We start from the raw sequence: 57671 nt of genomic DNA on the forward strand, positions 1-57671 counted from the left end.
TCAATGCGCCTTTTTTTGTACCTCAAAGCCTGTTAGATTAAATAACACACTATTTTCTAAAGGATTAGTCATGCGTTTATTAACCGCTGTTTTTATAGGTAGTTTATTTATAGTTTCCAATAACACACTTGCAGAGCCTGATTTAAAACAGCAAACAATTAGCTATACGCAACAAACACATACAATCAATTCAGCAATTTTAAACGAACAGCGCACAGTTGTCGTTCAGTTACCTAAGAGTTACCAAGCTAATCCAAACAAAGTTTATCCAGTTATTTATCGCCTAGATGGCGCGGGTAACATAACGCTTATAAGTGCTGTAATGGATCGACTGCAAAATAATAATCGTGCGCCTGAGGTTATTATTGTCGCTATTGAAAACACCAATCGCTTAAGAGATTTATACCCCACAGTTAATAAAGAGCCACAAGGCCCGGTAGGTGAAGGCGGAGGCGCAGCAAAGTTTTTAGCATTTATTGAGCAAGAGCTTATGCCCTTGATTAATAAAAGCTATCGTACGCATAACTTTAATGTGATTGCTGGGGGCTCAGCAGCAGGCGTGTTTGCACTTTATACTATGCAAGCTAACCCTGAGCTTTTCCAAGCGCATATTGCTTACAGCCCTGCCGTTTGGTGGAACTATGGCGCACCGGTAAAAGCGACTAAGTCGTTTATTAATAAATCAAAAGACCTGAATAACTATGTTTATATAAATATTGGCGAAGAAGCTGGCTTAATGCGTGAGCGATATAATGAGCTGCAGCAAGCTTTACAATCTAATAGCTTGCCAAATTTACGCTTTTTCAGTGACGCATTTGAAAATGTATCGCATAACTTAACATCTGCCGCCGGGGCCTTTAATGCCTACCATCATTTATTTTTACCCAAACAAATGCCCATGAGTGCTTTAAGCGATGATATAGAATCTATTGATGTTTATTATAAAAAGTTATCTCAGCAATGGGGGGAGCAAATAACACCTCCAGAGGCGGCTGTTAGGCAACTTGGTTACAACCTAGTAAATATGCAGCAATATGAGCGGGCTGTGGCAGTATTTAAGCATAATGTTAAGCATCACTCACAATCTGTTGATGCACTATGGGGGTTAGGTTATGGCTATGAATTACAAGGTAATATACAACAGGCACTTATTAAAATAGAGGCTGCTTTAAATGTCGTAGATACCACATACCCCTATTTAGATACCTTAAAAGAGACTAAAAGTAGATTACAAACACAGTTAAATAAAACCCAGTAATATAAAAGGACAATGCGCGGGGGTAGCCTGCGCTTACAGTTACCTTTACAACACGCCGCTGATATTTAAATCACTAATCTCTACTTAATAAGCGCTAAATACGCTAAAATTACAGGCTACTTTTTTAGCAATAAGCCCGTAATAAATATGACCTCAGCCACAAGCCCTAGCACTTTTTCCGAACTTGGCCTTATTCCAGAGCTATTAGCTCGATTAACCGATTTGGAATATACCCAGCCTACACCTATTCAAGCTAAGGCTATACCTAGTGTGCTTGCGGGTAGTGACCTAATTGCAGGGGCAAATACCGGTTCAGGTAAAACAGCAACGTTTGCATTACCTATGTTGCAAAAAGCTTTCCTTGAGCAGGGCGCTAAAAATACTGCTAGCAAAGGTAATTTTGTAACGGGGCTTATTTTAGTACCGACGCGTGAGCTTGCTACGCAAGTGGCCGATAGCGTTAAATCGTATTCTGCTAACTTTAATGGCGCAATTAAAACGGTGGCCGTGTTTGGTGGTGTGTCGGTTAATACACAAATGCAGACACTGCGCGGCGGCGCCGATATTATTGTGGCAACACCTGGTCGCTTACTTGATTTAATCTCAAGCAATGCGATTAAGCTCGATAATGTAACTACGCTTGTGCTTGATGAAGCCGACCGTATGCTAAGCCTTGGCTTTACCGAAGAGCTGGCTGATCTTTTAGCGTTAATGCCTGCTAAAAAACAAACCATGTTGTTTTCAGCAACTTTCCCTGAGCAAGTTAAGCTATTAACGCAAGAGCTTTTAAACGACCCAGTTGAAATACAAGTACAAAACAAAGATGAAAGCACCTTAGTACAGCGTGTTTTTACCGTAAACAAAGGTGAAAAAACCACAGTTTTAGCACATTTAATTAAAACGCATAAATGGCGCCAAGCGCTGATTTTTGTGAACGCTAAAAAAGACTGTGAGCATTTAGCGGCTAAGCTTGAAAAACGGGGTGTTAATGCACAAGTGTTTCATGGCGATAAAGGCCAAAGTGAGCGAACTCGTGTAATAGAAAAATTTAAAGCGGGCGAAATCGAAGTACTTATCGCAACCGATATTGCTGCACGTGGTTTGGATATTGAAAAGCTGCCAGTGGTAATAAACTTTAATCTACCACGCAGTCCTGCTGATTACATGCACCGTATTGGTCGAAGCGGCCGTGCTGGTGAAGTAGGCTTAGCGCTTTCATTGGTTGATTATGAAGATTTGCATCACTTTAAAATAATCGAGAAGAAAAACAAACTACGCCTAGAGCGTGAAGAAGTAACCGGTTTTGCTGTAAACCAAGCAAACCTTGATGCAGCTGATGCGCTTAAAAATGAAAAGCCAATGGCAAAACCAGAAGGCACAGGCAAGAAAAAGAAAAAAAATAAAGCCGATGATATAGATGATGTGTGGAGTGGCTGGCGCCGTAAGTAACAATAGAGCTAAATAAATAGCTGTAAAAACCCGTAATTAGTAAACCTAATTACGGGTTTTTTGTTTTGTGGCTTTAACTTAAAGCGTTAGTTTTAAATTAATGGTCGTGATCTTCATCTTCTATTTCTTGTGCAATCCCTAACCAGGTAATGCTTGCAGGTGGAAAAGTTAACTCTAGCTCACTTTCAATTTCTAGATCTTCAAGGTGTACTTGCACTATGTGTTGAGCAATTGGATCGGCAATATAAGCAAACTGACCACTTTGCGCCACTGTCATACTAAAGCTCATTCCTTCGGGCATTGTGGTTACGTCTGCTTGAGTAATATCTACTTGGCCTGCGAGTTCCCAGTGCATTTCACCGTCATGTTCATGCCCAGTAAGTACATTTAAAAAGCCTAGGCTGTCGAGTATTAAAAAGTGTTCACCACTGGCTGAAAAAGAATAAGAAACAGCACTTGCACCATCAGCAAGTTGCCATTCTACTTCTTCCATTTCGGCATTTTCAGGATGAATGCTAAGCAATACTGAACCACTGCCATCATGCCCTGCGGCAATACCAAAAATTGTGTCATTGTTTTTATGGCCGTACAAAGTACCAATGCGCTGATCGCCTACGGCATCTATATTTACAACTTTTTGAGCGCTGTATACATCATCTTGCTGATGGGCAATCAATACACCATCACCACAACCAAATACAACATAATCGTGATTTTGTGCTGCGCCGTGTAAATCGGGGCAGGTTATTTCAAACGTTTGCTCTAGTTCGTAATTACCATCGTGAAGATGATAAACACCCACTTGATCGGGAAGTACTTTGGCATTAGATGTATTACTTGCATCGTCGCGGCGAATGGTTGAGAGTAAATGCTTGCCGCGAGGCTCAGCTACACCATGCATGTTAATGTCGTAGTTAATGCCCGTGAGTGTAGCTGTTGTATTGGTAATATCGTTATCGGTTAGCACTTCTACTGAGGCAGGCGTACCGGTTTCTGCATCGCCATCGTAAAATATTGCTAATTGCCCGTCGTGAGTTATTAAGTGTGTTGGGCGACTACCACTTGTTAGCTCGTAGCTACTAAATGCAGGGCCTTGCTCATAATCATGCAAGTGCTCTGCGTGATCTTCGCGCCACATACCGCCGTCTATAAACCCTAGGTAATCTTGAGTACGATTAGCAATAACAGCATAACGAAAGCCTGGTGATGCAGATAACGTGTTTGAGTCATTGTTTAGTGTAAATGTATCAAGTAATTCGTTGTTGTCTAAATCAAAAAAGCTAGCTTCGTTACTGTCACCTGCCAGAACGGCAAGTCTGCCAAGTGAGTCTATGGTATAGCCGTCGTCATGGTCGTGATCATCATCATGATTGTGCTCGTCTTCTACAACAATAGGATCTTTTTCCACAATGTTGGTTTCTGCATCGCCACAGGCCGTAATAAATATAGCGCTAATAGCGAGTGCAATAAGCTTTAATTGATATAGTTTTTTCATGTTTATTTCCTTTAATTATAATTTTTTAACGCTTAAAAATAACCGCGAATACCTAGCGCAAAACTACGTCCTGGACGTGGCGCTATATCCTTTACAAACGAGCTGTGCACGCGTGCTTCTGTATCTGTTAAGTTAGTGCCTCGTAGGTACACAGACATATCTTGGTTTAACACTGAAAGGTCGTAAGAGATGCTCGCATCAACTAAGGTGTAACCGTCTGTGGCTGTTTCTTGTGGGGCTGTGCGGTCTTGCTTTTGATAGCGAGTTACGTGAATATGCGCACTGAGTTTATCTGTTTGATAGCTTAGCTCGCTGCCAAAACGAAGCGGTGGTGTACGGGGTAAATCGCCGCCGTCTTTAAGGCGTGCACGAACGTAGTCAGAGAATACATCTAGCTTAAACTCATCTGTTAATTGCCACGCAATTTGCGCTTCAAAACCATGTAAAACTACATCATCTGTTTTAAATAAATAAACGGGTAGCTCTGATGAATGGTCGTGTTCGTCAACGCCTTCTTCTTCATCGCCATGGTCGTGTCCACTTTGTGCGTATAAACCGGTGTCTATTTGGTAATAATAGTTATCTACTTGGTTGTAAAAGGCATTTAAAATAAAGCCAACATCGCCTTGAGTTTTACGTAGGGTTAAATCGATATTATTGGCTGTTTCCAGGTCAATTGCTTGTTCAGATAAACCCAAATGGCCATCTTCATCTAAATCAAATAGTGCGCCTACTTCGTAAGTGCCAGTGCCAATATGCGGCCCAAACGATAACAACTCAGAGGCAGAAGGTGCACGTTCAGAGCGCGATACCGAAAGCCCTAAGTTATAGTTAGATGTAAAATCCCATACTACCCCTGCCGATAAACTGACTGGCGTAAATTCATGCTCTACATCAAATACGCGAGTGGTTTCTGCGCTTTCTTCGTGGTCATGATCATGCTCGTCGGCTTCTTCTGCTTCATCGTGTGCGTGAGCGTCAATATTTGGCAGTAATACGTCGCCTGCTTCAATTGTTACACGCTCTATGCGCCCACCTAACTGCACTAAAAAATTCCCAAAGTGCCTTTCTTCCATTAACGCTACAGCAAAGCTTTCGGTCTCTGATGGAGGAGTAAAGGCCTCTTCACCTTGTGCTTCAACATCGCTTTGCTTGTAATGAAAGCTAATACCGCCATTCCATTCGTTAAATTGGTTATGCAGTAGGTCTATGCGTAATTCGTTGGTTTCGTTTTTAAAGGTAGTGCCAACAGCGCCGCTCTCAATTTCAGCGTGTTCGTAGTCGGTATGGCCAACGCGCAGATTTATTTTGTTTAGCCATTTATTATCTAGGTTGTACTCACCTAATAATTGCACTTTAGTTTGCTCTAAATCAGCAAATACGCTTTCTTCTTCGTCGTTGTGTTCTTCCTCTTCTTCCTCGCCGTGCGTATGACCAGGAATACCGTATTGACGATTAAATTGCTCTACTGCTAAGCCAATAAAGCCGTTATCCATTAAATAGCTAGCGCCAACAGTAAAACCGTCAGACTCTTCATTACTGTTTTCAACTTTATAGTCACCACGATGCTCTTCACCGTCGCTATCTATATCGGCAGCTACAGGTACCCCGTAGTCATCGGCCTCACGCCAAAATGCATCGGCGTAAAAAGCCACCGAGTCTGTGCCTGTTGTGGCATTAAACGAGGCCACTTTTTGGTTATCTACCGAGTTATGTTCTAGGTTCCATTCACCACGCGTGGTGCTGTCGGTAGGTACGCGGTTATCTACTACATTAACCACACCACCAATTGCGCCACTGCCATAAAACAGCGTTGCAGGGCCGCGTAATACTTCAATTTGTTGTGCGGTAGACGCCTCCGATGCAACAGAGTGATCGGGGCCAACGCGCGAAACATCACTAACATCAAGGCCATTTTGAGTAATAAGTACGCGAGGGCCGCTTAAACCACGAATAATAGGTGTGCTGGCTACTTTACCGTGAAAATTTGTATTAACGCCTGGGAGTTTTTCAAGGCTGTCACCAAGGGTTGCAGCTTGTTGTCGTCTTAGTTGTTCGCCAGATAAAACACTAACAGGCGATGCAGATTCCATTGCCGACATATGAATAGGGGTCGCTTCAATATCAATAACTTCAATAGGCGAGCGCTTTAAATTAAAAGTAACCGATTGGTTTTCATCATTAGTTATTGTTATATCGCGATGAAGATGCGCATAACCAGGGGCTACAACGTGAAGCTCTTTTAAGCCATTTTTTAGTTCTGTTATAACAAATTTACCGTTTTCATCGGTGGTTACTTTAAGATCTGAGCCTTCAACTTCTACCGTTGCATTGGTAACTACTTTACCTTTGTTGTTTAAAACAACGCCTTCTATTGTGGATGCAAGCACACTAGCCGGCAATAAAGCTGCTATGAGAACAGCTAATTGTGATCTACGTTTCATTTGACTACCTTGTTGGATGTTATATTATATCAATTATGCGAGTAATGTTATAATATATCAACAGCAATTAACTGATGTTATTAAAATGTCTCCTTAAAAGTAACGTTTTTGAGTGGAGACACTGATTTAGTAGAGGAAATAATGAAGTCGAGTCAAAGTGTTATGGATCGTATGGCGATTGGGTTATCGTTAATGTGCACAGTACATTGTTTTGCAACCCCGGTTATTTTAGCGCTATTGCCAAGCTTTGCTGTACTGCAAATAGATAGTGAACAGTTTCATTTATGGATTCTTGCGGCGGTACTGCCAACCAGTTTGTTGGCATTGAGTTTAGGCTGTAAAAAACATAAACGTACACGTTATATGGTGTCTGGTGTAACAGGCTTAGCTTTTATGATATTTGCCGTATTGCTAGGCCATGAAGTGCTTGAAAAAGCGCTAACCTTAATAGGCTCAGCGTTTATTGCTGTAGCCCATTGGTTTAATTATCAGCAATGTCTTAAACAGAATGACGACAACTGCCCGTGTTCAGGCAGTGAGCCAGATCAAGTGGTTTAATGCTATAAGTGCTGGTGGTTTAAACGAAAGCTATACTGGCACTTTATCTTTTATTTAAACTTTGTTTTTTGGATAGCTTAAATATTCGCTAAAAGTACTTTAAAGTAGGTACTTAATTTATTTTTAGCTTAGGTTAACCAATACAGTGCCTCTTATTTTAAAATCTCTTTTGCTTTTAAGCGCCTTAATATGTTTTAAATTAAGCGCAAATACCCCTTATTCAATACCCCGAAGTAACGTGGTTGAGCTCATTGAGCCCGTTAGCGAGCGGGCGTATCCTGTGTATATTCAGCTTCCTAAATCATACCAAAAGCAGCCTAATAAAACGTATCCAGTTATTTATGTAACCGATGCACCGTATACCTTTCCCATCGTTGCTGGGGCTACACGATTCCCTATGAATAGTGGCAAAATGCAACAGGCTATTATTGTAGCAATTGGCTATGAAAAAGGGTCCGCTGGCTCTAACAGCCGAATTAGAGATTACACGCCTACCTTTGCAAAAGATTGGAAAAAGCAAACAGGTAATACCAAAGGACATATTCAGTTTTTGCAAAGTACAGTTTTTCCTTTTATTGAAAAAAACTATCGGGCCAGTAACTTACAAAGAACCTACATGGGGCATTCGTTAGGCGGTTTATTTGGCGCGACTATTTTATTAACGATACCCGATTTATTTAGCAATTATATTATTGGCAGCCCATCGGTTTGGTTTGATAACAATGCACTATTAGCGTTAAAAGTGAATAAGCCAAAATTGCCTATAAGGGTATATATATCAGTTGGATCTATGGAAACGCCAGCTTTCGGCGAAGGGCAAAATATGATTGAAGGTGCTGCGCAGCTTGTGCAAAAAGTTAATGCACTTAAAAGTGACAATATAGAATTAAAAAGTATTGTTATTGAAGGGGCTAGTCATGCAACTGCGTTTCCAACAACAGCAATCCAAGGCCTAGATTGGGTGCTGGCTGCAGAATAATGAAGTATGATTTTTATATCGGTTCGTACTAATATGTTGCTTTAGAAAAATTAATAAGGAAATTATATGTCGGTTGAATTATGGTCAGATGATAGGTTGAATCGAAAACAAGAAGGACAATGGCTTGTTCAGTTTTTAACGAGTAAATACGCAATATTAGAGGCTGAGCATAGTAAAAACTATGTATTAAATGTCAATGCAGAATGGGGCTTTGGTAAAACATATTTTATTAATAACCTCGCAGAAGAGCTAAAAGAAAAGAAGCATGTAGTTGTATGTTTTGATGCATGGAAAAATGATTTTTCTGAAAATGCTTTACTTAGTTTTATTGCTGAAATAAATGAAGAATTGACTAATCAAGGCTTACTTAGTGCGACCGATGGTAAATTAGCTGGTATTGCAAGATCAATGAAAAACGCAGCACTTCCTTTACTCGGTGGTTTTTTTACTAAACAGCTTTTTGGTATGTCTCTTCAAGGGGTTGAGGCTTTACTTGAAGATGAGCAAGAGAGTGAGGGGGCTTCTGTCAAGGGGGCTGAACAGCCTGGTTTGTCAAAAGATATTACTACTGTTGCTTCTTCAATCTCTACAAAGGCAGCTGAATTAGCACTAAAAGAGTATCAAACAACAAAAAATGCTATAGGCCATTTTAGGGAAAACCTAAGGCTATTAGTAGAAGGTTTAGAAGGTAGCGCTTCATTCAAAGCTCCTCTATTTATCTTGATTGATGAGTTAGATCGTTGCAAGCCTTCTTATAGTATCCAATTGTTAGAGACAATTAAGCATTTATTTAATGTCGAAGGCGTCTACTTTATTGTCGCTACTGCATCAGAGCAGCTAAGCCATTCGATTAATGCTGTCTACGGTGAAAAATTCGAATCTAAACGTTATTTAAATCGATTTTTTGATCAAGAATATTCACTTAAAAGCCCAGATAAAGAAAAGTACTGTAACTTTATTTGGTCAAAGTATTTGCCTAATGAAACTGTGTTCGTTCCGGTTTTCCAAGCGGATAATAAATCAGAAGATATAATAAATATTGGCATACTCAGTAAGGTTGCGGAGTATATGCGGGCTGGTTTAAGGGATATTGAACAAGCAGTTAAGCTTTTATATGCAATTCAATTAACACAAGAAAAGACTGATTATCTATTTTCATTACCTTTGTTTTATATCATTGTGTTAAAAATCAGACACCCCGAAATTTATCCGTATTTCAAAAATAAATGGGGGCCGAATATCTTCAATCAAACACACGGTAGTAAATTTGCTGAGTTTCAACAAGATAACTTTGATTTAGCGACTACTTACAAAGGTATAATCGATTATAAAATAAGTGAATCAGTAAAGCTGTTTTGTGATCCAAATACTAAACTTTATACTCCTGATTTAACTCCTCCTCAAGGACGAGGTGTACCTGTAAAAAGCTTAAAAGATCATATAGAAAAAGGACTTTATGATGCGAATAGAAATCGAGGGTTTAAGTTAATTAAAGATTTATCGAATTACATACATATAGTTGAGCAAGCGGGTCAGCTATCTTAAACAGCAGTCTATATGAGTAAAGGTTATCAGCTAGGTTATTCAGTTTTTTTTTAACAAGCACAAAAAAAGCGACTACCCAATATGGTGTCGCTTTTTTAGTAAGTAGTATTAGCCTACTTATAAAAGGCTTCAACAGTGCCTTTTCTTGTAAGTAAAAGTGGTTGTCCGCGACGATCAAGGCCTTTTGGAGATGCAAACTTTATCCAACCTTCGCTGATGCAGTATTCTTCAACATCAAAACGCTCTTTGCCGTTGAACGTGATACCAATATCGTGTTCAAAAACTTCTTCCACATGATGTGGGCTACGTGGATTAATAGAAAGGCGATCTGGTAAAGCAGGTTTTGCGGTAGTGTCGTTCATGGTCATATTCTATATTGAATGAAGTATGCGCTATTGTAGGCAATACAAAGCTTTCGCTCAAGAGAGATAGTAGTAAATGTGTTTAAAAATGTACTAATTAATGAGTTGTGTATACAAATGAGATTGCGCTTGGAAAATATTTACAGAGGAGGGTTTGAAGATATTCGACTAAATAATTATAAAGGTAAATATATTAATGGGTTATCTCTAACCCACTAAATTGTTTAGCAATTAGATGCTAACAATGTTCTCAGCTTGTGGGCCTTTTTGACCTTGAGTAACAGTAAACTGTACTCGTTGGCCTTCAGCTAAAGTTTTAAAACCGTCGCCAGAGATTGCGCTAAAATGTGCGAACACGTCTGCGCCAGATTCTTGCTCGATAAAACCAAAACCTTTTGCTTCGTTAAACCATTTTACTGAACCAGTAGTTGTAGTAGACATAATATGTATCCTAAAAAATTAATATAAGTGTGCCTGAAAAGAGGCGATTGAGCCGGAAAAAATAGTTAACTTGAGGATATCGCGTAGGATTATTACTAAAACAACGGGGTACTAACAAATAAAACAAAACTTCTTTCAAACTAGTATTCAAAATGGGTTATTACTAACCCATTAAATTGTGTAGCAATTAGATGCTAACAATGTTCTCGGCTTGTGGACCTTTTTGACCTTGAGTAACAGTAAACTGTACACGTTGGCCTTCAGCTAGAGTTTTGAAACCGTCGCCAGAGATTGCGCTGAAATGTGCGAACACGTCTGCGCCAGATTCTTGCTCGATAAAACCAAAACCTTTTGCTTCGTTAAACCATTTTACTGAACCAGTAGTTGTAGTAGACATAATATGTATCCTAAAAAATTAATATAAGTGTGCCTGAAAAGAGGCGATTGAGCCGGAAAAAATAGTTAACTTGAGGATATCGCGTAGGATTATTACTAAAACAACGGGGTACTAACAAATAAAACAAAACTTCTTTCAAACTAGTATTCAAAATGGGTTATTGCTAACCCATTTTAACGAAAGCAATTAGATGCTAACGATGTTTTCAGCTTGTGGACCTTTTTGACCTTGAGTAACAGTAAACTGTACACGTTGGCCTTCAGCTAGAGTTTTGAAACCGTCGCCAGAGATTGCGCTGAAATGTGCGAAAACGTCAGGACCAGATTCTTGCTCGATGAAACCAAAACCTTTTGCTTCGTTGAAAAATTTAACTGTACCAGTTGTAGTATTAGACATAATAGTATCCTAAGAATTAATAAAAGTGCGCCTTAAATTAGGCAATTTAACAGGAAGAAAACATACATTTAACTGAGGATAACGCGAAGGATTATTACTAAAACAACGTGGTACTTACAAATAAATAGGGTTTTCTGTCAACCCGATGCCAAGCAGGATAACAGTAAATTGAGCTATATACCAAGCCCTATTGTAAATTTATTTTAGAGTAAGTGCTTTATTAGTTTGTTTGTTTTTTAACTAACCAGTCATGATTAAGGTGAACTTTTTTGCGTCTTAATTTGAGTTAATTTTAATTTAATCAATGCTTTACGTTTGTATTGGCACGCGGTTCTAGAGTAGGTAAAATGCAAGTTTTAAGTGGTTAAAACATGACCTAATTACCTACTGATTTTTTTGATATATACCTTAAATAACTTGATTCATTAGCTCCAAATTACAAATCCAAGTATTAATAATGCAATCCAAAGTGTTTCAGCCACAATTAAAATAATGGGTTTCATACCTACTTCGGTAAGCTTTCCTAAATTAGTTTTCATTCCTATAGCTGAAATAGCCGCAATTAAAAAGAACTGCGAAAGTTCGTTAGCGGTTTCAAGTACTATTGTAGGAAGTGAAAAGCAGCTATTTATTATCATGAGTATTACAAAGCCAATTAAAAAACCAGGTACTTTAGGTAATTCTCCGTGTTTTTCTTTGTTTGAGCGATTAATAACGACCATCATAATAAGTACAACAGGTAGTAGCATGGCAACACGTACAAGTTTAGTTAGAGTTGCTATATCGCCTGTCTCTGGTGATACCGAATAACCTGCACCCACTACCTGGGCTACATCATGTATTGTGCCACCTAAGAATACGCCTGCATTATGGGCGTCAAACTCAAGATAATTAACCACAATAGGGTAGAGGATCATAGCAAGGGTCGACATAGCTGTTACGCCAATAACGGTTAATAAGGTGTCGCGCTCTTTATGTTCGCTGTTTGGCATAATAGACGAGATAGCCAGCGCAGCAGACGCTCCACAAATAGCAACCGAGCCACCTGTTAGTGCACCAAAGCGTTTTTGTAAGCCAAATGCGCGCGCTATTACTACGCCTAAAATAATAGTGGTAAATATGGCGCCCGCTAACATAAGTGCTGTTTGCCAACCCAGTGTTACTAAATCTCCCAGCGCTATGCGTGTGCCTAGCAGTACTATACCTACACGCAAAACCGTGGTGCCGGTAAAATCGATACCTTTGGCGCAAGGGCTATCGCTTTGATACAAAAATGAGACTGCCATACCCAGTAACAAAGCAAACAACATGGCTGGCGCACCATAATGTTCGCTTAAAAATAAGGCGGCAAGGCCAGTCATTGCAGCAATGCTGGCACCTTGCCATAAAGGTGATATTTTACAGCTTAATTTACTACTTAAGCGCTGCATTACGCTTTAGCTGCGGTAAGTGCTACTAACACTTGGCGCTTACGTTCACCTGTAAAAGGGCGACGACCATGCATAGCCATTTCGTTATCAACTAAAGCAACGTCACCGTCTTGCCATGCAAGATCAAAGGTAAATACTTTAGAAAGCTCCACAATTTTATTAAGTCCAACTTTAGGAATCGCACTACCATCACCAAAGGTAATGGCAATTGATGGATTATCGCGTACACCTTTCCAGCCCATGTAAGCGGCAATCAGTTGGTTAAAAAAAACCTGTACGTTGTTTTCAAGAGTTACTACAGCAGGCAGTACTGGTGTAACGGCTTTTAGTGAGCCGTCTTCAAGCCATTCCCACTGGTAACCAAGTTCGGTTAATTTATTATGTGCTTCGTCTTTGGTTTCTACACTTAGCGTACTTTTCCAGCTTCGGCCTTGGCCCGATGTAGCGTCGTCAGCGGCTGGCATATAGGTGGTATATTTTAGGCCTTTGTGTTCAAAGTCATGGGCAAGCTTGCTGTCGTATTCTTTTAATGCACTAAATAATTTATCTGATCGGCAAAGAGGTGTTGCACCGCCTTCTTCTGCGGCCGATTTACAAAAGAAGAATAATTTACTTGGCGAAATAGGCGTTTGCGCCATTTCGTGATGTAAGTATATTTCTACATCTTTTGGCGCTTCGTTAGCTGTAAATACACGTTCGGTAAAATTAATACGCACTGCGTTAGACAGTGACTCTTTATAAGTAAAATTGTCATAATCAAACCCGGCTGAAAAAGTATCAAATGTTTCGGCGCTATTTACAGGAAAGCCACGAAACAACACAGCACCTGAGCTGCGAAGTTTTGTAGCCAATTCACTTTTATTTGCGCGAATGAAAGCTACCGCTTCTTCAACGGTGCTGGCGTTATTGTTATTAACAACAATGCACGGAAAAACCGAATCATCGAATGTTAATTGAGTTGGCACTGAGGCGTAGTTAATTTCGGTAGCTGACATTGTATGTTCCTAATCGTAAATTGGGTGAAAACGGTTAAAGGCAGCTTCACAAAAGTGCCCAGGGTCGTTGAATCGGCGATTACTGTTAAGCGCAGAAATTTGCGCCATTTCTTGCTCTGTTAATTCAAAATCAAACAGTGCGAGATTTTCTTTCATGCGTTCAAGTTTTGAGGTTTTAGGAATAATGGCAGTGCCGCGTTGCACGCCCCAGCGAAGAACTACTTGTGCTGGCGTTTTGCCATGATTGTGTGCGGCCGCTTTAACAACGCTTTGCTCAAGAACTGATTCAGTTTTATCAGCCATTTCTAGCTCAAGGTATGAAAGCGCACCCAGTGGTGAAAACGCAGTAACCGGAATATCGTACTGCTTAGCTAATCTTACTAATCGCTCTTGCGTTAAATAAGGGTGCGACTCAATTTGCAACATAGCGGGTTTGATATTCGCGTAGTTCATTAAATCGTGAAGCAGTGCGCTTGAGTAATTACATACCCCAATGCGTTTTGCTTTGTTGCTGTGTACTTGTTCTTCCATTGCTTGCCACGTTAAATACAGTGGTACTTTTGCAAGCTCCATTTGTGGGTTTTGCGCCGTAGGGTCAACAAACCACTCTGGTGGATAGCGGGTTTCTATTGGCACAAATGTTTGCGCAATCGGAAAATGAATTAGGTATAAGTCTAGGTAATCTAGCTTTAAATCACTCAGTGTTTTATCAATCGCGAGGCCAACATGCTCTGGTGCATGAAAGGTATTCCACAGTTTTGATGTTACCCATAATTCTTCACGGGTACATAAGCCATCGTTTATTGCTTGGGCGATGCCATCGCCTACTTGTTCTTCGTTACCGTAGTCTGATGCGCAATCAAGATGGCGGTAACCTGCCTTAATGGCTTGGTATACCGTTTGTGCACAATCTTCTTGCGCGACTTTCCATAAACCGAACCCTACTGGAGGGATATTATTTAATGAACTCATTGGGAATTCCTGTTAAAAATGCATAATGACTTAGGTCTTGTATAAGACATAAGTTATTATACGAATCAAACAGTGTCAATACTGTGTTAACAGCAAAGCAGTAAATGGTTCAGTTAAAAAACCTACAGGCAGCAAAAAGGCAGCGTTTGCTGCCTTTAAAAAATATTTAATTATTATGCGCTAAAGTGGGTTTTTAGCACTAAACACGCTTTTAATTAATCAAGTTCAATTTGATAGTGGTAATGATCGCTACGGCATTTGCTTTGGCGGTATTCAATACGTTTACCTTCGATTGATTCGGTAATGCGTGATACCAACAGCAGTGGATCGCCAGCTTTTATAGCAAGCATTTTGGCATCATCCATTGTAGCAAGTACGGCTTTAATACTGTCTTGGGTTTTGTGTACAGTTTGGTTAAATTTGGTCTGATAGTAATGGTACAATGTATGCGGAATATCACTACTTTGATGTATATCAGGAAAGTAGCTTTGTGGTAGGTATATAGTTTCGCTCATGCAAAATTCGTTATCAAGAATACGCCTACGAACAAGCTTGGTAACTTTGTCTTTTTTATTGAGTTGTAACGCTTCTATTACTTCAACTGGCGCTGCACAAAGCTCAACCGATAGCAGTTCAGCCTTTGGCAAATCGGCACCTTTACCGTCTGCTTGTAACGGAAAAAACCTAAATAAGGCATCTTGCGCAGTATGTTGCGATACAAACGTACCAACGCCTTGGCGACGAGTTACTATTTTATTGTCGGTTAATAAGTTTAGTGCTTTACGAACTGTACCTTGGCTTACGTTAAATTCTTCAGCAAGGCGAAATTCGCTTGGTAATGCTTCGCCAGGTACCCAACGTCTTTCAACAATGAGCTGTTTAATATAATCAGCCACTTGTAAGTAAAGTGGTTGAAAAGCCAAGCTTGGGCCACTTAATTTGTGATCAAACATAGAGTTACTCATTATTATTTACCATTAAATTTAATCCACCTGTAGTTATAGCATAGGTGAAACCTTTTACGCATATTTGCGCTAGCTCAATTAAACGTGAACTACTGCTGTAATGTTTAATAGGCGCAAAATATACATTATGCCTAAAAACAAATCGTTACACTACAATAGCTCACCCTTAGGAAATTAAAAGTGCTCAGTATTTCTTTTGAACTCATTTTGCTTATGGCGCTGTGCCTAAGCCTTGCCACCGTAATGCAAACTCTTAGCGGGTTTGGCTTTGGGTTACTGGTGGTTGCAAGCTTTACGTTGCTTGATGTATTGCCACTTACGGCAACTACATTTTTGGTGAGTTTGCTGGGGTTAGTTAATTCAACAACCGTGGTCGTTAAAAACCGCAGTTCGGTAAAAGTACCCGAGCTAAAACTTATGTTGTATACCGGTATTCCGCTAATGCTGTTAGGTTTTGTGCTACTTGAATATATGTCGTCGCATTTAACACACTATTTAAACTTTGCTTTAGGTGTAAGCATTTTGCTTTGCTGCGCTTTAATGCTGATTGGCCGCGAGCGTACAAATAAACAAAGTAATCCTCGTTCATTTTTAATAGCCGGTGGAGTAAGTGGGTTACTTGGTGGGTTGTTTTCAACCTCAGGGCCGCCGCTTGTGTTTCAGTGTTATAAGCAAAGTTGGTCCATTGAAGCTATTCGCAGTACGTTATTAGCGGTATTTACTATCGGTGGACTAGTACGTGTAGGTATCGCTTTATTTGGTACTTTACCTGGGCTCGACATTATGTTTTTAATTGCAGCGGCTATTCCTTTAGTGTTGCTAGTTACGCATTTTGCTCGTAAATTAACGCCCTACGTTGACGCTAAATGGGTACGTATTATAGCAATTGCATTGCTTGGCCTAAGTGGTGTATCGCTGGTGGCAACATCGGCGCCGGGTATATTTTAAAAATCGCGATGTAAATAATTCATCTTGAGTTTATTTACGTTGACATGGGGATTACAATTATTTAACTTGTGTCTTATACAAGACTAATAATTGGTTAAGGAACTCCCATGAATGCATTTGAATTACGTGAGCCAGACTGGAACGCAATAGAGCCAGCACGCTTAACCGCACAGCCAAAGTTGCAAGGTAATGTGCTGGTTTTGCCCACTCAGTTTGGTGATATTAGCGTAACGATAAGCCAGTTTGGCTTACGTTTAAATGCAGGCACTACGCATGACGAGCAATTTAAAATATTAACCACAACCCCATCAGAATACCCCCTCACACTTAGCAAAAACAATAATGATTACAGAGTAAGTGGTGGCGAATACCGCCTAGAATTTTACAGCGACCCTTTTCATTTCAAACTTTATAAAAACGATGAGCTAGTACAGCAATCAGCAACTGATGGTCACTTTGTACGCCAGCACCGTTTACCGCCACTAGCTAAAACAGATAACGGCTGGATATTAAGCCTAGAGCTTAACTACGACGAAGCCGTGTATGGTCTTGGCGAAAAATGGGGCAAGCTTGATAAACGCGGCCAACTTATTCGTTCATACAACCACGATGCGCTAGGTGTTAACGCCGAAAAGTCTTATAAAAATACCCCGTATGCTTGGAGCCCAGAAGGCTGGAATTTGTTTGTACATACACCCGCACCGGTAACTCATGGCGTAGGTTATGCACTTTGGTCGCAACGTGCATATGTATGTTTAGTTGAAGATGACGCGCTAGATGTATTTTTATATCAAGAACAAACACCTGCCCAAAGCATCAACCGTTACTGCGAGCTAACAGGTTTTGCACCGGTACCACCGCAGTGGAGCTTTGGTGTTATTTTATCAAAAGCGTATTACAAAGATGCTGACGAATTACTTAGTGTTGCCCGCGAAGTGCGCGCTAAAAATATGCCGTGCGACGTAATTACTCTTGATGGCCGTGCATGGCAAGACACCGACACCCGCTTTGCATTTGAATGGGACCCAACACGCTACGCCGACCCAAAACCTGTGCTTGATGAATTAAAAGCGATGGATTTTAAAATTTGTGTGTGGGAATACCCGATGATCTCGGTAAATAACCCATTATTTGCTAAAGCGGCCGAAAACGGTTGGCTAATAAAAGACAAACGCACAGGTAAAGCGTATCAATACGAGTGGGATTTAAGCCCATTTGGCGAAGTACTTACGCCGCTGCCAGAATCGGGTATTTTAGATTTTACGCACCCTGATGCTTACGAATATTGGCTCGAATCGCATAAGCCTTTGTTTGAGCTTGGCGTAGATATGATAAAAGCGGATTTTGGCGAGCAGCTAGAAGACGACAATATGATATCTCACAGTGGTGATAGCGGTATTAGGCTGCACAACGTTTACAGCATGTTGTACAACCGCTGCGTTTTTGAGGCCGCCGAAAAATACTGTAAAACTGGGCCATTTTTGTTTAGCCGTTCAGCATGGACGGGCAGCCAACGTTTTCCTGCACAGTGGGGCGGCGACCCGCAAGCCGATTGGCAGGGTTTAGCGGCAAGCATTCGTGGCAGTTTAGCGTGGGGTATGTCGGGTGGGCCATTTTTTGCAACTGACATTGGTGGTTTTTACAAAGACACCCGCGACGCAGAACTTTACGTGCGCTGGGCACAAGCGTCGGTATTTAGCGCACATATGCGCTTACACGGTATTGGTCCTCGCGAACCGTGGTCTTACACCGAGCAAGCAAGTGATGCGGTATTTGCAGCACTTAAATTACGCTACCAGTTAATTCCGTACTTACAAACATGTGCAGAGCAAGCGCAGCAAACAGGCTTGCCGATTCAGCGTGCCATGGTATTGGCATTTCCTGATGATGTACTGGCACATAGTTTTGATCAGCAATTTATGTGCGGTGAAAAATTACTGGTTGTGCCGTGTGTAGTACCAAACGGTAAAGTTAAGTTTTATTTACCGCAAGGCAATTGGATTCGCTTCCCCGATAAACAAATTTACGAAGGGAGTAAGTACTACGAGCACACACTCGCACTTGAAGAAATGGCAGTATTTGTACGCGAAGGCGACAGCCTAATGCTTGGCCCAGAGGTTCAACACACAGAACAAGACATGAGCCAATTAACAGCATGGCCTAAATAAAACTCGGCTTAATAAAAAACACACACAACACATATACAACACACAATAATAAAGATATTAGCTTACTTTTTACCGAGTAAAGTAAGCTAAAAGGGGCGCAAGATGGAAGGTATGAACATTACCATGACACTGCTATCGTGCTTGGCGTTTATGGCGCTGGTGGGATATATCTCGTACCAAAAAACCAAAGGGGAAGTTAACACCCAAGATGGCTACTTTTTAGCAGGTCGTGGGTTAACAGGTACATTTATAGCAGGGTCGATGATCCTCACTAACTTATCGGCCGAGCAACTAATTGGCCTTAATGGCTCAGCTTATGGTTACAACCTAAGCTCAATGGCGTGGGAAGTAACCGCAGGGATCTCAACCATTATTATGGCGTTGATCTTTTTGCCTCGTTATTTAGCGGGCGCGTTTTCTACCTTACCTGAATTTTTACGGGATCGTTTTGACGATACCGTACGACGCATGACGGTGATCTTATTTATGGTAGGGTATTGTTTTATAACGATCCCTTCTGTTTTGTACTCAGGATCAATTGCCGTACTTAGACTTTTTGATGTACCCACCTTATTAAATATGAGCTACCAAGCAAGCCTAATTGTGACCATTATTACAGTGGGTTCAGTTGGGGCTATTTATGCTGTATTTGGTGGTTTAAAGGCGGTTGCGGTATCAGATACCATTAACGGTGTTGGGTTATTAATTATTGGTATTTTAGTGCCAACACTGGGCTTAATTGCATTGGGTGATGGTAGTTTTTCAGAAGGGTTAAGCACCCTAGTAAACACCGACACAGAAAAGCTCAATGCTATTGGTAGTAGCGATGATCCCGTGCCATTTGGCACTATTTTTACAGGGATGATCTTAGCTAATTTGTTTTATTGGGGCACTAATCAGTATGTGATCCAGCGTACATTGGGCGCTAAAAACTTAGTTGAAGGTCAAAAAGGGGTGTTGTTTTCAGGGTACTTTAAAGTGCTAGTACCGTTTATGATGATGCTCCCAGGCGTTATTGCTTACCATCTTTATAAACACGAAAGCCTGCCAACTATCGACTTAGCTTACCCACATTTGGTAAAAGAAGTACTTCCACAGTATTTATCTGGCTTCTTTTTGGCCGTATTGCTAGGTGCTGTATTTAGCTCATTTAATTCATTGCTCAACAGCGCGGCGACCTTATTTTGCTTAGATGTTTATAAGCCAATGAAAAAAAATAAGGTAACAGACAGCCAACTTATAAAAGTAGCCAAAATTACCAGTATTGTTATTGCCATATTGTCGTTTATAACTGCGCCATTATTGATGTTTGCACCTGAAGGTTTATGGCACATTATTCGTGTGTTTACAGGCTTCTACAACATTCCGGTCATCACAATTGTATTGGTTGGTTTGTTTACTCGAAAAGTGCCTGCACTAGGCGCTAAAGTCGCGATTATATTCCATATTATTGCCTACACCTTGCTTAAATTTGTATGGGATGTAGACATTAACTTTATTCATATTTACGCCATTTTGTTCTTAATTGAATTAGCAATAATGCTGGGTATTGGTTACTACAAACCACTTAAAACACCATGGCAATTTACACGCAAAGCCGAGGTAGACCTTAATCCTTGGAAATACGCATTACCTTGCGCAATTGTATTAGTAGGCTTGATTGTTAGCTTGTATATATTGTTTTCGCCGCTCGGATTAGTGGGTGGAACCAGTGTGTACTTTGTACCAAGTTTAGTTGCTGTTTGGTCTACTGTTTTAGTGCTTAGCTGGTGGAGTGTACGTCGTTGGCAGGTTCGTTACGAAAATAGCTTAGCGCGTATTGGGGCTAAAAACGCCGCATAACGTGCGACCATATTCTACACACCAAATTTAAATCACATTTAATTCACATAATGTTTGCATTAGTAAGATAGTTTGTTTAAATTTAAAGCTCTTATATAAGACATAAGAGCTTTAAGGAAAGTATCACACACTGACACCGCTTTTTAGCAACTCACACAATTGCTAGCGCGGTACCACACAGCACACGCACAATATGGAGAATGACATGAGAGCTAAAAAGTCCGTCTTAAGCTTGGCAGTCACGTTAGCAATGACAACCGGTTTAGCGCTTAGCGCGCAGGTACATGCACAGCAAGAGCAAACCGAACAAGAACAACAAAAAACAGAAACAGCTAAAAACGATACATTTGAAAAAATAGTCGTTACTTCACAAAAAAGAACGCAAAGTTTAAACGAAGTACCTGTTGCGGTATCGGTGCTTAATAGCGATCAAATTAATTCAGCTTTTGCTAATAACATGGAAGGCTTACAGTCACTTGTTCCTTCGGTTAGCTTTAGAAAAGGCACCACAACACGTAACTCAGCGCTAACAGTGCGCGGTATTGGTACTATTTCATTTAGTATTGCTGCCGAACCAAGTGTGGCAACTGTTGTTGATGGCGTGGTACTTGGCCGCTCGGGTCAAGCATTTGCCGATTTATACGACGTAGACCGCATTGAAGTATTACGCGGGCCACAAGGTACGTTATTTGGCAAAAACGCCTCAGCAGGTGTGGTAAATATTACCACTAAAGATCCGTCGTACGACACAACCGGCAGCGTAGAAACCTCGTTTTATCAAGATAACGAATACCGTTTTAAAGGTGTTATAAGCGGCGGTTTAACCGACGATTTAGCCGCTAGCTTAACAGTATTTAAAGGCAAGTTTGACGGTTACATTGATAACGTTTACAACAACGAAAAAGTAAACGGTTATGACCGCGAAGGTGCACGTGCTGTATTTAAATACGAGCCAGAGGACGACTTAAGCGTAAAATTTATAGCTGAGTTTTATAACGCAGATGACGACTGTTGTGCCGACTTAGAAGCTCTGCCAAGTGGTCGTAATCCTGATTCAAAAGCAGCGCCAAACAGTAACGGCATTGTGGATGGTGTAGCCGATATTGACCTAGACCAGCGCAAAGTTGACCATGACTACGAGTCGCGCACAATTGACGAACATAGCGCATTTTCGGTGCAAGTTGATAAAACAATTGGCGACTATACGTATACTTCAATTACTGCACAGCGTTCATGGGATAACACAGAATACCGCGAAGGCGACTTTACCTCTATTGCTGGCGACAGCAGTGAGCCGGTATTTGGCGCGCCGTTTCAGTTACATGATATTGGTGCACAGCAATGGGATCAGTTTTCACAAGAGTTTAGAGTTACATCAAACCTAGCTGGGCCATTTAACTATGTTGCCGGCTTATTTTACTGGAACATGGACTCACAACGTAACTTTACCCGCGATGCAAGTTGTCAAAATAATGGTGGCCAGCTTGATAGCGCAATGGCTTTTTACGCGCAAAATAACTTATCGGGCGCTGAGCTTGATACAGCACTTGCTGACTTAGAAGGTTACACACAAGGCCTAGGTGTTAGCTGTAACGCAAACGATATTGTATCGGCCACTGCTTTTATGAGCACAGAATTTAATAACTGGGCAGCCTTTGCCGATGGTACCTACGATTTATCTGAAGATTTACGCGTTTTATTTGGTATTCGTTACACCGACGATGAAGTGTCTTACACGCATCGCCGTGTAAGTAATGATGTATATGGCCGCACCGGTGTAGGCGTGCGCCCAGCAACACTTAATACAGATGATGAAGGCAAAGCCGAAGAAACCAACGTATCGGGTCGTTTAGGTATGCAATACGATTTAGGCGATGGCCAAATGGTATACGGTACTTACTCGCAAGGTTACAAAGGCCCTGGTTTTAATATTTATTATAACTTTAATCCAGATAACGACAGCCGCGAAATAGCACCTGAAGAGTCAGACGCTTATGAAATAGGCTACAAATACGCAAGCCGCGAATTTGTATTTAACATGGCTCTTTTCAGAACCGAAATTGAAGGCTTTCAAGCTAACAACTTTGACTGTTCAGACGGCACCTGTATTACCCGCTTAACCAATGCGGGCGATGTAAGCACACAAGGTGTTGAAGTTGACTTTATGTGGGCTGCAACAGAGTCGCTAACGCTTACCGGTGGTGTTGCTTACATTAAAGCTGAAATTGACGAGTTTAATTGTCCGGCAGAGGTAGCCGCTGGCTCGTGTACTGACCGCTCAGGTTTAGATGTACCATTTTCGCCAGATCTTAAATACTCACTAACGGCTGATTACTTTATTGAAACCGACCATGGTTTTAACGTACACATAAACAGCTCATACATTTACACCGATGAGCAATACTCAGACCTACCAGACAACGTAGGTGAATTTAACCCAGCTGCTTTATTACCAGATTACGGTATTTTAAACGCAAGTGTGGGTTTATCGTTTAAAGATGACGCGTTTAGAGTATCGCTTATTGCTAAAAACTTAACCGACGAAAGCTACGTAACTACCTACAGTGGCGATAACTTCCGTTACCAAATACCGCGCGATGCAGAGCGCTACTTTGGGGTATCGTTTAAAGCACGTTTTTAATATTTAAATAACTCCCTCAATAATTTCCCTTAGAAGCGCAACCTTTAACACGTTGCGCTTTTTTTATGACTTATTTTTGTAATAGTTTAGTCATCTTACTTTCATCAAAATTACCTTTATTAGTCACATCTGTTTTCTATAGTGCAGCGGTTGATCTTTTTTGTGTTTACACATTTCAAAAAATAACCACTAAACAATGGGAATTACGGATGAAAATTAAAAAAGTCGCTGCGGCAATCGCGCTAATGTTAACGTTTAGCGCAGTTAGCCATGCTGATGTACTACCGCAAAGCCAAAAAGACAGCAGCTGGTATAGCGCTGCGCAAACTAAACTAACAACAAAAACAGCACAAGCGCAGGCTACACAAGCCACTAAAGCTAAAAACGTCATTTTATTTGTGGGCGATGGCATGGGTATATCTACACTTACCGCCGCGCGCATTTTACAAGGGCAGCGTAATAACCAATCTGGCGAAGAAGGTTATTTAAGTTTTGAAGAGTTCCCATACTCTGCACAAGTTAAAACGTATAACGTAGATGCTCAAACTCCTGATTCAGCAGGCACGATGACGGCTATTATTTCGGGTGTAAAAACCGATGTGGGCGTTATTGGTGTAGATGAAGATATTGAACGCGGCGTGTGTTCAACAGTGGCAGGTAACGAGCTAATAACCGCAACCGAATTGGCTGAAATTAAAGGGCTATCTACCGGTATTATTTCTACAGCACGTATTACTCATGCAACTCCTGCTGCCACATATGCTAAATCGGCTGACCGTAACTGGGAAGACGTATCAGATATGCCAGAAGATGCCGTAACGGGTGGCTGTGAAGACATTGCATCGCAACTGGTTAACTTTGAAAAAAACCTAGAAGCACGATTTGTAGGGACCGACGTAGACGGTCTTGATTTTGTAATGGGTGGCGGTCGTCGTCACTTTTTACCAAAAGACGAAACAGCTAACTCAACAGATGCAGTAAGTGCTATAGAAGGCGACCGTACTGACGAGCGCAACTTAGTGACTGAGTGGCAAACACAATACCCAGATGCCATGTACGTAATGGATCAAACGGGCTTTGATGCAATAGCAGACGACGCCACTAAAGTATTTGGTTTATTTAACGAATCCCACATGCAATACGAAGCTGACCGCGCAAACGATGTAGCGGGCGAGCCTTCACTTACCGATATGACCACTAAAGCAATTGAAGTGCTTGGTAAAAACGATAATGGATTTTTCTTAACGGTTGAGTCGGGTCGAATTGACCACGCGCATCACGCGGGTAATGCATACAACGCGCTTAACGACACCATTGAGTTTGCTAAAGCCGTGCAAGCAGCGGTAGATAACACCAACCCAGAAGAAACCCTTATTTTAGTAACCGCCGATCACAGCCATGTATTTACTATTGCAGGCTACCCTAAGCGTGGTAATCCAATTTTAGGTCAAGTAGTTGCAGTAGGCGAAACAACACCAAGCCTAGCCGCCGACGATATGCCGTACACCACGGTAGGTTACGCAAATGGCTTAGGTTTTAGAAATCTAGGCAGTGAGACCGATGCTGATGCAAGTTACACAAGTGCTGCTGTTGCAGGGCGTGTTGAGCTAAATGGCGTTGATACAACAACCCCAGGTTTTCACCAAGAAGCAACTGTACCAATGGGCTCAGAAACACACGCAGGTGAAGACATATCTTTACATGCTAAAGGTCCTGGTGCTCAGCTAGCACAAGGCGTAATTGAACAAAACGTTGTATTTCATTTAATTAATCAAGCTCTTGAACTAACTCAGCAATAATGGCGGCTAACATGAACAAATTAACGGTACTTTCTTTGGCAGTAATGGTCGCGCTAGCAGGTTGCTCGAGTGACGATAACAAAAATGAAAACAATATTATCGCAGTAGATAACGCTATTGCAGTGGGCTCTGAGCAGTGTATTAATGGCGGTGTAGAGACGCAAGTAGGCGCAGATACCAATAATAACGACGTGCTAGATAGCGACGAAGTTAACTCAACTAATTTAGTGTGTAATGCACCCGCAACGTCGCTAACAAGCGAGCAGTTAGCCTCGCTCACTAGTAATACGTGGTTTAGTGAAGCACAAACAAAATTAGGTGCTGCACAAACAGCCAGTAGCAACATTGTTACAGAATCAGGCAAGGCTAAAAACGTAATTTTATTTGTTGGCGATGGTATGGGTATTTCTACCATAACCGCAGCACGTATTTTAGCGGGTCAGTTAGAGGGTGAAATGGGTGAAGATCACCAGTTAAGCTTTGAAACTATGCCTTTTTCGGGCTTTGTAAAAACATACAACGTAGATGCGCAAACGCCAGATTCGGCAGGCACTATGACCGCAATGGCATCGGGCGTTAAAACCGATGCGGGCGTTATTGGTATTGATGAAGCGGTTGAACGTGGTAATTGTGCATCAGGCAAAGGGCACGAACTTGTTACCTCATTAGAGCTTGCTGAAATTGCAGGCAAAGCAACAGGGATTATTTCTACAGCGCGTATTACTCACGCAACACCAGCTGCAACGTATGCTAAATCGGCAGAGCGTAACTGGGAAGATATCTCCGATATGCCAGAAAGTGCCGCAACGTGTGAAGACATTGCATCGCAACTGGTTAACTTTGAAGCCAACCTAGAAGCACGCTTTAGTGGTGTTGATGTAGACGGTATTGACGTAGTAATGGGCGGCGGTCGTCGTCACTTTTTACCAAAAGATGCCGCGTTTAATTCAGCCGATGCAGTAAGTGCAGTTGAAGGGGATCGTACAGATAACCGCGACTTAACCGCAGAGTGGAAAACGCAATATCCAAATGGCACTTACGTAATGGATCAAACCGGTTTTGATGCAATAAGTGACGACGCCACTAAAGTGTTTGGCTTATTTAACGAGTCCCACATGCAGTACGAAGCTGACCGCGCAAACGATGTTGCAGGCGAACCTTCGCTTTCGCAAATGACCGAAAAAGCAATAAACGTACTTGATAACAACGAGCAAGGTTTTTTCTTAACGGTTGAGTCGGGTCGAATTGACCACGCGCATCATGCGGGTAACGCTTATAACGCGTTAAACGACACAATTGAGCTTGCCAAAGCCGTTAAAGTGGCGATGGAAAACACCAACCCAGAAGAAACATTAATAGTTGTAACTGCCGATCACAGCCATGTATTTACCATTGCTGGTTACCCTAAACGCGGTAACCCAATTTTAGGTAAAGTGGTTGCAGTAGGCGCTACTGAGCCAAGCTTAGCTGCCGACGATATGCCTTACACAACGGTTGGTTACACCAATGGTGGTGGCTTTAGAAACCTAGGTAGCGAGACCGATGCCGATGCAGGTTACGCGTTTGCACCTGTTACAGGGCGTGTTGATTTAACAGATGTTGATACAACAACACCTGGTTTTCATCAAGAAGCGCTGGTACCAATGGGCTCAGAAACACATGCCGGTGAAGACGTAGGCGTTTATGCAATGGGGCCAGGTGCACACTTGGTAACAGGCACAAACGAGCAAAGCTTTTTATTCCATGTAATGGACTTTGCCGCTGACTTTGTAAAAACAGCAGACGAAAAACTAGCGCAATAAATACCGGCTAGTTATAAATTTAGTTAAATATATCTAAATAAAAAACCCCGCCTACTTTGCGGGGTTTTTGTCATTAAACTGACATTTATAATCGTTATGTTATTGCCATAAACTTGAAATATAAATAAGAGATAGCTAAATGAAAAAAGCGTTATTAATAATTGCCACGCTTGTAAGTACAAGTAGCTTTGCCTCGCAATGTGATATTGATGCCAAGCATTTAAAAGCGGATTATAAAATTACCAACAGCCATAAAGCGCAGCAAAGTAGCGAGTCACTTACCCTTTGGCGAAACGATCAGCAAGTAGCGCATCAAAGTGAAGTAATAACCGAGCTTTGGCAGCACTTAGCCAATAATCAAATACGACCAATACGTTACTTTAACGCCCAGCAACGCGGGATTGAATACCAACCATCTGAAGTACGCGGCGTACAAAATTGGAGTGCTAAAAGTCAGCTGGTGGATAACCACTTAATAAAAAAAATGACCTTAGTAAGCACACAAGGCAAAGGCTGCGGTGAAGTAAAAAACTATACACTGAGCGAAAATGGCAACGACTTTAACCTCGCCTTTTTTACGCATTCAAAATTAGTTAAAACATTTAGTATTAGTAATAAAAAAAGCCAAACAAGTACCTTGCTAAGCCTTAATAATGTAAACACTGATGTGCCATTAATTGCCGCTCAATTTGCACAGTGGGATCGCTTTCAAACCACCGATTACGCCGACATTGGCGATAACGAAGGTGACCCGTTTTTAGCTAAAATGATAAACCTAGGTTTTATAGAGCACGGCGCAACTGGCTTTTATAATCAGCAGGGCGAGGCTATTCAAGGCGGACATCACCACTAGGTTTTTAAATGTTGTAGTTCATAGCTAAAAATGACAGGCGGCTATGAGCTACAAGCTAGTATTCAAAAGTAGATTAATTTAAGCCATTCCCACCCAAGTAATACAACAAACGCTTTCCTATTTTTATAAAACACACACTATCAGCCGCATAATATTTATAGTTGGTAATAATTTACACTATTTGATATTAATAGAAGTCCTCATCATAGGGACATTGATACGATAAAATTAGGAAAAATGTCCCTTGGTAATATATCAACTAACATCGTGATCATTGGGGCTACAATGAAGCAAGCGGATCAAATTATAGAGCTATTACAAGACACATCATTCCCTCAGGTTGTATTACTTGATGGAGCATGGGGGAGTGGTAAAACACACTTTATTAAGCACTATTTAAGAGCAAAAATTGAAGAGCTATTTGGTCAAAAAGTCTATTTTTTCTCTCTTTATGGTATTTCAAGTATCGATGACTTTAGAGATAAAATCATCTCATTATCGCTGACTGACAAAGAAGAGGCTTCTGTATTCGCAAAGTATTTCTCTAAAGCCATTGATGGAGCAGCACAGAACCTTGGGGAAAGAGGGATTGGTGCTGTATTAAGTGGGGCTGCGGGAGCATATAAATACAAACTATATGGTGAGCTTGATGATTGTATATTGATTTTAGATGATTTGGAGCGTGTTGCTGATGAAAAGCTAATTAAAAATATTTTAGGTGAGAGTTTAAGTTTAGCTGAGTCAAAAAATATAAAAGTAGTTGTTGTTGCAAATGAGGACAAACTTAATTGTAAAAACGATATTGAAAAAGTATTTGCGGATAAATATAAATTTAGCTTTACACATGAGGAGGTGGTTTCAATCCTTAAAGTAGAATATGAAAATCTTGATGATCAATTAGCTAACGAGCTTCTTTTAAATATTACTGCAATAAACTCTAAAAATATTAGAGTTTTAAAAAGAGCTTTATCAAAGTTTACACGTATTCAAAGAGAAGTATCTGAAATAAAAAATGTTGTGCTTGACCAAGCACTGTCGAGAATTTTAAGTGATATAGTAAGAATTTGTTGTGCGAAGTTTGAACATTCCTTCTCTAAAGAAAAAATTATCGATGCAATTGATTCGAGAATTATAAGGCAAATAAAAAAAAGTAATGACGAAGCAGAAATTGAAGGTTATAAAAAATTAGATGCAATATTTGAAGGCGCGATTAATGGATCGAATCAGAAGTTATTAAGTTACTGTTGTGATGGGCTTTATGAATTTTCCAACTTAGAAGTTGAACTAAATTTACCAATGAGACAGACGCTCCTAGATGCTATGCAATCTATATGGGTTCAAAACCAATTATCAGAAAGTGATTTTAAACAGGGAGTTCAATTACTAGAAGAGTACATCTTCTCTAAAAATGATATAGATATTTACAAGTGGTTTAGCACTTGTGATATATACATATATATGCAGACTAACAAAGTGATCGAATCGACAACGTATACGAAAGCTACCCTGTTAAGATTATGTGATGATATTGACGTTAATCAATTTAAAATTACAGCAGTAGAGGATGATTTTGATCAAAGAAGGCGTATTAGTTTTTACAATGAAGAGGTTGATAAAAGATTTAACTTGAAGAAAGCAGAGTTAGAAACTTTAAAGGCTAGTAATAAAAACTCGGAATTTTCTCAAAAATTTCAAGCATCATGGGCTAGTGTAAAAAATGAGGCTCACCAAAATTTGATGCACACGCCATTTTTTCAAAATCTTAATGTAAATATTGTCAAAGCAGCTCTTCAGACTTGGTCTAACGAGGAGGTTTTTCAGTTCGTAAGATTCATTAATGAGAGATACCGCTTTAGTAATATTGACGATTTTTTTCAGCCAGAATTAGAAGCTTTAAAAACAATATCTTCAATGGTGGGCTCTTTATTAAAAGAGATTGGTTTTGGACTAAAAGTAGCTAGTCTGAGTGAGCTTCATGAAAAGTTACTTGAAGCTCACTCTAAAATGGAACTAAATATTTCAAAAAAAGAGCAAATAGCTGGACAGTGAGCTATTCAATCAGATGAACAATAATCGTCTTTTTCTACTACTAGATTATTTTATTCGTTATTGCCTCTCAACGAGGCAATATCATAGTTTACTAATCGCCTAAACTACTCCAAATGAGCATCATCAGGTTTTTTAGGTTTACTCGCTACTTCTGTTAAGCCGTCTTCGCAATCGCCGCTGTCGCAGGTATTTAAATCGCTTTGTGCTTGTTTATCTTGTTGCAGCACTTGTTTTAAATCTTCCATACGTTGGCGAACTGCTACGCCGTAGCTGGCGTCGTCTCCCCATAATGCAGCAAGTTGCAGTACTGCAGCGCGGTCGTGGTCTCTAAATAGCTTACCAGCGCGCTCGGCATCTTCTTTATTGTTACCTAACAGCTCGAGTGCTTCTACGGCAAGGTTAATAGCTGAGTCGACGGTTTCGCGGTTAAACGCATCTACTTTTAAATTAAGTAACTGATACGCATGGCGGCGGTCGATTGCGCGAGCAACTATTTTTAGCTGCGGGTAGTTTTTATGCGCGAGCTTAATTATCTCAATGGTTTTATCGGGGTTATCAATTGCAATTACCAGCATTTGCGCGGTGTGCGCGCCTGCGGCTTCAAGGAGTTCTTGGCGTGCGGCATCGCCATAAAATACGGTGTTACCAAAACGGCGTAGTAATTCTATTTGGCTAGGGCTGTGATCAAGTACGGTAATTTCGTAGCCTTGCGCGTGCAGTAAACGCCCCATAATTTGACCAAAACGCCCGTAGCCCGCAATAATTACGTGCTTAGCGGTGCTAATTTGCTCTGGCTTATCAAACTCAGGCAGAGCGCTGCTGCTGCGTTTTTGTATTTGTTCATAAACCATAAGTAATAACGGCGCTATTAGCATTGATACCGCCACAACTAAGGTAACAAGGCTGGTTTGCTCGGGCGTTAAAATACTTAAGGTGGTGGTTACGCTTAAAAGTACAAAGGCAAACTCACCCCCTTGGGCAAGTGCTAAGGCAAATAGTAACTGCTGTTTACTGTTAATTTTAAAGGTAACGGCAAGGGCAAATAAAATGCAGGCTTTAACCACAATGAGTAAAACTACTAAGCCAATAACAGTACTAAACTCGTTAAATAGCAGTTCAAAGTTAATTGAAGCGCCAACAGTTATAAAAAACAATCCTAAAAGTAAGCCTTTAAAGGGTTCTATATCGGCTTCTAATTCGTGTCTAAATTCACTCTCGGCAAGTACAACGCCGGCTAAAAAAGTTCCCAATGCAGGCGATAAACCAATACTTTGCATAACTAGCGCAATAGCGACCACTAAAAACAGTGCAAAAATAGTAAATATTTCACGCATGTGCGTTTGGGCAATGTATCTAAATAACGGGGCCGATACATATTTACCACCGGCAATAATAGCGGCAATAACCGCGACCGATACACATACTTGTTGCCATACAGGCCAGCTTGCAATAATCGAATCGCTGATTTCTTTTGTGCTAGTTTGCGGGGCAAATGCAAGCAGTGGCAATAGGGCTAAAATAGGGATAATTGCGATGTCTTGAAACAGCAATACCGAAAAAGCGTTTTGTCCGGCTTCTTGTTTTAGCCAGCCTTTTTCTTCAAGGCTTTGCAACACAATAGCCGTAGAGGAGAGCGCGAGCATTAAACCAATGGCGAGTGCGGTTTGCCAATGCATGGCAAAAAACCAATAACAAAATGCAAATATAGCCGCTGCCGATAACACAACCTGTAAGCCGCCAAGCCCTAAAATAGAGTGACGTAATGTCCATAAACGCGAAGGTTGTAGCTCAAGGCCCACTAAAAACAGCATCATTACTACGCCAAATTCAGCGAAGTGCATTACATCGGTTTGATCGCCCACAACACCCAGCGCATAAGGGCCAATGAGTATGCCGGCAATTAAATAACCTAATACTGAGCCAAGTCCGACTCGTTTTGCAATAGGGACAGCTACTATGGCTGCTGCTAAGTAAATTAAAGCAATTTCTAACACGCGTTTATCCTAATAACATCAAGGCTTTTAGAATGGCTTAGCTGCTTATAAAATACAATGGATTATATGGCTCAAAGTTGCTTATTTATCAGTAGTTATAACACTAATGGTTATAACTACTGGGCTAAAAATAGCACTTTATGTTGAAGGGCTTATTTGGAGGGCTAAATATTACAAATACTTATAATTGCTGAGCTTGGTTGGCCTGAATCAGAATGGTAAATAGTAATGTTTGAGCTGATTGTATTTTCAACGCTTGTTTCAATTACTGTTACTTCAAACTCTGCTGATGCAGGTAGGTCGATATCTAATTCGCTATCGAGGTAAGTACTTCCGCTTTTTTGCAAAGTAAGTGGTTTTGTTTGATCAAAGCTAAATTGAAAGCTATCTGACGCTAAAAGTGTATCTACCATGTTAAAGCGTAGGTTAACGGTGTCGGGGCCTGAAAACTCAGCACACACAAATACCGAAACCTCAACAGCTTGTAAAACGGGCATGCTATTTTGGCCTATATCCACAGTAAAGTTGCTTTGCGTAATTGCTACAGAGTTGTATTCCCCAGCTGCAATCCTTTGATCTGCTGTTGTTATCGTTATTTTTTCACCTTGCGCTAAATTAACCTCTTCATCAAAAAAGCCATTTGTGTTGGTGCTGTATTGCTGTCCATTAATTGTTAGCTGTGCATTGCTTATAGCCGCTTTTTGCACATTAGTGAGTTGCCCTTTAATGCGACCGGTAAGTTGTGCAGAGTTGGTTACTGTAATTGAAAATTGCACACTTTTTGAAAATCCATCAGCATCAGTTGCGACAACGGTTAACGTGTAACTACCTGTCATATCGGCGATAAATTCGGTAATACTTTGGTTTGTATTGCTTAAACTGGTGCTCGAGCCAGAAGGCGCTGATAGTGTCCAGGCGTAATCGAGAGTGGTTCCCTCAGGGTCGTAACTTTGGCTTACATCAAATTTAACTGCATTGCCCACTACATCGTAGCGTGATTGCTCCCCCGTGAAGCTAATTACTGGCAGTGCGTTTTGTATTACATCAATTGTTAGGGTTTTTGTGTCAGAGAACTGCACGCCATCGTTAGTGCGTAACGAAATAACAACTTGTCCCTCTACTGATGCGCTAAACGTTGGTTTTGATATTGTATTACTGCTAAGCGTTGCTTGGCCTTGCGACGAAATGATTTCCCATTGGTAGCTTAGTGGCTGGCCCTCTGGATCGTAACTAGTTGAGGCATCAAGTAAAACTTTTTCATCAACCGTTATGGAGGTTGCATAAGTTACCAAAGTAATAGGCTTTTTATTGCTACTGGCGTGCAGTACTGAGGTTGCTTGGTTTGAGCTTAATTGCCCATCAGACACTGTAAGCACTACAACGTAGTCGCCTTCTTTATCGGCAACAATAGAGGGCGTTGCTGATGTACTGTTAGTCAGTTGCGATGCACTATTTACAGGCTTGGCTTGTAACTGCCAGTTATAGCTCAGCGCATCTCCGTCTGGGTCGCTGCATTGTTGGCACTGCAAAGTGGTTGATTCGTTTAACGTAATATCACGTTCGGATTCAAGTGTTGCAACTGGGGCTTTATTACTTGTGGTAACAGTTAAAGTAACGGATGCGGTATCACTTTCGTTTTGTTGATCGGTAACGGTGAGTGAAAGCGTGTAATCTCCAGCTGTTGACGCTGAAAATCCAGCGGTATGATTTTGCATGTTTGAAAGAGCCGGCGTGCTGCCCTCGGGTTTTGATGTAATTGCCCAGGCATAACTAAGCGTATCGTTTTTATCGGGATCAGTACTTTGGTTACCATAAAGCGTAACAACTTCATTTGGGGCAATTGTATTACTTTCTACGTTTATAACCGCTTGTGGCGATGAGTTAGAGTTAAGCGATTCACTTTTTATGAGTACGACAGTGCTTGCTGTATCACCTTGTGAATCAGTAACGGTAAGCTCAACTTTAAACTCGCCTATTTCGTCTGCAACAAACTGGCTTTTAACTTGAGTCGCATTTTCAAGCGTTGCATTACTTGCTACAGGCTTAGTAATAAATTGCCATTTGTATTGATTAATGGCGCCGCTGGTTGTGCTACTTTGCGCGCCATTTAAAAGCACAACATCACCTTGCTTAACGGTTTGTGTGCTACCTGCGTTAGCAATTAGTTGGGTATTTGCAGTAACGGTGAATTGTTTTTGTGCAGGTGTGCTTGAAAGCTTGCCGTTACTCACGGTTAATACTAATTGGTATTCTTGTGCTTCAGATACCGAAAACTCAACGGTACTTTCATTATTAACCGTAATCGGTATTTCTACTTGTTCGTTTTTGCTGGTTAATTGCCATTGATAGGTGAGAGTATCGCCATCGGGGTCGCTACTTTGTGCTGCGCTAAAAACGAGGGTGGTATTTACTTTAAACCCCGATTGTTCGGTGGTAATAACCGCAATAGGTTTTGTGTTAGTGCTGACCGGTTTAGCTACTGTTTTAGAGTCTGATCCTCCAGAGCCACATGCTACGAGGGTGAATAAAGCAGTAATTAAAATTAATAACTTCCATTTCATAATATCAATATCCTTTTAAAAAGTTGAATATTAATATGTACCCAAATTAGCTATTAAGCAAAAAAATAAATCAAATAAGTACTTTTGTATTATTTGGGGGAATAGTTAACGCGAAACAGTGCTACTTTTGAATCATTTATTCATTGAGAGGAGTGTTTTATGCCCTGATTGATAGGGCATAAAGTATATTAAAGGGCAATTGAATAACGGTTAAATAGAGTTAGTCAGCTACTTTTACTGAACCGCTAATATTATCGATACTTACATCGCCCGAGCCCGACTCCGTAATAGTCAGCTCCTTTGCATGATTAACGCGAATATCACCCGAACCGTCTTCAATTGTTACGCTTGAACCAATATGCTCAATAAGCAGGTCGCCAGAGTTATCATCAACATTAACAGCACCGCTTATATGGCTTATTACTATATCACCCGATCCATCTTCAACGTTTAGCGAACCGCTTATGTTGCTCACGTGCATTTCACCCGAACCATCGTCAATAGTTGCATTGCCGGTTACGTTGTTTATATGAATACTGCCAGAGCCGTCGGTTAATTCTAAATTACCTGCGATGTTTTCAAAGTTTACTTCACCTGAGCCATCGTCAACAGTTAGGTTTTTAGCACCGCTTATTGTTAAATTTCCTGAGCCGTCTTTTACATCAATATTGCTTTGCATAGCATTTATTAAAATGTCGCCAGAGCCATCATCAATATCTAAATTTAGATTACTTGGCACAGTGACCACTAAATTAATACTTGGAGATTGGCCACTGTAAAAGCTAATACCATTACGGCTTTTATTTTGGGCAACAAGCTTTGCCTGTCTACCGTCTTGCTCGAGCGTTAGCTCGTATTCGTCTTCAATGTCGGCTGTGTAAATAGTGGCATCAACACTAATGCTGGTGGCAGTCTCCGAGCCTTTTATTTCAAGGCTACCTGCACCGCTTAACACATTTAAGTATTTTAGATTATTGCTTGGCAGTGATAGCTGTTGAGTTTGCTTTACTGAGGCAACGCTTGGCGATATATGAAATACACAGCCACTTAATAATAAAATGCCGCCAATAAGTGAAAGTGGTTTTGCAATGCTTAATTGTGTTGATGAGCTCATGTTTAGTCCTTTGTATTTTTGTTTGTATTTATATAAACAATATAGAGCAAAAATGAGGCCGAAATGTAAGCTGTTGTTTTATATGGGGTGGTGGTTTTTTATGAAAGTTGAAATACTAATAAGTGGTTAAAATAACTAACTATTAATAAAAAAGGATGCGCGATGCATCCTTTGTTTAATTTAGAAACTTTAACTGTGGTATTAATGTGCTCTGAAGTAGCTTATTTGTTGCTTAATTTTTTCAGCTAATGTCATTAGTTCACTTGCCGAATTTACAGTGCTTTGCGTGCGAGACTCACCCTCTTTAGCGAGCTGGCTTATAGAGTGTAGGTTTTGAGTGATTTCTGCAGCAACGGTGCTTTGTTGATCTGTTGCCTCAGCTATATTATTTGATGAGCGAGTTAGATCACCAATACTTTGAGTGATTAAGTTAAGTTGCTCTCCTGTTTTTTCGCCCTCTTCAGCTGATTTAATACCCAACTGACGGCTTTGTTCCATTTGTTTAGTTGCGGCGGTAACTTGTATTTGTAGCTGTTCAATTGTTTGGCTAATTTCTAAAATTGATTTTTGAGTGCGCTGCGCTAATGTTCTAACTTCATCGGCTACAACTGCAAACCCTCTACCTTGTTCGCCAGCTCTTGCCGCTTCTATTGCTGCATTAAGTGCTAGTAAGTTTGTTTGCTCAGCAATCCCATTAATTACTTCGGTTACTTTACTTATTTCGTTACTCGCGGTGTTTACTTTTTCTACAGAGTTATGGCTATCATTTAACTGTTGGCTTAGTTGCATTAAGTCATTAACAACTTGGGTTAATTGTGTTCGACCTAATTGAGCTTCTGCATCAACTTGTTGGGTTCGTTGAGCGCCTTCATTTGCGTTATTGGCTACATCTTTAATGGATACTGACATTTCTTCGATGGCGGTGGCTATTAGATCTGTTTGCCCCATCATTGCATGTGCTTCTTTGCCGTTAGTGAGTGCAATTTTTTTGGAGATGCCCGCTTGCTTTTCCAGCTCAACTACAGAGTTTTGTAAGGCGAGTATTAGCTTTTTGAGTTCAACCGACATGCTGCTTACACTCGCGGTAATTTGGTCTATTTCATTTTCACTATTTGTGTTGGTATTTACAAAATGTTGTGACAAATCACCTTTGCCTAATGCATCAACGCTACGTGTTAACTGTCTTAATGGTTTAAGTGTTTTTACTAGCACCCAAAAAAGTAAAATTGAGATAGCAAGGATCCCCCCAACAGACGTTATGCTGTTAACTACCATTAGTTTTATGCTTTCTTCAGTGAGTTCGCTTTCTTTTACACGACCAAGTAAGGTCCAATCCCACCCAGGTACCGTTTTACTGTAAGCAAACATCGGGGTGTTATTTTCACTATTGTATTTTAATGACAGACCTTTTTTAATTGCCTCTAGATTAAGCCCATCAAGTGCTTTGGAGTTCACTTTTGAGTCAACTGCGGCCTCTTTACCTGCTATAACTACATCATTTGTATTTCTGAAAACAAATAAGTTACCGCTTTCTTCAATTACTATTTTATTAACAGACTCTCTCAGCGATGCCAGTGCATCGTTTATATTAAAACCTATGTATAAAATACCAATTACTTGGTTTTGTTTATTTTTAATTGGTTGGTAAACAGTCATATACTCGTTGCCGAATAATTTAGCGTAACCTTCATAGCTTTGACCGTTCATAAGAGGCTGATAGCCTGGGTGTTTTTTTCCTAGGTATGTGCCAATAGCGCGTTGCCCATCACTCTTTTTTAAAGAGGTAGTAATACGAAAAAAATCATCCCCATCTCGCATAAATACCGTGGCGTTACCTCCGGTTAATTTAGCGTAATTTTCAACAATATCGATATTGTTATTAACCTGTTCACCATCATGTAAAAGAATAGGAACCATAGTATCTACGACCATTACTTTTTGATCGCTTTTTTTAAATTCACCAGGGTACATACCTTTAAATACGGTCGCATTGCGTTTTGCTATTGCAAGTAGGCTGTCGTATTGGAGTTCTAAAAGATCTGAAATAGCGGTTATTTCAGACTTAATCGCAGTTTCACTTTTTTCAGAAAGTGTATTAGCCGAGATTAAATAGGTAGATAGCCCCACTAAACTAAAAATACATAACGTTAAAGTGAATGCTAGGGCACCAATTTGTTTTGATATTGACCAGTTTTTATAGCTCATACTTCACTCCAAAGAAAGACGGTATTTATGCGTACTTAGTTTAATTATAGGCGTTTTAAGTTGTTTTTTGATGACTTACTAGCAACTAACTTAACCTGATAATCAATTTATCATATAAAAAAAATTTAATAATAATAAAAAGTTAGCAATTTATGTTGAAGGTGTTATTGCTGAATTTATTTGATTATAGCTAGGATGGTTATTTTTATTACTATTTTTTAAATATAAAAAATCCGATATGGCATGCCATATCGGATTTTAATTTAACTCATTAAATTTAAATTTAAATTAAAAGCTGTAAGTAATATTACCGTATAAGAAACGTCCGTCTAATCCGTAAGGCGCATACGGTGTGTACGGGAATATTTGGCCAAAGTCAGAGTAACCAATGTTATCCACGGTGGCTTGTGGGTACTGATCGAACAAGTTGTTTGCACCAACGGCAAATTTCCAATATTCGTCTGGACGGTATGCCACTTCTAGGTCGGTGATCCACTTAGGGTCTAGGTATTCATCGCGGTCAGCTGTAGTTGATATATCAGCGACTTCACCATAACGTGTGGCACGAAGCGTTGTTTGCCATTCGTTAAAGTTCCATACTGCTGATAGGTTCCATTTGCTATCTGGCGTGCCTTCTTCAAAGCGACCTACTTCACGACGTGCAAACACTACATAGTCGTCACCTAGTGAGTTAAGCTGTGCTGGGTTGTCGTTTACGTGCGTTACTTCGGTATCGTTAAAGTTAGCAGCTACGTTTAGGCGTAAATCACCTAAGTTGTCTAAATCTAAGTTATAAGTGGCAACGATATCTACACCTTGCGTGCGTGAGTCGATAGCGTTGGTAAAGTAACGTACGCTTTCGGTATTTAGCTCACCGGCATTTTGTAGTATTTCAACAACTGCATCGCCTTCTAAGTTTTCAGACAATACAATACGGTCATCAATATCAATACGGTACGCATCAACAGTTAAGCTAAAGCTGCCTTGAGTGTAAATAAAGCCCGCAGTAACGTTTACTGACTCTTCAGCATCTAACGGCTGTGCACCTAGCGCTTGCGCTGCTGCAGAATCAGTTGGGAATAGACCAACTTCAAATGGTTGGTTGTTTTCAAGTACGGTTGATATTTGGCGGTACGAGCTTTGCGCTAAAGATGGCGCACGGAAACCTGTGCTAATTGCACCGCGCAGCGATAGGTTTTCAGTAATGCTGTAACGCGAAGCAAGCTTAGAAGTAAATGTGTCACCAAAGTCGCTGTAATCTTCATAACGACCCGCTAAAACGACGTTCCACTTTTCTGTTAAGTAGGTATCAAACTCAACAAATAAAGCGATGTTATGACGGCTTTCGTCAGTCGCACTTTCTGGTCCAAAACCAGCAAGTACTTGCGCGCCACCGGCTGCAATTGGGTTACCGTCGCTATCAAGTGCGGTGATGTAAGACGCTTCTTCGCCTTCTTCTATTTTGTAGCTTTCATGGCGGTATTCAGTACCTACGGTAAAAAATACGTCATCAGGTAAGCCTAAATCCAGTGTGGTATTGGCCGTTGCGTTTACTAAAAACTGATCGTAAACCAATGCACCGTTGTCAAATTCGGTTGGGCTGTCGGCACCTAGTGATGTGTTAATACTATTTACAACACCGAAACCAAAGTCGTTGCGGCCGTAGTTGGTACTTACATCCCATGTCCAGTCGTTAGTTTCGCCTTGTAAGCCCAGTGCAAATGAGTAGTCTTGTACGTCAGTTTCAATTTGCGGCAAAAAGCCATCTGGGTACACTTCTAAAACGTTACGGCTGTCTTTTGCTCGGCGGTAAAAACCACCTGAATTACCTTCACGCTTTGAGTAGCTACCAAATGAATAAAGGTTTAAGCCGTTATTTAAATCGTAACCCATGTTGTAAAACAACGCGTAATCTTCAAGGTCGGCTTTACCAAAACGGTGGTTGTAACGATCGATAGTAAATTCGCGTGGGTCTAGGCTGCCATCATCAAGGCGGCTGTATTGTTCGCGTGGGTCAAAGCCTGAGCGTTGAGTTGAGTCGTTATCACGGTATTCAATTGATACGTTTACAAAGCCGTTATCAGATAACGCAAAACCAGAGTTTGCGCTAACAGTGCGTGTCGCACCGTCGTTTACTTCTCTGTCGCCACCGGTATTAAAGGCTAAGTCGCCGTTTGCGTCTGCATAGGTGCTTTCTAGCTGAGATACACCAGCCATTTGAGTATCGTATTTACCGTACGTTACGCTTACGCTACCGCCTTCTGAGGCATCTTTAAGTACAATGTTAATTACCCCAGCAATTGCATCAGAACCGTACTGTGCGGCTGCGCCATCACGTAGTACTTCAACACGTTTAATTGCAGAGGTTGGGATCATGTTCAAATCAACAGCTGTAGAGCCTCGGCCAACAACACCTGCTAAGTTTAATAGCGCACCGGCATGGCGGCGCTTACCGTTTATAAGTACTAATGTGTGATCGGGTGCTAATCCACGTAAAACAGCTGGTTTTGCATGGTCAGTACCATCACCCATAGTGGCACTTGGGTAGTTAAAGCTAGGTACTTGGTTTGCTAGTATTTGGCTTATTTCTAGCTGACCCGTACTTTGCATATCACCGCTGGTAATAATGTCTACGGGTACCGTACTTTCGGCAATACTGCGTAAGCTTCTGCGAGTACCGGTAACCGAAATTACTTCGATATTCTTTTCTGCTTGATTATCTTGCTCTGCGGCAACGGCCATAGAGTAAGGTGTGCTAAGTGCAGTGGTAACGGCCAAGCTAAGTGCTAGTTTATTTGCAGATAAACGCTTAAAAGTCATTAATTGTTCCCCAAGAGCTGCTAGTCGAAAAGGAGCGCATCATATAGAAGCGACTACCCTAGTGCAAAGATAAAAACTATCTAAGATATTCTAAGTTGTTAACACGCCCCAGTGTTTACGCGCGATATAGGCGTTTGGATCGTTGTAGTTGCAATCTTGTGTCGAATGGTTGCGAATTCAAGGGGATTTTAGATAAAAGTTAGTAAGACGTAAAAAGGCCAAGCAAATGCTTGGCCTTTCAATTTTTTAAATTTAGTGATTTAAATTATTCAGGGGCAACTTCAAGCGTTGTAAATAATGCATAACGTCCTGCATCTACGCCTTCTTCATTTACGGTAACCTTGTTAGAGGTTTCGATTAGGTATAGGCCTGGTTCTTTCCACGTAATTGTAAACATACCTTCTTTATCGGTCGTTACTTTTACTTCGCCACGGTCGTTACGGTAGCGTGTGTCGCCTTTTAAAATACTTACTTCAATGCCTTCACCAGCAGATTTACCATCTTGTAGTAACTGAAAACGTGCTTGCTCACCTACAAATAAATCGTTTGGATGCGTTGGACCGCTAAGCTCTAAGCCTAAACCTAATAGGGCAGGCTTTGAGGTGCCATTTCGGCTTACAAATGTATCTACTGTTGAAACAACCTTCGTTGTAGTTACATCTTTTGCATTGCTAGGTAACTCGGCTTCTGTTTTTTTACCAAATACGCGTTTGCGCTTACCTTCTTCGTTTTTATAGAAGGTCATGTACATTGGCTTTTGGGTCATTGCAATGTGATAAGTGCCTTGCTCTGTTAAGCTTACAGCAGCTGAGCTTTTACGTTTTAAGTAATAAGCACGGATGGTTTCAGATACTGGCTCACCATTAGGCGCAAGTGCCATTAATAATGTGTCATCGTACTCGGCGCCTTTTTCTTTAGGTTTAAAGGCTTTGTCTGGTGCAAAAATTTCGTTTGAAATACTTGCGTCAATCATTACGTAATGCGCTTTATCGCCTGATAAAGATGTATGCGAAGGTAGTAACCAACGTCCGTGTGCACTTGCCGAAGTTGACACTAAAGCAGATAAGCTCAATGCGCTGATTAATGCAGTTTTTAATAAATTAATTTTCATTGTATTTCCTTAAATTTAAATGATTAAGTAGCAGCTACTTAGTGCTTACAGTGACGAAGCTTTTAGAAAACTCGTTTTTACCATCAATTGTAATTTTTCCCGACTTTGTTAAATCAAGCTCAACACGGGTGTAGTCTCTGCCGCCTTCTTCGCGTACAACTTCAATATTTAGTAAGTATTTACCTGGTTTTACTGGGTTACCGTCTAAATCATTACCTTGCCAATTTATAGTGTAAGTACCCGCGCGTTTTGTTGCGCCGCTAATGCCGTCAAAGTTGGCATCGCTTTTACCGGCTTTACGCCACCATTGGCGTAAGTCTTTAAACCATTCTGCTTTTTGTACCCAAAGTGCAAGCGTTGTAACGTGTTTGCGCTCTGGTGTTTCAAGCCAAACTGCAACGTATGGACGGTGATACGGTTGTACTTCTAAGTCGGGAAGCGTTAATTCAACCTCTAGCTGTGGTGTTTGCGCATGCGCCATTGTTTGAAAAAACGCAGCTACGAGCAGTAATGCGGCGCTTATAAATAATTTAAATTTAACCATTAAGACACTCCTTTTATTTGTGGAACCCAACATAAATAAATAACCATTGGAGTTGCGACTCCTAGTAAGGTTATCCATATTCCTGCTAAGCGTTTTTTTCTATTTTGAAACAAAATAATCATGCCGGTGATGGCAAATAAAATCATTAGTACGGCAGATATATCAATTACCCAACTCCATACTTCACCGCTGTGGCGGCCTTTATGTAAGTCGCCAATAAGGCTTAAAAAGCCACCTGTTTGGTAATCAAGATTTAGCTCGCCAGTTGTAAAGTCGAGCTCTGCGTAGGCAAATCCTGCAGGCAGTGGGTAGTCGAGCATTACTAGCGCGTCTTCTTTTTCCCACTCAATGCTTTTTACTTTTGTAAGTGCATATTGCTCAGCTAAGTAAGCTTCTATTTCTGGGTAAAGCGTTGGCAGCGTATTTAGCTGTTCATTTGCTTTAGTAACTAGCTCTACTGGAATTATTGCATTTACTTGACCGTTATTTTTATCGTTTTTAAGCCAATCAACGTGATTAAGCACAATGCCGCTAACGCAAAATAAAATAAGCAAAAAAAACAGAGCTGTAGAAATATAAATATGTAGAGCGCGGCTTGTACTATACAAAGCCCGCTTATTAATAAATGACATAAAAACAGTTAATAAATCAAATTTACAACATGATAATGATTTGCATTAGCTATTACAAATTTACTTACTTATCTTTACATAAAACTTTAAAACAAAGGTGTATGCAGGTAAAAAATGAATATTTAATGCTTAGGGGGGCTAGAGGGTCTTAAAATAAGGTAAATCATTACCGATACTTCTATTATTGCAACGAGATAAATAACCCAAATAGGGGCGGCTGAATACAGTAAAAATATAAATCCAATTAACATGCCAATGGCGGCGTAGCATTTGGCTTTAACAGGCACTACTTTGTGGGCTTGCCATTGCTGCAAAGTTACACCGTAACGAGGGTGGTTTAACAGCCATTGTTCAAGCGCGGGTGATGAGTGAGTAAAGCAGGTGAGCGCTAAAATAAAAAATATAGTGGTAGGCATGACCGGTAACACAATGCCAATAATACCCAAGGCTACAAGTATTAAGCCAAGCGCTTTAAACCATAAGTTTTTATAACAAATAAACACTGCTTTTATATTCACTTAGGCTCTTTTTAGGCGTGTTATGGTATCTCTAATTGTAGGCTAAATAGCTATTAATTCGAAGCTTAAAATCAATAAAAAAGGGCAAACTAAGTTTGCCCTTTTAAAAAATAAATGCGGTTAACAGTTTAGAAGTAGTAACCAATATTTATGTTGAAGCGACGTTCTGTATCGCCATCACCAATAATTGTTCCGCCAATAAATGGCTGGTTACGTGCTTGAATAAAGTCGAAGTAACTAAAGAAACCACCTGCAGCAACACTCATACCCGTTACGTTCATCCATGTATCTGCACTATCGTCAGACTTGTCATAAATAATGCCGTAATCGTTGTAAAATTGAATGTCGGTAACTGGGCCCCAATCAAGCGAGTAATTATAAGCAACGTTAAAGTTAGTCATAGTTGCTTCGCTAGATACAGTGTCGTAATAAGCATACGCACCAACAACAAAGCTGTCGCTGCTGTCGTCTAGGTCGTAGTCGTATTCACCGTGTTGAAATTGGATATTCCAGTTGTTAATTGTGCTATCAACATGAAATGCCCATGCGCCGTAGTTACCAGCACGATCGTTACCGTCATGTAAGCCACCACTTAATAGTGATACACCCACATCGGTAGTTATATTTTTGCTGTGTTCAATTTGATATGTTGCACGCCCGGCAAACGTATTGTATTCGCCTATGCGAGAGCCTGGTGCATCGTATGTACCTTCCTCTGCTGAACGACTACCAATAATGTCGTAAGAGTAACGATGGTTAATATCTGAAGAGCCACCGTCTATGCCACCTAGCTCATCATTTTTGAAAAAGCCTAGGTCTAGTTTCCAGTTATCTTTAAGTTTACGCTTTACTACTACACCTAAATCATAGTCGTCTTCTAGGCCTACGTAATAGTTAGTACTGAAAAAGTAGCTGTGCGAGTTGTATGGGCCATTACCAAAAGGCACAGGTGCAATACCTGCTTGTCCTTCCCAGCCATCTGCAAACTCGTAACCTAAGTAAGCGTATTTAACAACGGTCATATAATCGTAAAAACGTACTTCACCGTTAAGTGAAATATCGTTAATTTCACCAGATACATTTATACGGAAAATATCAAAATCAAAATCGCCACCGCGATCTTGGGTATCTTCATCGTATGTGTTGGTGCTGTAATTAAAGCGTATTGCTCCACCAACTTTAATACCTTCATCTTTTTTCTCAGGTTCAGCTGCGGCAACTTCAACTACTTTTTGATCAGATTTTTTACTGATGTTTGCAACTTGTTGTTCGTGTTGCTTATTAATTTGTTGCTGTTTTGTTTTTTCATCAGCTAACTTATTTTCAAGCAATTGCATTTGTTGCTTTAGCTGTTTAAGTTGGCTTTGTAGTGTGTCTAGATCATCAGACGCATAAGAAGTGCTTGTAACACCACCTAGAACTAGTGCTAGTGTTAATTTTGAGAGTTTAGTCATAATAGCCGCTCTGCTTGTGATTAAAAAATAAAAAATTCAAGACGTCAAAAAACGCCTTACGTTTAGAGTAAGTACAAAACTATGTATTTTTTTTATTGTTTATTCTTTAGGAGCTTGAGTAAGTGCACCAACTTCTAGAAGGGGCGATGCATCTAATTTATCTGCATCCATCATCGCGGCTACACGCTGCATTGATGAGAGTAAAAGGCTCTGTTCCCACTCAGCAAGCGCAGAAAACTTTTCAATAAAGTGTTGTTGCAATGGCTGAGGTGCTTTATCAAGTAACTCTTTTCCTTTTTCGGTGAGGTATAAGCTCACTCTGCGTTTATCCATTTGACTGCGTACGCGTGTTACTAAATCTCTGCTTTCAATTCTGTCGAGAATATTGGTGACCGTTGCCGGGCTTAAATTTACGTTCTGAGCTATACGGCTCGCCGTTATTCCATCGGTTTTTTCAACTTCTTGCATTATAAGCAGTTGTGGCCCAGTTAAACCTGAAGTTTTATTTAGCTGCTTAGAATGTAAGTCAATCGCGCGGATCACTTTACGTAAAGAAACCAATAACTCGTCATATTTTTGCATTTGCTTATCTCATCGATGGGGCGGTAGTTTGCCGTAATCGCGAAATGTTACACATCAAATAAATTGAATTCAAACAATATATTGCACATTAGGCCGCTTTTATTGGTTTTTAATAGTTAGAGCAGTAACTAATGTAAAATTATATTGTTTAAATTATAGTAAATTTTCTTAGCATCTTGTGTGCATTAAGTTGCGCACAGTACGTATGTTGTGAATAATTGGCAAGTCTTATTGTATAGACTTTAGTATTATTCATTTACAGCTGTTAGTACAAAGTAATTGTTTGTGAGTTTACTGTATATGTATTAATCGGCAATGAACAAATTCAGCAATCAATATTTAATATCAATAGCGTATACTTTAAGCATGCATTATTGTTTCTGCACAAATATTAAAAATCTTTAGTATCAGTATTATAGGGGAAGGTATGAAATTATCGCCATCAGTTAGCATTGAGCAAAGCGAAACCGGTCTTGAGTTTATTAAAATAGCTAGCTCAAAGTGCGATGCAAAAATATTTTTGCAAGGTGGGCAAATTACCGAGTTTATCCCTAAAAATAACAAGCCACTTATATGGGTATCACAAGACGAAACCTATCAAGAAGGGGCAAGTATTCGAGGTGGTATTCCTATTTGTTGGCCGTGGTTTGGTACACACGCTAATGATGGGTGGCCTGCCCATGGTTTTGCGCGCACAAGCGTGTGGCAAGCTGATGAAGTACACGAATCTGATGAGAAAATTACAGTTAGTTTAAAGCTACCCATGAAGCTTGTTAATACAACGTATTGGCCATATCAGTCAGCATTAAAAGTTGAGTTTGTATTAAGCGATAAATTACAGGTTAGCTTAACGACCACTAACTTAGGGAGTGCGCCATTTAGCTTTACCCAAGCGCTGCATACCTATTTTCCTACATCAGACATTACAAATACCCATGTAAATGGTTTGCAAGGCGCCCAATATATTGAGTTTAGCGAAGGGCCATTTGTACAAAACGATGTTGTAAGCTTTAATCGCGAAACCGACATGGTTTATACACAAGCAAATACAATGCAAACCATTAATACGCCAGAAGGTGTTATTAATGTGAGCCGCGAAAACTCAAGTTCGTGTGTACTGTGGAACCCATGGATAGAAAAATCAAAACGCTTATCTAACTTTGCTGACGATGAGTATAAAACAATGCTCTGCTTAGAGGCTGCTAATGTACTGACAGATAAAGTAACGCTTGAGCCAAAACAAAGCCACACCTTAATAACCACCATTAGTTGGTAAGCTAGTCATAATTAAAAGCAGGAATAGGGACAAATAGTGTTTAACAATCAACAAATAATGGATTTACCAAAGCATAGTGATATTAGCTTTAAGCCATTGGCTGATAAAGCCTTATTACATACACAGCTTAGCTCGCTTCTGTTTTATATACCGCTAATTGGAGCGCTTATTGCTGTTTGTTATTTTAATGAAGCCTTTGCTAATAATGCACAAACGTATTTGCTAATTGGTATGCCTATTTTGGTGGCCGTATCTATGGCGTACAACATGATAAGTGTGAGGTTACGAGGTTTTGCAGTGCGAAATCATGACATTGCTTTTAAAAAAGGCGTTATTTGGCAACAAGTGACGGTATTACCTTTAGCGCGTGTACAGCATATGGAAATACACCAAGGGCCAATAGAGCGAAAACTTAGCCTTGCGAGTATTAAATTATTTAGCGCTGGCGGTGTAAGTGCCGATTTACAAATTAGTGGGCTAACCCATGATGATTGTAAAAATATGCGCCAATTTGTACAAAACTACCGCCAAGACGACGCAACTACTCAGGCAGCTTTAGCCGATGAGTAATACAACTATCGAAGATAAAGCGAGCCCTATTTACTGGCAGAAAGTATCGCCCTGGGCACTTTTATACTTTGTTGTGCACTTTAGTGTGCGCTTTGTAAAAGATGGTCTTTTAAACTTACTGCCTATGCTTGTAGTGTTTGTTACTCAAGTAGAAAATAAGTTGTTTTGGGCGCAGGTTGCAGGTGGGATTGCGCTAATTTCGTTGCTTATTTACTCATTTTTATATTATTTAAATTTTAAGTTTTGTATTAGTAGCGACAACGAAATATTGCTTAACAAAGGTGTATTTAAAAAAGAGCGACTTACGCTTAAATTTGGCCGTGTGCAAAACGTTAATATTGCCGAGCCATTTTATTTTACCCCCGTAAACTTAGTTAATTGTATTTTTGATGCAGCTGGCAGTGTGTCGCAAGAAGTTGTTTTACCCGGCGTCACTAAAGATTACGCACAGCAAATGCGTAAACAAATATTTGATTTTAAAGCGCAGCAACAGCAAGAAATACAAAATACTGAACAAAGCGAAACAGACATTATCGAAAACAGCCTAAGCATTAGCAATAAAGAAATAGCTAAATTTGGTTTAATGTCGAATATGGCTATTTTAGCAATCGCTGCTTTTGCCCCTTTTATAAACTTGATTATCGATTTTTTAGAGAAGCAAATTATTGCGAAAGTAGAAGGCTTTTATCAACAAGAGCTTGGTATGCTGGCAAGTGCTGCTACCTTTGCGATGATCACCTTAATTGTTTTGCTAGTTTTGGTAGCGGTGATGCTATCGGTGACTATGTCGCTTATTCGTTTTTATAACTTTGAGCTTTATTTTAAAGGTCAAAAGTTTAAACGTATTGCTGGCTTGTTAGAGCGCCATCAGCTTTCAATGAGCATGGATAAAGTGCAATCTATTGTTATTAAGCAAAACCTAATGGGGCGATTGCTAAAGCGATTTACCGTTGAGTGCTTGCAAGCAAGTAGCGGCGGAATAGCAGCCGGTGTTGCGGCTAAAAAAAATAAACAAACCTTAGTATTACCTGTATTAAATAGCGAACAAGTTGATAGTGTATGCCAATGGATTTACCCGTGGTTTAATAGTAAAAAACTCGCTTTTAAGCGCGCAGAACGCGCTCTTTTGTATAAAAATTTAGGCTTTTATTCACTGTTACCCAGTGCATTAGTGTTTGGCTTTTGTTTTATTGCTGATATTAATGCTTTGATAAGCCTTGGTGTTTTGGTGGTGTTTTCTGGCTTGGTAACTTTATCGTATCAGCGTTATGGTTATTACATGCATGAGGATAATGGTCGATTTTACATGGTTGTACGCAAAGGTATGATTGGCGTTCATTACCGTGTTTTTGAGCTTTATAAAGCGCAAAGTGCACGCAGTATAAGTACGTACTTAATGAGAAAATCAGGCTTAAAAAGCCTGTATATACAACTTGCTTCAGGGTTTGCATTTATGCCCTACATAAAGCAGCAAGATGCTGACTTTATTATTGATTTTACAATTAAGCAGATTGAGTCAGATACTCGCAGCTGGATGTAAACTCCCCTAATAAAACATGTGTAAATACACATTTGCACATGCTTTATTACACTTTCTTACTGCCCATGAAAGACATTTAATAATACCCTAGATGGTATTAAGGAATTCTTTTAGGGACGCTCATGAAAAAAACACTTATCGCATCAGCTTTATTACTAGCAGCACCAAGCTTTGCAGCCGATTGGCAAACTATTCATACTGAACATTTCAACATTCACTACAGTGTTGAGCATGTCGATTTTGCTAAATCGAGCGCAGCAGAGCTTGAAATAGTGCGCACCAAAGTGCTTGAGCAGCAAAACCGAGCACTTGATAAAACCGTTGATGTAGTAGTGTTTGATCCCCTAAATGCAGCAAATGGCTTTGCGCTACCTACTTCAAATAACCCTGTAATGGCGCTTTTTACTACGCCACCACAATCCGACACAGTTATATCAAACAGCGCTGGCTGGCAGCAGTTACTTGTACTGCATGAATATATTCACTTAGTGCACTTAGCACAGCCTACACGCAATGACTGGCAGCAAAAAGTACGTGGTATATGGGATTTATACGACTTAACCTACAGTGATACGCCGCGCTGGGTAGCCGAAGGTTATGCCACATTGATTGAATCTAAAATGACGGGTCGTGGACGTTTATTTGATAACTACTCAGAGTCAATACTGCGAGAATTTGCTCAACAGGGCGCATTGCCAACCTATGGGCAGTTAAATGGCGAGCAGGGCTTTATGGGCGGCTCAATGGCGTATTTAATGGGTAGTCGCTTTTTAAATTGGTTAGAGAAAAACTATTCAGAACAAACACTCGATAGTGTTTGGACGCGAATGCAAGGCGTAAAAACGCGGAATTTTGATGAGGCATTTAGCGGTGTGTTTGGGCAAAGTGCAGCCAAGCTATATCGCCGATTTATAGCTGAATATACCTATAAAGCAATGCAAATAGAGCAAGGGGAGCCGTTACTTAATAGTGAACTTTGGCTTGAGCTTAACTTATATGCAAGTAACCCAGTACTTTCAAAAGATGGTAGTAAAATTGCGATTGTTGAGCGAGATAAAGAGAGTAATACCAAGCTTATAATTTATAGCACTGATGACAACATTAAAGCGCAAGAAGAGTTTACTAAAGCGCAAAAGGAGCTACTCGAAAACGATGCACAAGATATTCCCGATACAGCGCCCAGTGTGTTTAAGCGCGAACAAAAACAAGTGCTTAATCAAATTAACCGAGCCGGTATTGCAAATCCTCAATGGGTAAATAGCACAACTTTATATTTCAATGCGTACAGCAATGAAGAGTCGGGTATTTATAACAAAGTGTCTGACATATTTAGCTATAACACTGACACTGGAAATATTACACAACTTACCGAACTTGCTGGTATACGACGATTTAGCGTAACCAGTAACGGCGAAACCTTGTATGGCGAGCAAATAAGAGATGGCTACTCTGAATTAGTAAAGGTTGATCTCAATACGCAAACCATCACACCATTATTTACAAAAAGCCTTGAGACAACTTACGATTACCCAATACTCAGTCCTGATGAAACTAAATTAGCTTATTTATCAACGTCATTAAATGAAAATTGGCAATTGTATATACAAGGTATAAACGGCGAACAACAGCTATCAGTACCTATGCCAAACGGGTATCAATATTTAAGTCAGCCAAGCTTTAGCCATAATGGCGAGTCACTTTATTTTGTTGCAGGTTTAAATAGCGCCACCGATATTTATAACTACAACATAGAGAGTAAAACACTCACCAAGTTAACCCAAGGGCAAGAGGCCGTTACCCACCCAATTGAAATGGCTGATGGCTCGTTACTCTATTTTTCGATAACTGCAGATGGGCCAAATGTAAAAACACTGCCAAAAGCTATAAAAAGCACTGTAGTTACTGAGTTTGCAGCTAACAAAAAAGCACCGCTGCTAATAGTAAACGAACATACACTTCCAAAAGCTAAAATATATAAGCACGAAACTACAGAGCAAACAAATTACAACGTGCTCGACCAGCACGCTACTTTCGCGATTGGCTCTCAATATTATTCGGCTTCTACCAGTTTGTTAGATTTAAGCATTAAAAGTAGCGACTTATTAAAGCAGCTCGACTTACAAGCGGGTTATAGCACTGATTTACACGATGGGGCATTGCACGGTGGTTATGTGCAGGCAAAATATAATGCGCTTGATGTAAAACTGAAACTTGCACTGTTTGACTACAATTTAGATACATCGCGCCAGTATCAGCAAAGTCTAAGTGCAGACATGGATGCCCGTGGTGGTTTTGCCGCAATAAGTTACCCCGTTATATTTGGGCAGTTAAGTTTAACGCCAGAGCTTGCCTACAATTACACTGATTATAAGCAAAGCCATAAAAGTTGGACGCGTTTAGGTATTGCTCAAAATTGGCAATATGATCGTCAAGACTTTGCTATAGGCCAAAGTATTTATGCGAGTTGGTACGATGGCAGTAGCAAAAGTAATAATTGGCAAGGTTATGATTTAGCTGCCAAAATTTTTGGTAAAGCGTTTGGTATTCCTCTTTATGCAAACTTTTCTCAAAAGCAACGTGACGACAGGAGCCTTGCATTAGGTGGCTTTAGCTCAAATCTTATTAATCAGCAGCAAAATAGTGAATATGTACTTTCATCTGAGCTGCCTTTTTACAGTGCAACTGCAAAGCGCTATCAAGGCTACGGTGGCGGCTTTAGCTTTAAAGAAGGCATGCCGTGGCTTTATTATAAGCAACATCAACTCGACGACACCGTATACGCACAAAGCTACGGCTTAAAATACCAAGGTGACTTTAGTTTTGGAATGGGGCCAGCAGGTGTAAACGATTTAACGTTTAATATGGGACTGTCGCGAGTAGAAGGCGACAGTTTTGAAGATGAAATGCGAGCGTGGTTAAGCTTTTATTATTCGTTATAAATATTAATTGGCTAAGTTACTTATCCATCTGCAAGGATAGTAACTTAGCTTGATATACATCGAGTTTTTGATTATCACGTTCTAGTTCAATTGCTTTCTCAAGTAAGGTTTGTGTTTGTTTAATATTACCTTGTTGATAGCGAACTTTTGCGAGTTCCAAGTATAACTCAGCAATGTAAGGCGCTTTAGTAATAGCTTGCTCAAGGTGTGCTTTAGCCTGATGAGCATGGCCAGCTTGTAAGTTGTTTTTAGCGATCACTAGTAATTCGTATGGGTCTTTTTCTTTATTAACTAATTGTGAGGTGAGCTCTTTAACAAGCTCTTTGTCGCCTAACTTTTTAGCTAAAAGCTGATAGTTGCTGATTAAATTAATGCTTATTTCGTTATTACTAAGTGCTGTTTGATAGATGTTTTTAGCGCTTTGTAAATCACCAGCTCGGCGATGCAAAATGCCCGCTATATTAAATAATTCAGGATCATTGGGGGTGTATTTGTTTGCTTGTAAAATAAGTGAGTAAGCAATATCCAGCTGTTTGTCTGCTAGCGCTGTTGCAGCTAAATTACTGTAAAACTTAGAAACTAAATCGTTATAGTCTGCGCTGCTTGAATAAAAACTGCGACGGGTAGGGAAGTAATCAATTAAGGTGCCCGCTCTGAAAAACTCAATTATATTATCATCTTTTTTCTCTACTTTTGGAGCATATACTTTTGTTCTAAAGTGATTAGCGACATAAACAACATTATTTTCTTTTGCGTATATGGGCTTACTTGTAACTTCTTGAAAGCTTGTTTCTAATCCAAGAGCTTTGCGTTAAAATGGCTAAACTAATGCAATTACCTTGCGAACGCTTTAAGGTTTGAGCTGAAGTAAGTGTATCGCCATGGTATTTAAAGTTAGCTATCTGGCTTTCGAGGTAGTTGTAAATTATACGGTCATCACGGATTTGGGATAGCTTTTGGTTTTCGGCGTAAGCTAAAAACATTTCTTTTTCAGCATCCGGTAACTCAAAAATACTGTGCTCGGAAGGTGTGTCGAGTTTATTAAACAAAGAATGGTTTAATAGTTGTTCAAGCCCTACTTGTTGTTCTACTTGCTGAACCTTGGTTGTGTTACATCCAACTAAAAATAAAAAGGTAATACTAATAACTATTTTGATAAATATCATAACCCACTCCTTTGTTAATTTTTACATTACAATGTGGTGGGTTTTTAATCAATGTTATAGATGTTTTTTCTAAAATTTTATAAATGGACTAATGCTAAATTTACGATGTATAAAATTTTGGCTTAAATACTAATGTGAGCATAGTTTTATAATGAAACACTAATAAACTAAACCTCAGCCCTAATACAGAGCTGTAGGCAAAATAACGTTAGTAGCTTTGGGTATGCGCTAAGTAGAGTTTTATTATTCACTTTAAATGACTGTTAAGTAAATGTTATATTCTGAGCTGTTTTAATAAAATAAGTATTTTGACAATGTCATTTAAGCATCAGAAAGTTCCCAAGAGCGTTGTACTTCCAAGCGTCCCCTCCGACGCACCTGGTTTAAGGTATGAAAAGCCAGAACTAGGTAGTAACTATTGGGTTGTTGATGAGTTTTTTAAACATGAAGAAGCAATGGCTATTCGTTCTTCATGTTTAAAAAAAGAGGTTTGGAAGTACGGTAAGCCGTATACCAAAGAACTTTGGCCTGGAATGCGCACTCCTAATGCTCTAAATAGTAAACAGCTTAAAAAAATAGAAAAATATGTTAAGTCAGTTATCAAAAAAAATAAATTATGGGTTGCTGATTCCAATAAGGTTGTAGTTGATACCAATACTGCAATTTTAGTGGGGGCTGAAGAAGGGGCTTCTAGGCCTCATGTAGATAATCGTTATTTATGTAGATACGCTGCTGTTTTGTATTTAAATCCTGATCCAATTACCTCTGCCGGTACCTCTTTTTATCGTTTAAAGTATGCAAATGAAGCGGCAGGAGGAAATATTGTCGATCCTCCTTATGCTAACCTTGTTGATGCACTTAATGTAAGTAGCCTTCCATATAGCGCATGGTATAAAGACATAGATATTGAGAATCGCTTTAATCGTTTAATTATATTTAAAGGTAGTATTGTTCACAGTGCATCTGAGTATTTTGGAGATGATTTAAATACTAAAAGGCTGGCGATAACATTTTTTTGGATGTGCGAAGATTAATTAATAATTCTTTTTAGGCAAGAAAAATCTTGTCGATAGTAAGGCAAAAATTTCGTTACTTAGTTGTTCTAAATGAGACGTTTTTAATGCAACTAGCGTTAGGTTTACTCCCTCAAAATGACTAAGTATTATTGCGCACTCTCTTCTATAAATAATATGTAGAGTGCTGTTTTTATAATTTATAAATAGCTTATTATTAAATGAATCATAAGCTATTATTTTTAAACGCTAGGGCATGTTGAACTTTGTGGATTGAAATTTGTTCAATCTAGGGGCGATTAAATCGCGGCGCGAGGTTTGTAACCTAGTGGGCTAAGTAAAAACCGAGCAACAAAGAGTCAATCGTCCCTAGAAAGAACCCAAAGGGCAGCGCATGTTTGGTATTTATGCTGCGTTATCGCCTATTCATGGGGAATAACCACACTACATAGGCTTCGCCTTGCCTAAAAACCAAACATACTGCTGCAAATTCACCCACCAAAGATCAACACGCCCTAGTGACTTAGCGTTTATTTAATCGGTTTTTTTGTGATTGTTTTTTACGTTTTCGGCGAGTAAACCATAAGTAAAAACCAGTACCTGCTAGCCACACTGGGCTTAAACCAATTACGCACCACAGTATTTTACTTATTAGCCCTGCAAAGTAGCCAAAATGAAGTTTTCTAAAACTATCAATTACCTGCCAGCCAACGCCTACTTCGCGAATATCCCAGTTAGCTATGTGCTCGCCTGTTAGCTTGTTATAGCTAACCGTATTGGCATACTCACTAGCAAGTGGGTTGGCGGTATCGACTTCGCCGAATAAGGTAATGTTTTCGTCAGGCTCGAGTGGCATAACTAAAAACGTACCGTTAAAAGTGGAGATTTGCTTTTTACTGTCATCAAGTATGCGTTGAAACGAAATATCGCTACTGTGTAGGTTTTTGGTTAATACAAAGTGCTCTTCCTCTGCGTGTTCAATAACTTCGTGATACCACACCGCCCAGTTAAAGTAGCCACCTGTGATAGCTAAAATAATAATGATGGGAGATCCTATAACCCCCGTCATTTTATGAATGTCGCTAAGTACAATTTGCAGTGTTGCACGCCAGCGCACACTAAATAGACGCTGCCAAAATTTACGATAAATAATAAGCCCAGTAATACCTAATACCAATAAAAACAGAGCAAAAAAGAAGCCTAGTACAGTGCCTGTTTGCCCTGGCAGGTTTTTAAAGTCGTTCAGTAAAAAAGTGTAATGTAGTTCTAAAAACCAATCGGTAAAATAATGGCTGGTACCAACAGGTTCAGACAAAATGTCACCCGTATACTGGTTTAAATGAAACTTATACCATTGCTCTGTGCCGCGTTTGACTAAGTAAACCCGATCAGCTGTATCATTGTTAAATATTTCCCAACTACCTACTACATATTCAGGGTAAGCATGCTCTGTTTTGGCAATTAACGTGTCGATTGGCATGCGCTCTGGCAGTGCATTTACAACAAAGTGGCTGCTTGGCATAAGTAAGCCATCTATTTCACTTTTAAAAACTAATACGCTCCCTGTAATACTAATAACAATCAATGGAATGATAGCTATTAGAGCGATCCAACTGTGAATTTTAAAAAGAGTTTTTCTCATAGGTAGTTTTATATACAGCAGCTAATGACTTGCGCATGATAACAACTATCATTTTTATTTAATAGTTTGGCGGTGAGGCTTTCTATTAAACCGGTAAACCGTGAACTTAATTCTACGGTTTTTGTATACCTAGCTTGCCAGTACCTAAAACAAGAATGTCTTATTTAGTTGAGTTAAATTTACGCGGCTCTACAATGCCGCGCTCATAGTAAAAGCCTTTTAAAACAAATGTTTATTAAATGTTTTTATTTCCGTTTTTAATTAACATTTATATAACGATCGAGGTTGCTTTGGCGCATTATTTGCCTATATTGTCTTCATTTATTCTGGTTTTTAGTTTTTTACCATTACTAAACAAAATTCGAAAAAATCGTAGTGTCTCAGGTTTATCACTATTGATGATGACGTTTGGGTTAGCACAAAGCCTTTATTTTATAACCTACAATATTTATTTTGAGCGTTTTTATATTGCGTTACCATTTATTGTAACCGGTGCGTTAAGCGGACTTATTTTGTATTTTTTTGCACGTTATAACGCAGCTAAACGAGAACGGGTACAGTTGTTTACTATGCTAGGTTTTTCGTTACTGCCTTTTTCACTGCTTTTGAATTCAAGCCTCGATACTGCAACGGTATTAAGCGCTTTAACGTATGTTGGCCTTGTGATGAGTTCGGTACGTGTTATGCCGCAAACTTATAAAACATTGCGTACGGGTAATGTGAGTAATTTAAGCGCGCGCTACTTTAGCTTGCAGTTTATTGCTGGTATTTGCGGCTTAGTTGTTGAGCTTACAACAGCGGCTCCAAGCACAGCGCACTTACTTATGTTTATTATGCTGTTGCTTACCAATGCTGTGCAATTTGGTTGTATGCAATATTATAGAATGCGGCCTGTAATGGCTTAAAGCCAAAATAAAGGTGCTAATTTAGTTTAGGTATGGCAGTTTTAAGCTATTAATCATTACAAAGTTTAAACAATGCAATTAGCTATTCATCAAATTGATGCGTTTACGAATGAGTTATTCAAAGGTAACTATGCGGCAGTGATCCCACTAGAATCGTGGTTAAGTGACGATTTATTGCTAAAGATTGGCGCTGAGAATAACGTATCTGAAACTGCTTTTACCTGCCTGCAAGACGATGGCAGTTTTGTTATTCGTTGGTTTTCGCCGTTAATGGAAATCGATTTTTGTGGTCACGCCACACTTGCGGCTGCCTATGTTTTATGTGAAGAGCATAACATATCGCAAATTCGCTTTATTGCTGATGCGGTGGGCGAGCTAATCGTTAATAAAAACGCTGATGGTAGCTTTGCAATGACCTTTCCAAAACAAGCACCGGTTGAAGTGCAAAATGTGCCTCAGCAACTGCTTGATGGCCTGTCTATGCAACCGAGTAAAGTGCTTAAAAATCGCCAAGCCTACTTTGTTATTTATGAAAACGCCGATCAAATACTTGAATTAAAAACTAGCTCAGAGCTTTTAAAAACGCTTTATCCACTTGATGTAGTGGCCACTGCTGCAAGTGCTGAATATGATTTTATATCTCGTTATTTTTGGCCTGCAAGCGGTGGCGACGAAGATTATGTAACAGGCTCTATTCATACTGGCTTGGCACCTTACTGGGCGCAGCAATTGGGTAAAACTACGTTAAGCGCTTATCAGGCTTCAAGCAGAGGCGGGTATTTACTATGTGAAGTGGGTGATACAACCGTCACCTTAACGGGGCATGCTGTAAGGTATTTAAAAGGCACTATTTATATTTGATCTGTGAATTAAGTGATAAAAAAGGCCACGTTAAACGTGGCCTTGGTTTACTCAATTAGTAGAGATATTTTACGCTTCTAGTGCTTTTGCAATTAAGCGATCAATATATTTTTTATGCGCTTTAGTTGCTGTATCTGCACCCCAAGCAGTGCTGGTATCGGCTATTTGAGTTAGCTGATATAACGCAGCTGTTTTAGCTAAGTTATCGTACTTACTTGCTTTGCCAAGACCTGCAATTGCGATTAGCTGATTAACATACTCAATTTGTAAGTTGTGACTAATAGAATTTGCGTCTTTGCTTTTCACAAAAATATTAGCGGTTAAATCTTGCATAAACTGAGTTAGGCTATATTCATTGCCGTACAAAGCAGTATCAGAAATACGCAGTAATACGGCTGGGTGTAATAGCTGCGCAAGTACAGACTTTTGCATACCT

At 40.0% G+C, this 57671-nt stretch carries 43 protein-coding genes and 1 pseudogene (1 of these 44 running past the window's edge); 20 read left to right on the forward strand and 24 right to left on the reverse strand.

Going from position 1 to position 57671, the window contains the following annotated elements; genetic code table 11:
• Positions 1–70: 70 nt before the first annotated feature.
• Both CXF64_RS17465 and CXF64_RS17470 read left to right on the forward strand, forming a co-directional pair.
• Positions 71–1258, forward strand: coding sequence for an alpha/beta hydrolase-fold protein (locus CXF64_RS17465; protein ID WP_101217629.1), 1188 nt, complete (start codon positions 71–73; stop codon positions 1256–1258).
• 147 nt (positions 1259–1405) lie between these two features.
• On the forward strand, positions 1406–2707 hold the full coding sequence (locus CXF64_RS17470; RefSeq protein ID WP_101217630.1) for a DEAD/DEAH box helicase: 1302 nt from the start codon (positions 1406–1408) through the stop codon (positions 2705–2707).
• Between the two features lie 97 nt (positions 2708–2804).
• On the opposite strand, the gene CXF64_RS17475 is transcribed toward CXF64_RS17470, so the two are convergent.
• Together CXF64_RS17475 and CXF64_RS17480 are read right to left on the reverse strand one after the other, a co-directional pair.
• Complete coding sequence (locus tag CXF64_RS17475; RefSeq protein ID WP_101217631.1) at positions 2805–4202, reverse strand: 5-methyltetrahydrofolate--homocysteine methyltransferase; 1398 nt, start codon at positions 4200–4202, stop codon at positions 2805–2807.
• Positions 4203–4234: 32 nt separating this feature from the next.
• Positions 4235–6646, reverse strand: a complete 2412-nt coding sequence (locus CXF64_RS17480) for a TonB-dependent receptor (protein WP_101217632.1) — start codon at positions 6644–6646, stop codon at positions 4235–4237.
• Positions 6647–6787: 141 nt separating this feature from the next.
• On the opposite strand from CXF64_RS17480, the gene CXF64_RS17485 reads away from it, so the two are divergent.
• From CXF64_RS17485 to CXF64_RS17495, 3 genes are all read left to right on the forward strand, one after another.
• Positions 6788–7204 (forward strand): MerC domain-containing protein, encoded by a 417-nt coding sequence (locus tag CXF64_RS17485; protein ID WP_101217633.1) that lies wholly within the window; start codon positions 6788–6790, stop codon positions 7202–7204.
• 145 nt (positions 7205–7349) lie between these two features.
• On the forward strand, positions 7350–8183 hold the full coding sequence (locus tag CXF64_RS17490; RefSeq protein ID WP_101217634.1) for an alpha/beta hydrolase: 834 nt from the start codon (positions 7350–7352) through the stop codon (positions 8181–8183).
• A gap of 66 nt (positions 8184–8249) precedes the next feature.
• Positions 8250–9728, forward strand: a complete 1479-nt coding sequence (locus tag CXF64_RS17495; RefSeq protein ID WP_101217635.1) for a KAP family P-loop NTPase fold protein — start codon at positions 8250–8252, stop codon at positions 9726–9728.
• A 113-nt stretch (positions 9729–9841) separates the two neighbouring features.
• Here CXF64_RS17495 and CXF64_RS17500 read toward each other — a convergent pair whose 3' ends face one another.
• The 8 genes from CXF64_RS17500 to CXF64_RS17535 form a co-directional block, all read right to left on the reverse strand.
• On the reverse strand, positions 9842–10090 hold the full coding sequence (locus CXF64_RS17500; protein WP_002963088.1) for a DUF3297 family protein: 249 nt from the start codon (positions 10088–10090) through the stop codon (positions 9842–9844).
• A gap of 231 nt (positions 10091–10321) precedes the next feature.
• On the reverse strand, positions 10322–10531 hold the full coding sequence (locus tag CXF64_RS17505) for a cold-shock protein (protein ID WP_010554515.1): 210 nt from the start codon (positions 10529–10531) through the stop codon (positions 10322–10324).
• Between the two features lie 187 nt (positions 10532–10718).
• A complete protein-coding gene (locus CXF64_RS17510; protein WP_010554515.1) occupies positions 10719–10928 on the reverse strand; it encodes a cold-shock protein in 210 nt (69 codons plus the stop codon).
• 186 nt (positions 10929–11114) lie between these two features.
• Positions 11115–11324 (reverse strand): cold-shock protein, encoded by a 210-nt coding sequence (locus CXF64_RS17515; RefSeq protein WP_006792548.1) that lies wholly within the window; start codon positions 11322–11324, stop codon positions 11115–11117.
• Positions 11325–11749: 425 nt separating this feature from the next.
• Positions 11750–12754 carry a YeiH family protein gene (locus CXF64_RS17520; RefSeq protein ID WP_101217636.1) on the reverse strand — a complete coding sequence of 335 codons (1005 nt, stop codon included), beginning with the start codon at positions 12752–12754 and terminating at the stop codon, positions 11750–11752.
• Complete coding sequence (locus CXF64_RS17525; RefSeq protein WP_101217637.1) at positions 12754–13749, reverse strand: TauD/TfdA family dioxygenase; 996 nt, start codon at positions 13747–13749, stop codon at positions 12754–12756. The genes CXF64_RS17520 and CXF64_RS17525 overlap by 1 nt, the downstream gene beginning before the upstream one ends.
• A 9-nt stretch (positions 13750–13758) precedes the next feature.
• Positions 13759–14721, reverse strand: coding sequence for an aldo/keto reductase (locus CXF64_RS17530; protein ID WP_101217638.1), 963 nt, complete (start codon positions 14719–14721; stop codon positions 13759–13761).
• A 215-nt stretch (positions 14722–14936) separates the two neighbouring features.
• Positions 14937–15686 (reverse strand): GntR family transcriptional regulator, encoded by a 750-nt coding sequence (locus tag CXF64_RS17535; RefSeq protein WP_024589596.1) that lies wholly within the window; start codon positions 15684–15686, stop codon positions 14937–14939.
• A gap of 180 nt (positions 15687–15866) precedes the next feature.
• On the opposite strand from CXF64_RS17535, the gene CXF64_RS17540 reads away from it, so the two are divergent.
• The 8 genes from CXF64_RS17540 to CXF64_RS17575 all read left to right on the forward strand — a co-directional run bounded on the left by CXF64_RS17540 (position 15867) and on the right by CXF64_RS17575 (position 29788).
• Entirely contained in the window at positions 15867–16634 is a 768-nt protein-coding gene (locus CXF64_RS17540) for a sulfite exporter TauE/SafE family protein (RefSeq protein ID WP_232783811.1), read from the forward strand.
• 107 nt (positions 16635–16741) lie between these two features.
• Positions 16742–18802, forward strand: coding sequence for a glycoside hydrolase family 31 protein (locus tag CXF64_RS17545; protein WP_101217639.1), 2061 nt, complete (start codon positions 16742–16744; stop codon positions 18800–18802).
• 102 nt (positions 18803–18904) lie between these two features.
• Positions 18905–20644 (forward strand): solute:sodium symporter family transporter, encoded by a 1740-nt coding sequence (locus tag CXF64_RS17550; RefSeq protein WP_198551149.1) that lies wholly within the window; start codon positions 18905–18907, stop codon positions 20642–20644.
• 205 nt (positions 20645–20849) lie between these two features.
• Positions 20850–23285 carry a TonB-dependent receptor gene (locus tag CXF64_RS17555; RefSeq protein ID WP_101217640.1) on the forward strand — a complete coding sequence of 812 codons (2436 nt, stop codon included), beginning with the start codon at positions 20850–20852 and terminating at the stop codon, positions 23283–23285.
• Between the two features lie 209 nt (positions 23286–23494).
• Positions 23495–25084, forward strand: a complete 1590-nt coding sequence (locus CXF64_RS17560; RefSeq protein WP_101217641.1) for an alkaline phosphatase — start codon at positions 23495–23497, stop codon at positions 25082–25084.
• 11 nt (positions 25085–25095) lie between these two features.
• Positions 25096–26886 carry an alkaline phosphatase gene (locus CXF64_RS17565; protein WP_007580435.1) on the forward strand — a complete coding sequence of 597 codons (1791 nt, stop codon included), beginning with the start codon at positions 25096–25098 and terminating at the stop codon, positions 26884–26886.
• A 139-nt stretch (positions 26887–27025) separates the two neighbouring features.
• Positions 27026–27739, forward strand: a complete 714-nt coding sequence (locus CXF64_RS17570) for a hypothetical protein (RefSeq protein WP_101217642.1) — start codon at positions 27026–27028, stop codon at positions 27737–27739.
• Between the two features lie 285 nt (positions 27740–28024).
• A complete protein-coding gene (locus CXF64_RS17575; RefSeq protein ID WP_101217688.1) occupies positions 28025–29788 on the forward strand; it encodes a P-loop NTPase fold protein in 1764 nt (587 codons plus the stop codon).
• Between the two features lie 104 nt (positions 29789–29892).
• Here the strand turns inward: CXF64_RS17575 and CXF64_RS17580 are convergent, their stop codons facing one another.
• The 11 genes from CXF64_RS17580 to CXF64_RS17630 form a co-directional block, all read right to left on the reverse strand.
• A complete protein-coding gene (locus tag CXF64_RS17580; RefSeq protein ID WP_101217643.1) occupies positions 29893–31782 on the reverse strand; it encodes a monovalent cation:proton antiporter-2 (CPA2) family protein in 1890 nt (629 codons plus the stop codon).
• A gap of 164 nt (positions 31783–31946) precedes the next feature.
• Positions 31947–34343, reverse strand: coding sequence for a PKD domain-containing protein (locus CXF64_RS17585; RefSeq protein ID WP_101217644.1), 2397 nt, complete (start codon positions 34341–34343; stop codon positions 31947–31949).
• 220 nt (positions 34344–34563) lie between these two features.
• On the reverse strand, positions 34564–35457 hold the full coding sequence (locus tag CXF64_RS17590; protein ID WP_101217645.1) for a DUF4097 family beta strand repeat protein: 894 nt from the start codon (positions 35455–35457) through the stop codon (positions 34564–34566).
• 201 nt (positions 35458–35658) lie between these two features.
• On the reverse strand, positions 35659–37662 hold the full coding sequence (locus tag CXF64_RS17595; protein WP_024607257.1) for a methyl-accepting chemotaxis protein: 2004 nt from the start codon (positions 37660–37662) through the stop codon (positions 35659–35661).
• Positions 37663–37950: 288 nt separating this feature from the next.
• Entirely contained in the window at positions 37951–40482 is a 2532-nt protein-coding gene (locus CXF64_RS17600) for a TonB-dependent receptor plug domain-containing protein (protein WP_101217646.1), read from the reverse strand.
• 265 nt (positions 40483–40747) lie between these two features.
• Positions 40748–41593, reverse strand: a complete 846-nt coding sequence (locus CXF64_RS17605; RefSeq protein ID WP_101217647.1) for a DUF4198 domain-containing protein — start codon at positions 41591–41593, stop codon at positions 40748–40750.
• 34 nt (positions 41594–41627) lie between these two features.
• Entirely contained in the window at positions 41628–42137 is a 510-nt protein-coding gene (locus CXF64_RS17610) for a DUF2271 domain-containing protein (RefSeq protein WP_101217648.1), read from the reverse strand.
• On the reverse strand, positions 42137–42769 hold the full coding sequence (locus tag CXF64_RS17615) for a PepSY-associated TM helix domain-containing protein (protein ID WP_101217649.1): 633 nt from the start codon (positions 42767–42769) through the stop codon (positions 42137–42139). Before CXF64_RS17615 ends, CXF64_RS17610 begins: the two co-directional genes overlap by 1 nt.
• A 122-nt stretch (positions 42770–42891) precedes the next feature.
• Positions 42892–43287, reverse strand: a complete 396-nt coding sequence (locus tag CXF64_RS17620) for a YbaN family protein (protein WP_101217650.1) — start codon at positions 43285–43287, stop codon at positions 42892–42894.
• 128 nt (positions 43288–43415) lie between these two features.
• Entirely contained in the window at positions 43416–44741 is a 1326-nt protein-coding gene (locus CXF64_RS17625; protein ID WP_101217651.1) for a hypothetical protein, read from the reverse strand.
• Positions 44742–44840: 99 nt separating this feature from the next.
• Entirely contained in the window at positions 44841–45323 is a 483-nt protein-coding gene (locus CXF64_RS17630) for a MarR family winged helix-turn-helix transcriptional regulator (RefSeq protein WP_024589614.1), read from the reverse strand.
• A gap of 427 nt (positions 45324–45750) precedes the next feature.
• Here CXF64_RS17630 and CXF64_RS17635 point away from each other — a divergent pair, with 427 nt between their 5' ends.
• The 4 genes from CXF64_RS17635 to CXF64_RS17650 all read left to right on the forward strand — a co-directional run bounded on the left by CXF64_RS17635 (position 45751) and on the right by CXF64_RS17650 (position 51648).
• The gene (locus CXF64_RS17635; RefSeq protein ID WP_024589615.1) at positions 45751–46599 is read left to right on the forward strand and encodes a D-hexose-6-phosphate mutarotase; all 849 of its coding nucleotides are present in this window, start codon (positions 45751–45753) and stop codon (positions 46597–46599) included.
• Positions 46600–46635: 36 nt separating this feature from the next.
• Entirely contained in the window at positions 46636–47169 is a 534-nt protein-coding gene (locus tag CXF64_RS17640; protein WP_101217652.1) for a PH domain-containing protein, read from the forward strand.
• Positions 47162–48709: a PH domain-containing protein gene (locus CXF64_RS17645; RefSeq protein ID WP_101217653.1), complete on the forward strand. Its 1548-nt coding sequence runs from the start codon at positions 47162–47164 to the stop codon at positions 48707–48709. The genes CXF64_RS17640 and CXF64_RS17645 overlap by 8 nt, the downstream gene beginning before the upstream one ends.
• A 122-nt stretch (positions 48710–48831) precedes the next feature.
• Positions 48832–51648 (forward strand): TolB family protein, encoded by a 2817-nt coding sequence (locus tag CXF64_RS17650; RefSeq protein WP_101217654.1) that lies wholly within the window; start codon positions 48832–48834, stop codon positions 51646–51648.
• Positions 51649–51664: 16 nt separating this feature from the next.
• Here the strand turns inward: CXF64_RS17650 and CXF64_RS17655 are convergent.
• Positions 51665–52814, reverse strand: a pseudogene (locus CXF64_RS17655) (tetratricopeptide repeat protein).
• Between the two features lie 314 nt (positions 52815–53128).
• Between CXF64_RS17655 and CXF64_RS17660 the strand changes: the two are divergent.
• The gene (locus CXF64_RS17660) at positions 53129–53848 is read left to right on the forward strand and encodes a DUF6445 family protein (protein WP_007580474.1); all 720 of its coding nucleotides are present in this window, start codon (positions 53129–53131) and stop codon (positions 53846–53848) included.
• A 502-nt stretch (positions 53849–54350) separates the two neighbouring features.
• Here the strand turns inward: CXF64_RS17660 and CXF64_RS17665 are convergent.
• The gene (locus CXF64_RS17665) at positions 54351–55469 is read right to left on the reverse strand and encodes a PepSY-associated TM helix domain-containing protein (protein WP_101217655.1); all 1119 of its coding nucleotides are present in this window, start codon (positions 55467–55469) and stop codon (positions 54351–54353) included.
• Between the two features lie 290 nt (positions 55470–55759).
• On the opposite strand from CXF64_RS17665, the gene CXF64_RS17670 reads away from it, so the two are divergent.
• Positions 55760–56374, forward strand: a complete 615-nt coding sequence (locus CXF64_RS17670) for a PQ-loop repeat-containing protein (protein ID WP_033012533.1) — start codon at positions 55760–55762, stop codon at positions 56372–56374.
• A 72-nt stretch (positions 56375–56446) separates the two neighbouring features.
• Entirely contained in the window at positions 56447–57235 is a 789-nt protein-coding gene (locus CXF64_RS17675; RefSeq protein WP_101217657.1) for a PhzF family phenazine biosynthesis protein, read from the forward strand.
• Between the two features lie 69 nt (positions 57236–57304).
• On the opposite strand, the gene CXF64_RS17680 is transcribed toward CXF64_RS17675, so the two are convergent.
• A protein-coding gene (locus tag CXF64_RS17680; protein ID WP_101217658.1) for a zinc-dependent metalloprotease crosses the window boundary here: on the reverse strand, positions 57305–57671 show its 3' end. The gene runs 2141 nt beyond the window's last position; 367 of the gene's 2508 nt are visible here — the last part of the coding sequence; its start codon lies off the right edge, out of view; the stop codon is at positions 57305–57307.

Source organism: Pseudoalteromonas sp. GutCa3 (genome assembly GCF_002836155.1).
GTDB classification, from domain to species: Bacteria; Pseudomonadota; Gammaproteobacteria; order Enterobacterales; family Alteromonadaceae; genus Pseudoalteromonas; species Pseudoalteromonas arctica.

Bases quoted from the DNA above. Each gene is read 5' to 3' on its own strand.
- CXF64_RS17465 (WP_101217629.1), top strand. From the start codon at position 71: ATGCGTTTATTAACCGCTGTTTTTATAGGTAGTTTATTTATAGTTTCC.
- CXF64_RS17470 (WP_101217630.1), top strand. From the start codon at position 1,406: ATGACCTCAGCCACAAGCCCTAGCACTTTTTCCGAACTTGGCCTTATT.
- CXF64_RS17475 (WP_101217631.1), bottom strand. From the start codon at position 4,202: ATGAAAAAACTATATCAATTAAAGCTTATTGCACTCGCTATTAGCGCT.
- CXF64_RS17480 (WP_101217632.1), bottom strand. From the start codon at position 6,646: ATGAAACGTAGATCACAATTAGCTGTTCTCATAGCAGCTTTATTGCCG.
- CXF64_RS17485 (WP_101217633.1), top strand. From the start codon at position 6,788: ATGAAGTCGAGTCAAAGTGTTATGGATCGTATGGCGATTGGGTTATCG.
- CXF64_RS17495 (WP_101217635.1), top strand. From the start codon at position 8,250: ATGTCGGTTGAATTATGGTCAGATGATAGGTTGAATCGAAAACAAGAA.
- CXF64_RS17500 (WP_002963088.1), bottom strand. From the start codon at position 10,090: ATGAACGACACTACCGCAAAACCTGCTTTACCAGATCGCCTTTCTATT.
- CXF64_RS17505 (WP_010554515.1), bottom strand. From the start codon at position 10,531: ATGTCTACTACAACTACTGGTTCAGTAAAATGGTTTAACGAAGCAAAA.
- CXF64_RS17510 (WP_010554515.1), bottom strand. From the start codon at position 10,928: ATGTCTACTACAACTACTGGTTCAGTAAAATGGTTTAACGAAGCAAAA.
- CXF64_RS17515 (WP_006792548.1), bottom strand. From the start codon at position 11,324: ATGTCTAATACTACAACTGGTACAGTTAAATTTTTCAACGAAGCAAAA.
- CXF64_RS17520 (WP_101217636.1), bottom strand. From the start codon at position 12,754: ATGCAGCGCTTAAGTAGTAAATTAAGCTGTAAAATATCACCTTTATGG.
- CXF64_RS17525 (WP_101217637.1), bottom strand. From the start codon at position 13,749: ATGTCAGCTACCGAAATTAACTACGCCTCAGTGCCAACTCAATTAACA.
- CXF64_RS17530 (WP_101217638.1), bottom strand. From the start codon at position 14,721: ATGAGTTCATTAAATAATATCCCTCCAGTAGGGTTCGGTTTATGGAAA.
- CXF64_RS17535 (WP_024589596.1), bottom strand. From the start codon at position 15,686: ATGAGTAACTCTATGTTTGATCACAAATTAAGTGGCCCAAGCTTGGCT.
- CXF64_RS17545 (WP_101217639.1), top strand. From the start codon at position 16,742: ATGAATGCATTTGAATTACGTGAGCCAGACTGGAACGCAATAGAGCCA.
- CXF64_RS17550 (WP_198551149.1), top strand. From the start codon at position 18,905: ATGGAAGGTATGAACATTACCATGACACTGCTATCGTGCTTGGCGTTT.
- CXF64_RS17555 (WP_101217640.1), top strand. From the start codon at position 20,850: ATGAGAGCTAAAAAGTCCGTCTTAAGCTTGGCAGTCACGTTAGCAATG.
- CXF64_RS17560 (WP_101217641.1), top strand. From the start codon at position 23,495: ATGAAAATTAAAAAAGTCGCTGCGGCAATCGCGCTAATGTTAACGTTT.
- CXF64_RS17565 (WP_007580435.1), top strand. From the start codon at position 25,096: ATGAACAAATTAACGGTACTTTCTTTGGCAGTAATGGTCGCGCTAGCA.
- CXF64_RS17570 (WP_101217642.1), top strand. From the start codon at position 27,026: ATGAAAAAAGCGTTATTAATAATTGCCACGCTTGTAAGTACAAGTAGC.
- CXF64_RS17575 (WP_101217688.1), top strand. From the start codon at position 28,025: ATGAAGCAAGCGGATCAAATTATAGAGCTATTACAAGACACATCATTC.
- CXF64_RS17585 (WP_101217644.1), bottom strand. From the start codon at position 34,343: ATGAAATGGAAGTTATTAATTTTAATTACTGCTTTATTCACCCTCGTA.
- CXF64_RS17590 (WP_101217645.1), bottom strand. From the start codon at position 35,457: ATGAGCTCATCAACACAATTAAGCATTGCAAAACCACTTTCACTTATT.
- CXF64_RS17595 (WP_024607257.1), bottom strand. From the start codon at position 37,662: ATGAGCTATAAAAACTGGTCAATATCAAAACAAATTGGTGCCCTAGCA.
- CXF64_RS17600 (WP_101217646.1), bottom strand. From the start codon at position 40,482: ATGACTTTTAAGCGTTTATCTGCAAATAAACTAGCACTTAGCTTGGCC.
- CXF64_RS17605 (WP_101217647.1), bottom strand. From the start codon at position 41,593: ATGAAAATTAATTTATTAAAAACTGCATTAATCAGCGCATTGAGCTTA.
- CXF64_RS17610 (WP_101217648.1), bottom strand. From the start codon at position 42,137: ATGGTTAAATTTAAATTATTTATAAGCGCCGCATTACTGCTCGTAGCT.
- CXF64_RS17615 (WP_101217649.1), bottom strand. From the start codon at position 42,769: ATGTCATTTATTAATAAGCGGGCTTTGTATAGTACAAGCCGCGCTCTA.
- CXF64_RS17625 (WP_101217651.1), bottom strand. From the start codon at position 44,741: ATGACTAAACTCTCAAAATTAACACTAGCACTAGTTCTAGGTGGTGTT.
- CXF64_RS17630 (WP_024589614.1), bottom strand. From the start codon at position 45,323: ATGCAAAAATATGACGAGTTATTGGTTTCTTTACGTAAAGTGATCCGC.
- CXF64_RS17635 (WP_024589615.1), top strand. From the start codon at position 45,751: ATGAAATTATCGCCATCAGTTAGCATTGAGCAAAGCGAAACCGGTCTT.
- CXF64_RS17645 (WP_101217653.1), top strand. From the start codon at position 47,162: ATGAGTAATACAACTATCGAAGATAAAGCGAGCCCTATTTACTGGCAG.
- CXF64_RS17650 (WP_101217654.1), top strand. From the start codon at position 48,832: ATGAAAAAAACACTTATCGCATCAGCTTTATTACTAGCAGCACCAAGC.
- CXF64_RS17660 (WP_007580474.1), top strand. From the start codon at position 53,129: ATGTCATTTAAGCATCAGAAAGTTCCCAAGAGCGTTGTACTTCCAAGC.
- CXF64_RS17665 (WP_101217655.1), bottom strand. From the start codon at position 55,469: ATGAGAAAAACTCTTTTTAAAATTCACAGTTGGATCGCTCTAATAGCT.
- CXF64_RS17675 (WP_101217657.1), top strand. From the start codon at position 56,447: ATGCAATTAGCTATTCATCAAATTGATGCGTTTACGAATGAGTTATTC.